General features: G+C 43.5%; 52 protein-coding genes and 1 tRNA gene (1 of these 53 only partly in view). 48 read left to right on the top strand and 5 right to left on the bottom strand.

Translation table 11 applies throughout. From position 1 onward, the window contains the following. Positions 1–294: 294 nt before the first annotated feature. The 13 genes from MHI27_RS18165 (at position 295) to MHI27_RS18105 (ending at position 11,457) form a co-directional block, all read left to right on the top strand. Positions 295–642 carry a glyoxalase gene (locus MHI27_RS18165; RefSeq protein WP_339287005.1) on the top strand — a complete coding sequence of 116 codons (348 nt, stop codon included), beginning with the start codon at positions 295–297 and terminating at the stop codon, positions 640–642. Between the two features lie 57 nt (positions 643–699). Next, positions 700–1,266 carry a MarR family winged helix-turn-helix transcriptional regulator gene (locus MHI27_RS18160; protein WP_042189233.1) on the top strand — a complete coding sequence of 189 codons (567 nt, stop codon included), beginning with the start codon at positions 700–702 and terminating at the stop codon, positions 1,264–1,266. 108 nt (positions 1,267–1,374) lie between these two features. Continuing rightward, entirely contained in the window at positions 1,375–1,878 is a 504-nt protein-coding gene (locus tag MHI27_RS18155) for a hypothetical protein (RefSeq protein ID WP_339265383.1), read from the top strand. 3 nt (positions 1,879–1,881) lie between these two features. Next, the gene (locus tag MHI27_RS18150; protein ID WP_405174393.1) at positions 1,882–2,748 is read left to right on the top strand and encodes an SDR family oxidoreductase; all 867 of its coding nucleotides are present in this window, start codon (positions 1,882–1,884) and stop codon (positions 2,746–2,748) included. A 592-nt stretch (positions 2,749–3,340) separates the two neighbouring features. Next, entirely contained in the window at positions 3,341–4,081 is a 741-nt protein-coding gene (locus MHI27_RS18145; RefSeq protein ID WP_405174392.1) for a class I SAM-dependent DNA methyltransferase, read from the top strand. A gap of 131 nt (positions 4,082–4,212) precedes the next feature. Beyond that, complete coding sequence (locus MHI27_RS18140; RefSeq protein ID WP_076287076.1) at positions 4,213–4,830, top strand: hypothetical protein; 618 nt, start codon at positions 4,213–4,215, stop codon at positions 4,828–4,830. Positions 4,831–5,037: 207 nt separating this feature from the next. After that, positions 5,038–5,937, top strand: a complete 900-nt coding sequence (locus MHI27_RS18135) for a GNAT family N-acetyltransferase (protein ID WP_405174391.1) — start codon at positions 5,038–5,040, stop codon at positions 5,935–5,937. Between the two features lie 78 nt (positions 5,938–6,015). After that, the gene (locus tag MHI27_RS18130) at positions 6,016–6,498 is read left to right on the top strand and encodes a hypothetical protein (RefSeq protein WP_405174390.1); all 483 of its coding nucleotides are present in this window, start codon (positions 6,016–6,018) and stop codon (positions 6,496–6,498) included. Between the two features lie 177 nt (positions 6,499–6,675). Further along, positions 6,676–7,746: a CHAP domain-containing protein gene (locus MHI27_RS18125; protein WP_405174389.1), complete on the top strand. Its 1,071-nt coding sequence runs from the start codon at positions 6,676–6,678 to the stop codon at positions 7,744–7,746. Positions 7,747–7,867: 121 nt separating this feature from the next. Continuing rightward, positions 7,868–8,296: a 3-hydroxyacyl-ACP dehydratase FabZ gene (gene fabZ, locus MHI27_RS18120; protein WP_076287072.1), complete on the top strand. Its 429-nt coding sequence runs from the start codon at positions 7,868–7,870 to the stop codon at positions 8,294–8,296. Between the two features lie 277 nt (positions 8,297–8,573). After that, on the top strand, positions 8,574–9,077 hold the full coding sequence (locus MHI27_RS18115; RefSeq protein ID WP_341053303.1) for a DinB family protein: 504 nt from the start codon (positions 8,574–8,576) through the stop codon (positions 9,075–9,077). A 779-nt stretch (positions 9,078–9,856) separates the two neighbouring features. Continuing rightward, the gene (locus MHI27_RS18110) at positions 9,857–10,834 is read left to right on the top strand and encodes a phosphotransferase enzyme family protein (protein WP_405174388.1); all 978 of its coding nucleotides are present in this window, start codon (positions 9,857–9,859) and stop codon (positions 10,832–10,834) included. 128 nt (positions 10,835–10,962) lie between these two features. Beyond that, positions 10,963–11,457, top strand: coding sequence for a GNAT family N-acetyltransferase (locus MHI27_RS18105; protein WP_405174387.1), 495 nt, complete (start codon positions 10,963–10,965; stop codon positions 11,455–11,457). 25 nt (positions 11,458–11,482) lie between these two features. Here MHI27_RS18105 and MHI27_RS18100 read toward each other — a convergent pair whose 3' ends face one another. Next, a complete protein-coding gene (locus tag MHI27_RS18100) occupies positions 11,483–11,884 on the bottom strand; it encodes a VOC family protein (protein WP_149647094.1) in 402 nt (133 codons plus the stop codon). Between the two features lie 154 nt (positions 11,885–12,038). Then, entirely contained in the window at positions 12,039–12,914 is an 876-nt protein-coding gene (locus MHI27_RS18095; RefSeq protein ID WP_405174386.1) for a LysR family transcriptional regulator, read from the bottom strand. Positions 12,915–13,082: 168 nt separating this feature from the next. Here MHI27_RS18095 and MHI27_RS18090 point away from each other — a divergent pair, with 168 nt between their 5' ends. The 4 genes from MHI27_RS18090 (at position 13,083) to MHI27_RS18075 (ending at position 16,430) form a co-directional block, all read left to right on the top strand. After that, complete coding sequence (locus MHI27_RS18090; protein WP_405174385.1) at positions 13,083–14,252, top strand: CynX/NimT family MFS transporter; 1,170 nt, start codon at positions 13,083–13,085, stop codon at positions 14,250–14,252. 250 nt (positions 14,253–14,502) lie between these two features. Then, the gene (locus MHI27_RS18085) at positions 14,503–15,054 is read left to right on the top strand and encodes a glutathione peroxidase (RefSeq protein WP_076286695.1); all 552 of its coding nucleotides are present in this window, start codon (positions 14,503–14,505) and stop codon (positions 15,052–15,054) included. Between the two features lie 144 nt (positions 15,055–15,198). Continuing rightward, positions 15,199–15,792 (top strand): chloramphenicol phosphotransferase CPT family protein, encoded by a 594-nt coding sequence (locus MHI27_RS18080; protein ID WP_405176762.1) that lies wholly within the window; start codon positions 15,199–15,201, stop codon positions 15,790–15,792. Between the two features lie 269 nt (positions 15,793–16,061). Continuing rightward, the gene (locus MHI27_RS18075; protein ID WP_076286696.1) at positions 16,062–16,430 is read left to right on the top strand and encodes a hypothetical protein; all 369 of its coding nucleotides are present in this window, start codon (positions 16,062–16,064) and stop codon (positions 16,428–16,430) included. A gap of 372 nt (positions 16,431–16,802) precedes the next feature. Here the strand turns inward: MHI27_RS18075 and MHI27_RS18070 are convergent, their stop codons facing one another. Next, positions 16,803–17,159: a VOC family protein gene (locus MHI27_RS18070; protein ID WP_405174384.1), complete on the bottom strand. Its 357-nt coding sequence runs from the start codon at positions 17,157–17,159 to the stop codon at positions 16,803–16,805. Positions 17,160–17,470: 311 nt separating this feature from the next. On the opposite strand from MHI27_RS18070, the gene MHI27_RS18065 reads away from it, so the two are divergent. From MHI27_RS18065 to MHI27_RS18010, 12 genes are all read left to right on the top strand, one after another. Beyond that, positions 17,471–17,543, top strand: a tRNA-Lys gene (locus MHI27_RS18065). Between the two features lie 877 nt (positions 17,544–18,420). Further along, on the top strand, positions 18,421–20,709 hold the full coding sequence (locus MHI27_RS18060; RefSeq protein ID WP_076286697.1) for a helix-turn-helix domain-containing protein: 2,289 nt from the start codon (positions 18,421–18,423) through the stop codon (positions 20,707–20,709). A gap of 247 nt (positions 20,710–20,956) precedes the next feature. Beyond that, positions 20,957–21,916: an ABC transporter permease gene (locus MHI27_RS18055; RefSeq protein WP_405174383.1), complete on the top strand. Its 960-nt coding sequence runs from the start codon at positions 20,957–20,959 to the stop codon at positions 21,914–21,916. A 3-nt stretch (positions 21,917–21,919) separates the two neighbouring features. Next, complete coding sequence (locus MHI27_RS18050) at positions 21,920–22,792, top strand: carbohydrate ABC transporter permease (RefSeq protein ID WP_405174382.1); 873 nt, start codon at positions 21,920–21,922, stop codon at positions 22,790–22,792. A 52-nt stretch (positions 22,793–22,844) separates the two neighbouring features. Then, entirely contained in the window at positions 22,845–24,374 is a 1,530-nt protein-coding gene (locus tag MHI27_RS18045; protein ID WP_405174381.1) for an extracellular solute-binding protein, read from the top strand. Positions 24,375–24,404: 30 nt separating this feature from the next. Then, a complete protein-coding gene (locus MHI27_RS18040) occupies positions 24,405–26,525 on the top strand; it encodes an MGH1-like glycoside hydrolase domain-containing protein (protein ID WP_405174380.1) in 2,121 nt (706 codons plus the stop codon). After that, complete coding sequence (locus MHI27_RS18035; RefSeq protein ID WP_405174379.1) at positions 26,522–27,865, top strand: FAD-dependent oxidoreductase; 1,344 nt, start codon at positions 26,522–26,524, stop codon at positions 27,863–27,865. The genes MHI27_RS18040 and MHI27_RS18035 overlap by 4 nt, the downstream gene beginning before the upstream one ends. A gap of 423 nt (positions 27,866–28,288) precedes the next feature. After that, entirely contained in the window at positions 28,289–31,207 is a 2,919-nt protein-coding gene (locus MHI27_RS18030; protein ID WP_405174378.1) for a hypothetical protein, read from the top strand. Between the two features lie 351 nt (positions 31,208–31,558). Continuing rightward, positions 31,559–31,873: a hypothetical protein gene (locus MHI27_RS18025; protein WP_341061097.1), complete on the top strand. Its 315-nt coding sequence runs from the start codon at positions 31,559–31,561 to the stop codon at positions 31,871–31,873. 93 nt (positions 31,874–31,966) lie between these two features. Further along, positions 31,967–32,539 carry a hypothetical protein gene (locus MHI27_RS18020; RefSeq protein WP_405174377.1) on the top strand — a complete coding sequence of 191 codons (573 nt, stop codon included), beginning with the start codon at positions 31,967–31,969 and terminating at the stop codon, positions 32,537–32,539. Between the two features lie 148 nt (positions 32,540–32,687). Beyond that, complete coding sequence (locus MHI27_RS18015; protein ID WP_405174376.1) at positions 32,688–33,347, top strand: VOC family protein; 660 nt, start codon at positions 32,688–32,690, stop codon at positions 33,345–33,347. Between the two features lie 592 nt (positions 33,348–33,939). Continuing rightward, on the top strand, positions 33,940–34,716 hold the full coding sequence (locus MHI27_RS18010) for a carbohydrate ABC transporter permease (protein WP_405174375.1): 777 nt from the start codon (positions 33,940–33,942) through the stop codon (positions 34,714–34,716). Positions 34,717–34,792: 76 nt separating this feature from the next. On the opposite strand, the gene MHI27_RS18005 is transcribed toward MHI27_RS18010, so the two are convergent. Beyond that, positions 34,793–35,707 (bottom strand): AraC family transcriptional regulator, encoded by a 915-nt coding sequence (locus tag MHI27_RS18005; protein ID WP_405174374.1) that lies wholly within the window; start codon positions 35,705–35,707, stop codon positions 34,793–34,795. Between the two features lie 173 nt (positions 35,708–35,880). On the opposite strand from MHI27_RS18005, the gene MHI27_RS18000 reads away from it, so the two are divergent. The 14 genes from MHI27_RS18000 to MHI27_RS17935 all read left to right on the top strand — a co-directional run bounded on the left by MHI27_RS18000 (position 35,881) and on the right by MHI27_RS17935 (position 52,099). Then, the gene (locus MHI27_RS18000; RefSeq protein WP_405174373.1) at positions 35,881–37,992 is read left to right on the top strand and encodes a glycoside hydrolase family 52 protein; all 2,112 of its coding nucleotides are present in this window, start codon (positions 35,881–35,883) and stop codon (positions 37,990–37,992) included. Between the two features lie 162 nt (positions 37,993–38,154). Further along, entirely contained in the window at positions 38,155–39,936 is a 1,782-nt protein-coding gene (locus tag MHI27_RS17995; RefSeq protein ID WP_405174372.1) for a methyl-accepting chemotaxis protein, read from the top strand. Between the two features lie 186 nt (positions 39,937–40,122). Then, positions 40,123–40,977, top strand: a complete 855-nt coding sequence (locus MHI27_RS17990; RefSeq protein WP_405174371.1) for an AraC family transcriptional regulator — start codon at positions 40,123–40,125, stop codon at positions 40,975–40,977. Positions 40,978–41,115: 138 nt separating this feature from the next. Beyond that, positions 41,116–42,000: a DUF6923 family protein gene (locus MHI27_RS17985; protein ID WP_405174370.1), complete on the top strand. Its 885-nt coding sequence runs from the start codon at positions 41,116–41,118 to the stop codon at positions 41,998–42,000. A gap of 33 nt (positions 42,001–42,033) precedes the next feature. After that, positions 42,034–43,404 carry an ABC transporter substrate-binding protein gene (locus tag MHI27_RS17980; protein WP_339241883.1) on the top strand — a complete coding sequence of 457 codons (1,371 nt, stop codon included), beginning with the start codon at positions 42,034–42,036 and terminating at the stop codon, positions 43,402–43,404. A gap of 103 nt (positions 43,405–43,507) precedes the next feature. Further along, positions 43,508–44,398 carry a carbohydrate ABC transporter permease gene (locus MHI27_RS17975; protein ID WP_042189146.1) on the top strand — a complete coding sequence of 297 codons (891 nt, stop codon included), beginning with the start codon at positions 43,508–43,510 and terminating at the stop codon, positions 44,396–44,398. 12 nt (positions 44,399–44,410) lie between these two features. Continuing rightward, positions 44,411–45,319 (top strand): carbohydrate ABC transporter permease, encoded by a 909-nt coding sequence (locus MHI27_RS17970; RefSeq protein ID WP_405174369.1) that lies wholly within the window; start codon positions 44,411–44,413, stop codon positions 45,317–45,319. A gap of 12 nt (positions 45,320–45,331) precedes the next feature. Beyond that, entirely contained in the window at positions 45,332–46,189 is an 858-nt protein-coding gene (locus MHI27_RS17965; protein WP_405174368.1) for a metallophosphoesterase family protein, read from the top strand. Next, the gene (locus MHI27_RS17960) at positions 46,189–47,391 is read left to right on the top strand and encodes a Gfo/Idh/MocA family protein (RefSeq protein ID WP_379423892.1); all 1,203 of its coding nucleotides are present in this window, start codon (positions 46,189–46,191) and stop codon (positions 47,389–47,391) included. The genes MHI27_RS17965 and MHI27_RS17960 overlap by 1 nt, the downstream gene beginning before the upstream one ends. A gap of 2 nt (positions 47,392–47,393) precedes the next feature. Further along, complete coding sequence (locus MHI27_RS17955; protein WP_339248615.1) at positions 47,394–47,909, top strand: GNAT family N-acetyltransferase; 516 nt, start codon at positions 47,394–47,396, stop codon at positions 47,907–47,909. Positions 47,910–48,072: 163 nt separating this feature from the next. Next, positions 48,073–49,101, top strand: coding sequence for an ROK family protein (locus tag MHI27_RS17950; RefSeq protein WP_405174367.1), 1,029 nt, complete (start codon positions 48,073–48,075; stop codon positions 49,099–49,101). A 19-nt stretch (positions 49,102–49,120) separates the two neighbouring features. Beyond that, positions 49,121–50,323, top strand: coding sequence for a sugar MFS transporter (locus tag MHI27_RS17945; RefSeq protein ID WP_042189135.1), 1,203 nt, complete (start codon positions 49,121–49,123; stop codon positions 50,321–50,323). Between the two features lie 64 nt (positions 50,324–50,387). After that, a complete protein-coding gene (locus tag MHI27_RS17940) occupies positions 50,388–51,479 on the top strand; it encodes a glycosyltransferase family 2 protein (protein ID WP_339241870.1) in 1,092 nt (363 codons plus the stop codon). Then, on the top strand, positions 51,479–52,099 hold the full coding sequence (locus MHI27_RS17935) for a glycerol-3-phosphate acyltransferase (protein ID WP_405174366.1): 621 nt from the start codon (positions 51,479–51,481) through the stop codon (positions 52,097–52,099). The genes MHI27_RS17940 and MHI27_RS17935 overlap by 1 nt, the downstream gene beginning before the upstream one ends. Before the next feature lie 95 nt (positions 52,100–52,194). On the opposite strand, the gene MHI27_RS17930 is transcribed toward MHI27_RS17935, so the two are convergent. Then, on the bottom strand, positions 52,195–53,703 hold the full coding sequence (locus MHI27_RS17930) for an MFS transporter (RefSeq protein WP_405174365.1): 1,509 nt from the start codon (positions 53,701–53,703) through the stop codon (positions 52,195–52,197). A 114-nt stretch (positions 53,704–53,817) separates the two neighbouring features. Here MHI27_RS17930 and MHI27_RS17925 point away from each other — a divergent pair, with 114 nt between their 5' ends. The 5 genes from MHI27_RS17925 to MHI27_RS17905 all read left to right on the top strand — a co-directional run. Then, positions 53,818–54,636 (top strand): MerR family transcriptional regulator, encoded by an 819-nt coding sequence (locus MHI27_RS17925; RefSeq protein ID WP_405174364.1) that lies wholly within the window; start codon positions 53,818–53,820, stop codon positions 54,634–54,636. A gap of 282 nt (positions 54,637–54,918) precedes the next feature. Further along, positions 54,919–55,746 carry a helix-turn-helix domain-containing protein gene (locus MHI27_RS17920; protein WP_405174363.1) on the top strand — a complete coding sequence of 276 codons (828 nt, stop codon included), beginning with the start codon at positions 54,919–54,921 and terminating at the stop codon, positions 55,744–55,746. Between the two features lie 86 nt (positions 55,747–55,832). Next, positions 55,833–56,816, top strand: a complete 984-nt coding sequence (locus MHI27_RS17915; protein ID WP_405174362.1) for an iron-siderophore ABC transporter substrate-binding protein — start codon at positions 55,833–55,835, stop codon at positions 56,814–56,816. Positions 56,817–56,845: 29 nt separating this feature from the next. Continuing rightward, positions 56,846–57,211, top strand: coding sequence for a cupin domain-containing protein (locus tag MHI27_RS17910; RefSeq protein ID WP_405176761.1), 366 nt, complete (start codon positions 56,846–56,848; stop codon positions 57,209–57,211). Positions 57,212–57,329: 118 nt separating this feature from the next. Then, positions 57,330–57,671, top strand: partial view of an SRPBCC domain-containing protein gene (locus MHI27_RS17905; protein WP_042128610.1) — the 5' portion only. The gene runs 81 nt beyond the window's last position; only the first 342 of its 423 coding nucleotides appear in the window; its start codon is at positions 57,330–57,332; its stop codon lies beyond the right edge, outside the window.

Genomic DNA, 57,671 nt, shown 5'->3' with positions numbered 1-57,671 from the left:
ATATAAAAATATTAGTCTAAATGTATATCCTGACTTGCGCGCTATTGATTCCAAAATAATGTACCATTTTTCTATGAATACATCTACCTAAAATCTTCCATACTGCATCCATTGGATCTAGTAGACTCATTGCGCTAACGGGACACGATAGTGGAATAGCGGTTGCTATGGCAGTAGGTTTTTAATTGTTCAATTCATGGGCAAGATAGTTAAAAAAGGAACTTAAATTTAAATCTCGAATATTTATTGAGAACGGATAGCTAAAAAATTGATGACTGACAGGAGATAAATACGATGATAAAAGGTTTCGGAGGAATCTTTTGGAGAACTAAGAATCTTGAAGTTATAAAAAAATGGTACAGTGAGGTCTTGAAGATTGAAATAGATCATTGGAATGGGACTGTGATAAAGCCCCAATCAGGAAATGAGACTATCTTTTCTTTCTTTACCGAGGATGACAGTTATTTTCCAACAGAACAACAAGTGATGTTAAATTTCCAAGTACATAATCTAGACGAGACTATTAAGCATCTTGAGCATATTGGTATACCACTTGCAAAGAAAGAAGAAATTAGTGAATTTGGAAAGTTTGTTTGGATTGAAGATCCTGAAGGTCGACTGATCGAGCTTTGGGAGAAATAAAGAGCTGTGCAATAAAAATGAGTTGACACAAAAGTAGTTAGGGACCATACTACATATATGAACAACAATAATAAAAAAATAAATGACATTGAGGCTATTCCCTCGCTTGTACAATCCAAGCGTCAGATTGATCGCTATAACCTAGACATAGACGCACAGGCTATACTCGTCGCGTCTAGGCTAATGGCAGCGGGAGCCATGCTTGGACACGCCTCAGAGATTCATTTCTCTAGATTCGGTTTATCAACAGGGCGTTATCGTTTATTGGCAGATCTTGAAGATAACGAAGGAGAAGAGTTGCCTTCGCAATTAGCGGAGCATCTAGGCGTTACACGTGCTACAGTGACTGGTCTTATCGACATTCTTGAACGAGATGGGCTAGTATCTCGGCGATCAAGCTCAGACGATGGCCGTCAGAAATCAGTCGTTTTAACGGAAGAAGGAGCGAAGAAGCTCCGTGAAATGGCTCCTGAGCATTTTGCTCGGTTGGAAGCAATGGTGGGCTTGCTCAACATCGAAGAACGCAGCGTATTTCTCGACTTGCTAGGTCGAGTTACACAAGGCATCTCAGCACTTACGGGCGAATTAGGCTCGAAACCAAAGGGAAACATCAGTAATGAGTAGAATGGGCTAGTGAAGCTAGCCTATTTTTACTCTTATATAGTTAGGCACCTAATTATATCTAGCTGAACGCAATCATTGAACTACTTCAAAGAAGAAAGGAGCAAGTAAATGAACCAGATGAAATACTCTAATCAGACAGATGATGTTTACGGCATCAAGGCTGCTGGTTCCAAGAAAAAGACTTTTGTACTATGGCGTGAAGTTGTAATGGCCTATGCTGCTCCTGCCATTATGGCAGGTATCGGGGGATTGGTTACTGCAGATAGGGGGCTTCAAATAGCGGCATTGACCACAATTGGCGGTGCATCGGCCTTGATGGCCTTGATGATTGGGCTATTGTTGCACAGCCGAGTGGGCCATTTGCGATGGGTCGTCGGTGCACCTCACTTGGTTGTGGTAGGGGTATTCGCAATGGCCGGGTCCTCATTTGGACTATACGCTGCATGGGTGACATCTGTTGTAGTAGAAATTATGATTCCGAGTAATCACTTGGCCTGGGTAAATCGTGTATGGATCGATTTCCCGTTGTCTGGATTCATAGCAAGCACGATAGTGACATGGCGGTGGCGACTTGCCGTCACAACTAATTTTTCATCTAAAAGGAGAAGATAAAAAATGATAGTTATTATGGGAGCAACAGGTACGATAGGTAGTGCGCTTTTGGAACGTTTGGTTGATCTTGGCGTACCTGTCAGGGCGCTAAGCAGAGAGCCAGAGAAGTTACGTGATCAGATCGGAGAAAAAGGCCGATCAATTATCGAGGTCGCTTTTGTCGATGCTTCTGACCCCACATCGATGCGCCGCGCGTTTACAGATGCTAGCCAGCTCTTCCTTGCCATGTCCAACAGTCCAAGACAAATCGAATTGGAAACCTCTATCATTCAGATTGCCGCCGAATCTGGAATCAAACACATCGTAAAAATATCCAGTCCAGCCTTTGAGCATAGCTCTCCAGTGGCAGTAGCGGGCTGGCATCAAGAAATTGAGAAAACGCTGAGAGAATCGGGTCTCACCCACACCGTATTGCGCCCCTATGCGTTCATGCAAAATTTAATGCGCTTTGCACCAACGATTACAACCCAAAATGTTTTCTTCGGCTCCATGGGCGTTTCACCGTGTAACTTTATAGACTGTCGCGATATTGCAGACGTTGCCGCAGAAGTTCTGACCAACCACAAGGTATCAGGCCATATATATACGCTTACTGGTTCGGAGATTTTCAGTTATCCCCAGATCGCGAGTCGACTATCTGCCCTGCTTAATCGGCCGATAAGTTACATCAACTTGGAACCCCAAGTACTACTCCGTAATCTTATCGAGCACGGGAATCTGCCTCATTGGCTCGCGAACCACGTTGTAGAAATTCAAACCATGTCTAGGATGGTGCCAGAAAGTCCAAATAACACTGTAAAGCGCTTGCTTGGCAGAGAGCCACGCACGCTAGACGCCTTTCTACATGAGTGTGTAGAAAATTTCCGTTAGGGGCGGAGCCCACCTATTCTGATATTTGTATCGTTAGCAGCATTTTACTCCGATTTTAGTTAAGTCATTGAGCTTACGGAGAACGTTAGTGGAGGAGCTTCCTATAGGGTAGCTCTTCCTTTTCATTTAAGCTAACAGCAGGTTAACGGAATGGGACCGCAGTCGAAATAATTTTGCGTCATCTGGCCCGGTTATTGTTCCGACACGGTGTCTGCGAACCAGTTTCGGCTTGAAGATGGGAACGAGATATCGTTTACTCGATCACCTGTAACGAATAAAGAAGGATGCTATGCCGAATACGAAAAAAAGATGACCATTTTGTTGGTCGGCCACTAATTATTCTATTGCGGTCAGGATAAAGTAGTGATTATCGACTTAAAAAGTAGTTATGTAAGGTTCGATAAAAATTGATTATAACTATGAATTACCAAACGGTTTATCGAATAAATAGTAAAATAATACTGTTAAGTACGAGGGTTATCGAGAGGGCTTTTATTTTGATTATCCTTTTTGAGTCTATATAAGTACATGTTTTTCCTAATGAAAATTATTTTTTCTCTAATGTAACATTGAAATGAAAGAGGGGATAGCGTTGATTGAACATAGCAATCTTGAAGAATATCTGGATCCGCTAAATTATGATCTTGAATTTGACGGTGAAATGGACAAATATCAGTTCTATCTTGAGCTTGCAAGATCGAGTCCTGGCGAAGTGTTAGAACTTGCTTGTGGTACAGGCTTAACAACGATACCACTGTCAAAAGCCGGTATAACGATGACCGGCGTAGATATCTCTTCGGCGATGCTCGCATATGCGCGGCTGAAGGCGGAAGGGTTGACTGTTACTTTTATGGAAGGCGATGCCCGTACCTTCGAATCGGACAAGCGATTTTCGATGATCTATTTGACTGGCAATGCATTTCAGGCATTCTTAAGTGATCAAGATCAAAACGATTTGCTTACTACCGTTCACAAACATTTACAACCCCATGGAATCTTTGCATTCGAGACCCGTAATCCGAAGGGAACGGATTTATCCGATCAAGAGGAGACAGAATGGGGGTCCTTTATTGATAAGGATGGGCAAAACGTCAAGGTATCAGGTACACAATATTACGATGCTAGCCAACATATCATGCATTGGGTCACGATGCGTGATTGGGGGGATAAACGAACGACTTCCCGAATTGCTTGTCGGTTTACAGATCAGGCTACACTGCAATCTTTATTAACCCGTCACGGCTTTCGCGTCGAACATCAATATGCTGACTGGGATAAAACGCCGTTCTCTCCGTCATCTTCATCTATCATTAGCGTTTGTAGGAAATGTTAGGAGAGACGTAATGCATTGCAATAGGAAAAATCCCCTTAAAGTCCGCCTTTATTCAACTAGACGGCAAGATAGCGTAATAGCCTGTCTAAAAATATGGTACAATTTGTAATACTAAAGCGAGGTGAAAGAATTTGAGGAATATTGTTGAGGACTCACAGTTTCTCAGTGAAAGAGCTGAGATGATGTACTATTTTCAAGATGAATTTTACATCTCTGAGAAAACTGAAATTATTCATTCACCTTCAGGTAAGTTCAAACTTGAAATCCATCACTATAACCATGTTGAAGGTTTTATCAGACATAATTACACAAAAGGGATTGTTACGGATAGTGAGCATAAAATCATCGACATAATATATAGAAATTATGACCCATTCTTATTCAGTTGGTTGGAGGTAAATGGCACAGAATATCTGTTGTGTGGGTTAGATTATCAGGGGTATTCAATTGTTAATTTATCAAATAAAGAAACCAATCATTATGTTCCCGAAGAGGCTTATAAAGGGCATGGATTTTGCTGGGGGGAAATAATATATTTTCAACAAAAAAAACTAATAGTGATTGATGGATGCTATTGGGCATGCCCCTATGAACTTGTTTTTTATGATTTTTCTAATCCTATGAATGTACCATATAATGAATTATTCCGTGTGGATGTTGATAGCGTATTAAATTGGGATAGTTGGAAAGATTCCTGTAGGGTTATATATCTTGATAATGAAAACAACGAGACAGAATTTGTATTTTAGAAACTAAGCTAACGGAGAACGATAGTGGAATAGCGGTTGCTTCGGCAGCCGTTTTATTTGTTCAACTAATCGGGTAGTATAGAGAAACCTGTTTTTGTAAATTATGGTCTGATTATTATAGAGTACGTATTAGCTCCAGTCCTAAGGATTAAGTAGGATTTATGAAAATTACAGCAAAACTAAACTTATGATCAAAGGTGAATGCAGATGGAACAACTGAAAATTGAACCCTATAAACCCGAAAGGGACGAAGCTTCAATCACAGCCATGTTGTGTGAAAATGAACAATTTAATGTGTTTCAACAGAGTAACAAAATGCTCTCAGACGGTATATTTGTTGCTCGTTACAACGACTTAACGGTAGGTTTTCTCTCTTTTGATGGTTTTAAGAGAAGAGCGTTGACGACGATATTTGTTAACGAAGAATATAGAAGAATGGGTATCGGTGCCACACTTTTGGAAAAGACGGATAAAATACTTTCTCAAAACGTAGCAGTAGAACGTTCGATAGGTTTCTGTATAGATGGCGACCGTTGTTCTCAGCAATTTTTATATAAGCATGGTTATTACATAAGTTATTCATCCTTTATCATGGAGCGTGAAGGTGTACTTCTTCCTGAAACTAATATTACTGTAAGGCAATACGAAGATGATGATTATGTAATATGCCATAACATTTGTGAAATAGCTTTTTACGAAATGCATGAACGCGTGGGTATTCTTCCGTCTTACTATTATCCTCCTAATGAAACGGAGCGGATGAGATTCGCCGAAGATAGAAGCAATAGATTCGTGATGCTTATTGATGGTGAAATAGCAGCAGTCGGAATTATTGACGGGTTTGAACTGAGTCATGTGTCTGTTCGTCTAGATCTTCAATCACGAGGATACGGAAGAGCTTTTATTTCATTTCTTGTAAATGAAATTGTGCGAAGGGGTGGGGAAATCGTGACACTCGGGGTTGTGAAAGGCAATCCTGCTATAGAATTGTATAAGAGTCTTGGTTTCAAAGCAAAGTCATTAAACCATTGGGTAACAAAATATTATAAACCAGACACTCGATTGAGCAGACCACCTAGCGAGATATATCCTCAAATGACTCGTTGAGCTAACAGGTAATGTTAGTGGAATAAGCATAGAATATTATTAGAAGTGTTCGATATTTCAGGAGAGATTGGAGAAAGTATGAAGAAGATAGACTGGATTAAAGTAATTCTAATAGTATCGCTATTCGGTAATGTTGTCTTTTTTATGAATCAGAAAAAGGATAGCAGAAATCAAGAATTGAAATATGAATTATTGAATGCTAATATCCACCGAGATCTAGCTCAACTTGAAGCAACTATACAGTATCAACAAGATCATAATTGGAATAATGAAACTCTTGTTACACAGAAACTAGATGATGCAATCGATTCAATTATCTTACACAGTGGAATGGAAAGAGATAAGGATAAGGAAGATATCCTTATGAAAATGTACGATTACATGAACGAGTTCAAGGTTGGTGACGAGACTTTAGATGTAAACCTAAATGATAAGCAACGCGCCGATTACATCTATTTAGGTGAGAAGCTTCGATCTAACGGGTGGACGTTTAATGTAGGATATGATACAAGCTGGGAGATTTTTGCATCTAAAGTAAAGGAGTTGGTAACGGAGTCATAGATGTCACAAGTCTGTACTGGATTGCACGGATACGGATTAACTAGTACAGCAAGACTCACATGGATCTATACAAACATTTTAAAAAACTTACTTGAACTAATGGGAAACGTTAGTTTTATGAATACAGAGAGGCTACGGACATAAGCCTGCGTTAGTTCGGGGATTGGGGAATTAATTATGATATGTGAGAAGAAATCTAAGCGTCTTGGAATTGTTCGATCCCTTGTTTATGAAATGCAGAGCAGCTTCAAGAATCAGAAAGCTTGGGCTCATCTTTCAGGAGTGTCTACCTTCGCTTCGATGCTCGCTATGAGAAGAGGACAAGATTCGGAAATAGCTGCGATCGCGGGGGTGCTACACGATTTTTATTTCTATAAAACTGGAATAAATACCTTTCCTGGTCACAATAGCGCAGACGCGGTAAGACCTATAATACGTAGCACTCAAATCTTTACCGACGAAGAGATCTCAGTAATTCTTAGATCAATCTTTTATCAAGAAGATAGAAATCGAGTTCATGGACCAGATGAGGAAGTTATTAAAGACGCTATTTTATTGCAGAGGTACTTTCAAAATACAGGAAATCATTTACTTAAGACGGAAATACATAGACTACAAAATGTATTTATTGAATTAGGGATTCAGGAGGGAAATGTAGATACAGAATTAAACGTAGATGTGGAAGCATTAAATAGAGAAACTAAAGACAGACGACTTATGCTGGCTGATTTTGCGGAAAAGCTCGCAGAGCAAAACATAATCGGGGTACCGGAAGATGAACGTTATCGGGAAATTTGCAAGTATTGGCCGGACTCTGATATCTATAAAGTACTAGAAGGTAACTGGTGTGCTGCATTTGTATATTACTGCTGTATGCAGGTTGGAATACTTCTTCCAATTCGATATCCTAACCGAATGTATCGTCTAGCTGGGGTTGGTGCGTGGTTGGATTGGGCTCAGCTGCACGAAACTAGATTTTTCTATGACGCTAAACAAGAAGAATTTATTCCGGCACGTGGTGATATTGTTATTTTCGATAAGCTTCTCTCCGATAATTCTCACGATCATATCGGAATTGTTTTAGCTTGTGAAGACAATGAAATTTTGATTGCTGAAGGTAATAAAGACAATAAAAACTACTCTAGTGTCTCATTCAGGGGTAGAGATCATTGTATACTCGGATATGTCCGAATAGATAACGGCTACCGTTATCATTTCAATGGAGAGTATGTACCCTTTGGTTATTGATTTCGAGCAGTTATTACGCTAACGGATAGGATAGTTTAATAAGGGTTATGTTGAGTTTTTTTCGGGCCAGTTTAACCCAAAGGCGATAAAATGGTAATAAACCGATTAGGGAGGCAAATCCATGATTGATATTGAAAGAATTAAAGAGATTATTCCTCATCGGAATCCATTTCTCTTGGTCGATAGAATATTGGAGATTAATGAGGGGAAGAGAGCTGTTGGGATTAAAAATGTAACCATTAATGAACCTTATTTTCTCGGTCATTTCCCTGACTATCCCGTAATGCCTGGAGTCTTAATTGTAGAAGCACTGGCACAGGTCGGTGGAGTCGCTATGTCTAACGTTGAAAGCAACAATCATAAAATAGGCTTACTGACTGGTATTGATAATTGTCGTTTCAAACGACAAGTAAAACCAGGAGACCAACTCCTTCTTGTATTTGATGTAATTCGAATCAAGGGACAAATCGTCAAAGGAAAGGGAGTCGCCACGGTAAATAATGAATTGGTATGCGAATCTGAAATAATGTTTGCATTCAGTTCGATTTAGGTTTTAATGTAAAGGAAACGACAATTTAACAATATACATTGATGAGCAGGTGCTTCGGTATCCTGCTCTTTTCATTAAGCTAACGGGCAGGCTAGCGTAAACAAAATGATCAAAAGTATTAACCATACGTAGGTAATTACATTTCGGGATTAGCGCAATGATTTTCGGCAGCTTCGTTTGGTTAACGGGGGGTAGTTTAAGTAAATGTAAATATTTACTTGCGAACTAATGTTCGGTATAATAAACTTGATTCCATTACAAAAAGGAGATGTTGGATATGTATAAACACATTAAAGATTTTACCGCAACTTGGCAAAATGAAACGGAAGCAACAATGCGGACACTGGAGATGCTGACCGACGAGTCTCTTGGCCAACAGATAACAAGTGATCATAGAACGCTTGGACGTGTTGCATGGCACCTTGTACAGACGTTGCACGAAATGCCATCTCGGACGGGACTGTCTTTCGAAGGACCGAGCGAAGATATGCCGGTGCCAGCTTCGGCAGCAGACATCGCGTCAGTCTATAAGAGGACCTCACAAGCGCTCCTTGATGCTATACAGTCCAGTTGGAAAGATGAGAATCTGCTTATCATGAGCGATATGTATGGTGATCAATGGCCAAACGGCTTAATGCTGGATATTCTCGTAAAGCATGAGATTCATCATCGTGGTCAGATGACAGTCCTGATGCGTCAGGCAGGCCTTCGTGTGCCGGATCTTTACGGCCCGACAAAAGAGCAGTGGGCCGAGTACGGAGCGCTACCTCCAGTAATTTAGAGTAAGATTATATCCGCTTTGGCCGTTTGGCTATAGTGGGATTTATAAGTATTTTATCATAGGATTGAAAGTGGTGGCTTGAATCATAGACAAGAGGATACCATCGGACTGAAACTGTTAATTCTATTGAACTAACGGGGAACGTTAGTGGAATAGCGGTTGCTTCGGCAGCCGTTTTTTATTTGTTCAACTAACGGGCAGTAGAGCGTGGTGTTGCCTTGTTGAACTATTAGGCAGTTAAAAGCGGTATTATCTGGTACGATTATCCATAAGAGATGAGGTGCCTTTATCAAGAAGAAATATGATTTCCTAATAGTTTCCATATTATTATTTGTGATGGCTTATACAAAACCAAGTAGTCAAGATTATGATAATTACCTCCAAAAGGTTCACGGTCTTAAATGTTACAGTTCCGAAAGCTCAAATTGCTTTCATACTATTAATGACTTGAAATCATCAAGTCTCACACATCAGATTATTTTTATGACAGCAGAAACAAAAATTTTTGGAGAGGCAGATAATAAAATACGAGTAGTAGGTATTTTCAATCATTTTTTTGTAATAGAAAATCGTCTTCATCCTAAATCAGATAATAACAATAATATCGAAGTTCCGTTAAGCTAACGGGACACGATAGTTGAATAATACATATAGATGAGCAGGTTACCTTAATCAACTAAGTGATGGATAAAATATAAATATAAGTGTTCTCTCTCAAACTATTGGAAAATATTATGGTACGATGTCCTTATTCGGTTGTTTCAAGGGGAGAAGATACCGTGCTAAATACTCAGAATATTGCTATAGAAGCATTAACTTGTTATCCAATTACTTATCAATCAATAGCTCATATTGGACAAAATGCAAACACCATCTATAAAGTGACAGATAAGAAAAGTAACTGTTATAGTTTGCGAATACATCTATCAAAAAATGATTCGATGGAAAGTATTTGGTCTGAGGAAAAAGTCATCCAATCAGAAATGATTTGGCTGGAATCATTAACAAATGATACAAATCTGGTGTTGCCATCACCTATAAAAAATAACATTGGTGAATATGTTACTAAGATAGCTGACATAAACTGTACATTGTTAAAATGGGTAGATGGTGAACAAAAACAATTTGTTCCAACAGTCAATGATGCCGAGTGTGTAGGCGAATTGATCGGAAAGCTTCATAAACAATCATCTTTTTGGAAAATTCCGTCATCATTTACTCGACCGTCATTTGATAATTCTAGAATCTCACAATCATTAGAAAAGCTAAAACAGCTTGCTAACGGTGGTGAGCTCAATAAAAATGATGTGGAAATTCTGCAATTGGCTGGAAAGTGTGCAATTTTAATGATGAACGACATAGAAAGAACACCTGGCAATTGGGGGATAATTCACGCAGATCTGATTCCAAGTAATTTTGTGTTTCATGAACAAGAAGCTAGAGCCATTGATTTTGGAGCTTGTGGGTTCGGATATTATTTATTCGATTTAGGTTGGACACTTTCTTATATCCACCCAGCATTCAGAAACCAGTTGCTAGAATCATACGCAAAACAATTCGACCTGCCTCATAACTATGTTCAACGTTTGGAAGGTTTCTTTGTAGCAGCCCAACTCGAAACAATGAATTTTTGGCTTGGGCTGCCTGAATCTAATGAGTGGTTACCCAGTCACATTAATAAATTAGCAAGTCGGGAATTTAAGCGATATGTAAATAAAGAAGAATTTCTTTTTAGTGGTACTCCTTACTGGGAGTAGTTTGTTCAACGAACGGAGAACGTTAGCCCAGATACTTTGGGAGCAGTTTTGCTTCAGAAGAATAGAAATCATGATAAGCTTATTGTCGAAAAGAATCTATAACCGCATAAAACAAAAGGAGAGATACTTTGAAAAAAATTAGGGAAGCAACAAAAGAGGAAATGATCGAAATTTATAAGATGGGCTATGATGTTTGGGGAGATAATCTGCCATATGAAGAATATATAACTATGTGCCAGGCTTCCAAAAAGTATAGAAAGGGAAAGTGGTACGTTCTTGAAGCAACAGATACAAAGCAACTATTAAGCTCCCTCATCGTATATGAACTAATTCTTTCTGATGACCAAATTGTAAAGGGGATTGGTTCAATTGCTACCCCTTTATATTTAAGAAAAAAAGGATATGCTTCTTTATTGGTCAAAGAAACGATAAATAAACTTGAACAGGAAGAAAAGTGTAACAACTTTTTCCTTTATAGTGATATTGGAATAGAATTTTACAAAGAATTAGGTTTTATTGTACTACCTAATGAGTTTCAAAAATATAAAGACAGTGTTTGTATGTGTTACTCAAAAGAAAATGATATCGACTCCATAGTACTTGATATCCCCGATTACTTTTAAAGCACATCCTTATTGAAGTTTCATATTAGCTTTTAGGCATTTTGCTCTCATCCATGTACAGCAGATTCCAGCGGTGACCGTCCAGGTCGGCAAATCCTGCGCCGTACATCCAGCCGTCAATTTCACTCGGCTTGCCAAAGATTTTTCCTCCGGCAGACTCTGCTTTTTGAATAAAGGCATCTACTTCTTCTCTGCTTTCAGCGCCAATGGAAAATATTACTTCTGCGCTATGTGAAGTATCTGCGGTTTTAGAACCTGTGAATTTCTCAAACGCCGCATCCGGGAACAACAGAATTGTTGTTTGGCCTATGTCAAGCTTGGCTCTCTCGTTACCAACGCTAACTGCATGGAATCCAATCTCATTGAAAAAGGCAGTTGACCTCTCAACATCTTTGACCGGCAGGTTAATCCAGATCTCCTGTGGCATGGCTATAGCCTCCTGGAATATATTTTTAACAACTCCTACTATACTCTAGTTCTGGCAGCAGAAGCGAATCTTACAAAAGAATCCGTAATGACATTTCTGTCATGTATTATGCGGTTTCCTTAGTAACTTCTCTTCTCTAAATCGCAACTCACTCTTAATTGAAATACTCGATAGTTTTCTCAATAAATGCCTTGGCCGATTTTGTCAGAAAACGGTCGGACCTATGAATGATCTCAAAGTGACGGTATGGCGGATCGTCTGTAATTCGGATGCAGCGTAGTGTTGGTTCATTCATCGCTTGGATCAAACGATAAGGCAGCAATGTTCCTCCGACGTTGGCTTTAACCAAGCTAATAATGGAAGTAGCCGAACTGGTCTCCATGATCGTATTTAAACTGAATCCATATTTACGGCAATAGCCATCAACCAGTTCTCTGCCTGTAAATCCTTCGGGGAACATCACAGTTTGGATATTTCGCAGTTCCTGGATTCCAATCGTGCTTCGTTCAGCCCAATCATGATTCTCGGAAACGACGAGTACATATTCTTCACTGCACAAAGGAATGCGTACAAGCCGATCATCAGGAGCAGACGTGATCTCGATGCCGATGTCTACTTCATTATCCAGCACTTGATTCAAGACATAGATCGAAGAGATAACCTTCAGTTGTACCTTGGGGAATCGTGCATGAAAATTCACGAGCAATGGGGTGAGCCGATAGTCCAGATCGGAAGGGAGAACACCAATTACCAACCGACCTCGTTGATCATTGCGGAATTCAGCTAACGCATCCTGGGTATTCTGTAAATGCCGAATCATCTGTACACAGTGCTCCAGAAACAGATTTCCTGCCTGGGTCATCACAATCTTTTTGCCGACTCGGTCAAATAAGGGAACACCGAGTTCATCCTCGAGCGCGCGTATTTGTTGACTCAACGTAGGTTGAGATATGCCGATTTTCTCAGCTGCTCGTGTAAAATGAAGCTCCTCACACACCGCAATGAAGTTTTCCATCTGACGAATCTCCATATGAATCCCCTCTAATCATTGGTTTTAGTAATCATTTTAATAGAAACTATAGTATTGTTCAATCATTCTAATGATTCTATACTTAATCGTGCACCACCCAACGATCTTTCGTTAACAAATAGGATGATGGGTGAATGTAACGATACTACTACCATGAGGTGATTCATAATGAAACTTTTTTATATCGTCCTAGCGCTTATCCTGGCTTCACTGAATTTACGACCACCTATTACATCCATTTCACCTCTAATGAGCACCGTACAGAATGATCTGGGTATAAGCGGGATTACCGCCAGTCTGTTAACCACACTTCCGGTATTATGCATGGGCATATTTGCTCCGTTCTCCGTAAGATTAAGCAGAAAGTGGGGGAATGAGGGCGCAATTGTTCTGGCTTTAATCCTCATTGGGTTAGGTACAGGATTACGATGGTTTGTTGGTACAACTCCATTGATGATGTTCACTTCTTTTCTGTCCGGAGTAGGAATAGCATTGGCAGGGCCGCTATTATCCAGCTTCATTAAGCAGTACTTCCCTGACCGAGTGGCAGCTATGGTGGGTATCTACTCTACAGCGATGGTGATGGGGGCCAGCATTAGTGTGGGATTATCGGTTCCGCTTCAGCATACGCTGGGTGGTTCGTGGAGGGGCTCGTTGGCTGTATGGGCATTTCTCGCAGCCATTGCATTGCCGATCTGGTTGAGATTAGCCTGGTCTGCGCGCATAGATCGACAATCCGGTAAAATCTCGAGTGTACTTAATGCACCACTTCCGGTGAACAACAAGCGTGCCTGGATGCTGACATCATTCTTCGGGCTGATGGCAGCGATCTTCTACTCGTTGACCGCTTGGCTTGCGCCAGCAATCCAAAGCCAGGGGTATAGTCAAGAGACAGCCGGCAACATCCAAACCTTATTTACATTGATATCTCTGCCCTCTACGTTGTTCATTCCCATGCTTGTACACCGTTACCAAAGACGTGTATTCTGGCTTGTCGGGTGTGCGTTATTAGAGTTGATGGGTGTCCTGATGCTGAACATATCCGTTAGCCCCTGGCTCGCGGCGATTCCACTCGGTATTGGAGCAGGTGGACTGTTCCCGATTGCACTGATGTTGCCCATTGATGAAACAAGTAATGCTCAGGAAGCCAGTAGCTGGTCCGCAATGACTCAATCAGGTGGCTACATTGTCGGAGCGCTTGGGCCGCTAGCCATTGGCTGGCTCCATGATGCAACGGGCAGCTTCGTCCAAGCATTCTATGGTTTGGCTGTAATCATCGTGCTTCAGATTATCGTTCAATTGGCTATAGGTAATAAAAAAAGTTCTCCAGCAAGTTAGGATAAGCCCCAGAGCTGAGAGGATGTACTATTTTCATGATTAATTTAGAAACGGATTTTGTTGGGGGAAATAAGTAGAGGAGCTTCCTATATGGTAGCTCCTCTTTTCTAGTAAATTAAATGGGCAATATACTAAGGTAATATTGGGTTATAGGTTCATTCTATAAAGATTATTTCTTTTATATATTAGACCAATAAAAGCCTGTAGCGATATTATGTTATTTATAATAATAATGCGGAGGAATGGTCTGATGTCTATTTATGATTTTCAAGCGAAGTCAATTAATGGTGAGCCTGTTGAATTGTCAATTTATCGTGGAAAAGTTCTGCTTATTCTGAACACTGCCAGTAGATGCAGCTATTCTCGCCAATTACCTGATCTTCAAAGGCTTTACGAAATTCACCATGAGCAAGGGTTTGAAATACTAGGTTTTCCTTGCAACCAATTCAACGAGAAAGAGCCAGAGAGTAACTCGGAAGTACATGAATATTGTGAGAGCAACTTTGGAGTTAAGTTTCCTTTATTCGAGAAAGTTGAGGTTAGGGGACCGTCTGCTCATCCGTTATTTCAATATTTAACACAGCAAGCACCATTTCAAGGGTTCGATACTGAGACATCAGGCGGTCAATGGATGCAGGATTTTCTGCTGGAAAAGTATCCGGACATATATGCCGGTGACGGGATCAAGTGGAATTTCTCAAAGTTTTTAATCGATCGAAACGGCCATATATATGGTAGATACGAAACTACGACTGAACCATTTGACATAGAGGTATTTATTGAATCACTTCTTTTAAAGTAAATGAATCCGATTAGTGATTGAGCTAACGGGCAGGATAGTTCAATCGTTTCTCGAATATTTTATGTGTTGGATAATTTTATGAACTTTGTGATTATAACGTTATCTGAAAAATACGCAAAGATTTTTTTTGAAGGGATGATTAAATTGAAGCAAGGGATATTAGTTTATCTAAATGGAACTTCAAGTTCTGGAAAGACCTCCATATCGACTGAACTGATAAATCAGAAAGAGATTCCTTTTTATCATTTATCAATTGATGATTTTTTTAATAATTACAATGATTTTATTAATAATAAATTTCCAGATGAACCTCCAAGAGAAATAGATCATCAAGTTGTCTCACAAATACTTGATGATTCCATATTCTCAGTGTACCATTCGACAATTAAATTGTTATCAGAAGTGGGTTTTAATGTAATAGTAGATACCGTAATCGACAATGACAAGAGGTTTAATGAGTTTCTTGATCAATTTTTCGATCAGCCTACGTTATTTATAGGTGTAATATGCTCGAAAGAAGAACTCATAAGAAGAGAGCAAGCAAGAGGAGATAGAAAAATCGGACTGGCAGCTTCACAGTTTAGCAAAGTATATTGCTTTGATGAATATGACCTCGAAGTAAATACTGAAGAGATGAATCCAAAAGAATGTGCCGAAAAGATATTAAGTTTTATTAAGTCCAATAAGGAATACTCGGTATTTAAGAAATTAAGTAAAAGAAATGTTAGTGCTTCCTAGTAGGCGAATCCATCAGATAACACCATATCAAGCGTTGGGGCTATCGCCTCTCGGTCTGCCCGAGGGATTTCGGAATTAAGCTAACGGGCAGTTTAGTTGAGTGTCAACCAATAGGATTTGAGTATTAGTTTGCAGAGTTTATAGACGAACACTTTAATTTCGAAAGCAGGTGAATAACTTGACAGTGCCACCATTGCTGGATGGAGCAAATGTTTTGATTTATACAGCAAACGAGCATTTCAATAATAACGGATATGTTTTGTTCGAGGGTGAAAACAAAAAAAGAGGTTATCACTGCTTTCGCGGTAGCTAAATATGACGGTGCCAGAGGTTACTATCTATTCTCATGTGACCTAGAGTGGAATGTTATTGGTGGCACTCTGCACGATTCATTGCAGGAAGCTAAAGATTGCGCAGAAAACTCAAGCCATGTACCGATAAATTGGATTTCAATAGTCATTCATCATTACGAAATCTTAGTCGAACGTTTTAAGAATAAGGAATACGGAATTGAAGAATTACAGCGCAGATTAAACACCGCTGTAATGCCTGATCCTCCAAAAACTGAAATTTCGACTAGACTCTTAAAATTGGATAATGATTTAGAGATGTACGCCCAGCATGGGCGTCATCTCTAGGGTGAAAGTCTCCCACGGGGGCTGGCAAGTTTACCTTTAGCGAAGGGCAAGGGTATCTACCGCGAGGTGAATCTGAAGGAAGTTGGAGGCAAAAGTACGGGCCAAGGCAGACGAATCTACTTTGAGGCGGCTGCAGCCGTAAAGATGACGTTCTTATTCTTAGGAGGTCTGACGGATCGATGAGGTTAAATGGGTACGCTTTTATCATTGATTTCAAAACATTGTGCTATTTGCCGAGAACATGCGGTAACAAGGGAAGCGTGCATTTTCACTGGGGGAGATATGCTCTGATCCAACGGCGTCTCCGCCGTTTTTTGTGCTGTTTGGTAAGTGAAGCAAGAGGCTAATTTGAAAAACACTGGCCTAGCTGTGCTAAGCTATCTGTACCTCAAAGCCGTCCGGGTCCAGAACATAAAAGAACCGCAAGCGGGGATTCGGCGTGATCGGCCTGCGCGCTACCGGGATGCCCTGATTTTTCAAATGATCTATTGCCTCATCCAGTGACTCCACCTCGAACCCAACGGAAGCGCCGCATTCTGGCTTCAGAGCCGGTCGGTTCCCTGTATAAGCTTGATCTTGGGCTGTCCCTCCGTGCCTAACATAAACAATCTGTTTTCCTCTGCTCTCAAATCTGCGGTCTATCGGAAGTCCCAGAATCCTGTGATATAAATTAAGGGATGCCTCCAGATCGCGCACCCTTAGCGTAATCCAATTCAGGCTCAATTTCATGACTTTAATATCCCCTTATGTGAATTTATATTTTGTTCATTATACGCCATTTTGCACTGAAACCGGGGAGGATGAGGAATCGTGGGGCGTTTATAAGGGATTTGGCAAGCGGCTTACCCCTAGTCAAAAGTATGAAAGGGGTCCATCGTGAGACGGGTTTTCTTTTTTGGAAATGAAACAGTTGGAAATTGATCATTGCTTTGTGAGGTGAAGTATAGGGCAGTGCCCCTGACCACCACGCCAGAGCGCATCGCTGCAGCGATGAGGTCAGGGGTTCGATCCCCCTTGGCTCCACCAACAATTTTATACATGGACTCTTAGCTCAGTTGGTAGAGCCGTTGACACTTAATCAATTGGTCCAGGGTTCGAGTCCCTGAGAGTCCATCCAGAAGAAAAGGCGGAAATGCAGTTTTTTTGTTGTTAATGGGAGTTGGAGGAATAAGCAGAGAGTGGGGGGTTCTGAGCTGCAAATGCCAACGGCAACAGCCCGCTCGTGCATCCAGACCGGAACTCACCCTCTGAACTCTAGATGTTAAAGCTAAACGCCAAGCCGACCGCCAGTTACGATCGGTGCTCGCTAACCCCGAAATTCAACTTCAGACTAACCAAGTTCTTGTCCCGAGCTGAGTACAAGAACTTACATCGTTAGCCGAAATGAACAAGAACTTTGAATCATAGCTGATTAGATGTATGTCTAATATTTGAAGGGACACGAGAGATAAAAAAACAGTTGGGGAGGCAGCCGGGAGATCAGCTGTCTTATTCTCAACGGGCAGGATAGCGCAACAATCGCCGAATTCCCTTGAAAGACGCAGTCTTAGCATTATGACTAAAGAAATGCAGCCAAACTAATGTGAACTCTAGGGGGTTACAGAATGTCTGTCATACCTGATGAATCAAGACGAGCGAGGTTCTCTACCCTAGCCAATGCGATAGTCTATTAAGTTTAATTATCCGACAAGGGTAGCATGTAGATGGTCGATTTGTCTTAATTAAAAAGCCTAATCAGGTAAAAAATCAAAATATAACTGAATCCCCAAATAGTCCCCTAAAAGCCTAAAAGTACGTTTCTCTTCATGTTCATGCCGTTGAATATAAGATCACGCTTGATGTCAAAAAAGTGTATTCAACATTATGCTAAGCTGATAACGAATCAAACCAGATAATCCGTTCTAATGATTATGTCCTGATTATGGACTTCCTTTAATCTCATCTCTATAATAGGTGAAACATTATTGAAAACGTTCACAAGGGAGTTGCCATGAAAATTCGTTCCAGCAACTATTTCACCCGTCTCTTAATGTACAGTCTGCTGATTGGCTCTATTCCAGTGATCATCGTTGGAATCATCTCATATTTCAAAGCTTCCTCAATCGTGCAGGACAAGGTAAACCAGAGCAGCATGGCGACACTTCAGCAGACCCAACTTCGTGTGGAGCAAACCCTCAAGACGATCGATCATTCGGTTACGCAGTATATTAGCTCGCCCCTTGTGGTGAATGCGATGTCGCTCCCTTATTCTGCAGCCCATTATCAGGTTTATAATGAGATGTACCAGAACATGGTGCGCAGCCAAACCTTCGAGCTTACGATAAACAATATGACTGTAGTAAATTTAAAAGGTAAATGGGGCGTCGACAACAACAATATTTTTACATTTGACGATGTAAGGAATCTGGATCATCTTCTCCGGTATGAGAAGCTGCCTTCATTTTCTCTTTGGGTAACGGACGAGGACAAAAGCTCGCCAAGTATTAGTCTTGTGAAGAAAATCCCGTTGAATTCGCTGAAAGCCAACGGACTGGCCATCGTGACCATCGCCGAATCGCAGCTGGCGAGCCTTCTGGCGGCCGACAACCAAATCGGTAGCATTATGGTAATGGATAAAGATTACCGGCTTTTGTCCCGAAGCGATCGGAAAATACAGCAATCCGGTTTTGAGCAACTTGTTGCCGAGATGCAAAGGCGAAATGAAACGGAAGGACAATTCAACGTTGAGCTTGATGGGGACAATACAACCGTTATCGTTCGTAAGTCAAGTTATAATGACTGGATTTATGTTTCCGCCATATTCATCAAGGATATTACCCGAGATTCCCGCTCTATAGGCTGGGTTACTCTGTTTGTATGCCTGCTCATGGTTCTGATAACCGGCGGACTCGCACTACTTGGTTCCCGTAATTTCTACCGGCCAGTTCGGAAATTGGCCGCAACGATTGCCAGCAGATTCGGAGATCCGCCAGATGAAGCCCGTACCGACGAATTCACCATGATCGGCTGTCGGTTGCAATCCATGCTGCAGACGGAATCCCGCCTCCTGGCTCAATTGACAGGACAAGTACGGGAACTGAAGCAATTTTTTGTCATGAAGCTGATTCGCGGCGAGGAGAAAGAATCTCAGTTACCGGCCAGATTGAAAGAATATGGCTATCACGCCGATTGGAACTGGTATGCCGTACTCGCCATTCAGATCGATTTTCTGGAGCGGTCCCGGTATAGCGAAAACGACCGTGATCTGCTGCTCTTCGCGATCGCCAATATCGTCGGCGAGCTGATCCCCGCCGAGGAACGGCTAGATTCTGTGTTGCTGGAACAATCCCAAATCACGGTTGTCGGAGGTGCCGTAACTACGGATGTGGAGTACAAGAACCGGTTGTTTGCTGTAGCAGAACTGATCCAGAGAACAGTACTGCAATACCTGAAGCTGCATATTAGCATCGGCATCAGCCGTCCCCAAAATCAGCTCGTCGATATTTCTATCTCTGCCAAGCAAGCACTGGAGGCGCTTCGCTATAGGATCCGTTTCGGCGCGGAATCAGTTCTGTTTATCGATGATGTCCAGCCTGAAGACTTGGTATCCAGCGTGTTCCCGCACCGTGCAGCCAAAGAGCTCTACGATGCAGTTAAGCTCGCGGAGCGGACAAGGGCTGACGAACTGTTGGAGCGCTGCATTGGATTGATCTTTGAAGAGCAAGCCGACTGGCGCCAATATCGGATGGCATTGGTCAGGCTGTACACGATACTGACCGAGCTTGGACAGTCCGAGATAACAGCAGATACAAAGAAGAATACAGACGCGGAATTTCCACCCGATCAGGAAAAACAGCTTTTTGACAGATTGCTTGATCTAAAATCCCAGGAGGAAATCCGATTTTGGTTTAGTGAGACAGTCATTACTCCAATCATGCGCAGGCTGGAGCACCAGAGAAAGTCTCATGTCAAGAAAATATCGGACCAGCTAACTGATATGATCCATCAGAACTTCGACACCGAGCTTACGCTTGAAGCATGCGCAAAGCAATTGAATTATCACCCCAACCATTTGGGGCCGCTGTTCAGCAGGGAAAAGGGGATCAGCTTCAGCGAGTACCTGCAAAACTACCGTTTACAGATGGCGAAGCAATGGCTGGTAGAGACTGATATGAAGATCGGAGATATCGCGGATCGATTAACCTACACCAATCCCCAGAACTTCATTCGCTTTTTTCGCAAGATGGAGAACATGACGCCCGGACAATACCGGGATTTGCACTGCCATCAGAAAAAATGAACGCTTCAGCCGAAGACTCCCTGCGATAGGTCCACAGCCTGTCGTTGGGGGTCTTTTCATTATGATGTTACAGAGTAACAAGAAGTTACTCCTGATCGTATCCTCATGATTGTTCCGCACGTGATCATGATTATAACCTAAATAGTGGCAAATACCTTCCTTGATGATTATCCCTTGATTATAGACGTCGGCTTGTCGGACGCTTATCTTGAAGGTACGCACAAATAACACGAAGGTGGAGTCGAAGATGAATCAACCCAAAGGAAATCTTGCGATTGAAATATCTGCCCCGATGAGAAAGAGACCCTATTTCTGGGGGCAGATACGGAGAAACAAATGGTTGTACGGGATGCTGGCCCCCGGGGTCCTTTACTTCCTATTATTCAAATACGCCCCGATGTGGGGACTTCTCTTGGCTTTCAAGGATTATCAGCCTTTCTTGGGCTTTTTCGGCAGTCAGTGGGTTGGCATGAAACACTTCGAGCGGCTATTCCATGATCCCGCGTTCTGGATGCTTCTGAGGAATACCCTGGTACTGGCCGGATACAATATTCTATTCTTCTTTCCTGCACCGTTCCTGCTCTCTCTTATGATTAATGAAGTGCGCCGTGAGAAATTAAAAAGAGCCATACAGACCGTCATCTACATCCCGCATTTTGTCTCATGGGTCGTGGTAGTCGGCATCGCCTATACCTTCTTTACAATCGACGGCGGACTGGTGAATGAAGCCATTATGGCAATGGGTGGAGATAAGATCAATTTTCTCGCCAGTTCAGGCTGGTTTAGAACCATGGTTACATTGGAGGTGATTTGGAAGGAGACGGGATGGGGAACCATTATATTTCTTGCAGCCTTGGCAGGAGTTGATCCCCAGATATATGAAGCGGCAAAAATGGATGGTGCAGGAAGGTTGCGACAATTATGGCATGTGACACTTCCGGCCATTCGCTCCACCATTATTATTCTTTTCATCCTCCGGTTGGGAAGCTTTTTGGATACGGGCTTTGAGCAAATTTTCCTGATGCTAAATCCGATTAACCGTGAGGTCGGAGAAGTGTTTGATACTTATGTATATACGGCGGGGATTACGCAAGGGCAGTTCAGTTTCAGTACCGCTGTTGGCCTTTTTAAGTCGCTGGTTGGATTTGTACTGGTCATCGGTTCCAACTGGTTGGCCAAAAGATTCGGCGAGGAAGGAGTGTATTAATCTATGAATCAACAAACCCGAAGCTGGAGCACCCGTATGTTTGACGGGATCAATGTCGCAATCCTGCTATTGGTATCGGCTGTGATGATCATCCCGTTTATTTACATCATATTGATTTCCTTCGCTACAGAGCAGGAGGTGCTGTCCAAGAGCTTCCTCGTATTTCCAACGAAATTCTCGTTAGAGGGCTACCGATATATCTTCTCTACTCCAATATTGCTGCGCAGCCTGGCAGTTACCATTGGGGTGACTGTGATCGGGACATTGGTGAACCTGCTGCTGACTGTGCTGATGGCGTATCCACTTGCCCGCAAAGATCTTTACGGACGGCGCGTTGTCATGCTCATGGTTATCTTCACAATGCTATTCAACGCCGGTATTGTACCTACTTTTTTGATTGTCAAAGAGCTGCACCTTACCAATACCTACTGGGCGCTTATTATTCCCAGCGCGATCAGTGCTTTTAATATGATCATCATCAAAAATTTCTTCCAGCAGTTGCCTGACGGCCTAGAGGAATCGGCCAAGATTGACGGTTGCAATGACCTTGGGATTTTATTCCGTATAGTCATCCCACTATCTCTGCCTGCGCTGGCAACCTTTTCACTGTTTTACGCAGTAACTCATTGGAATACCTTTCTGAGCGCTATTTTGTATATCAACGATTCGAATAAATGGCCGATCCAGGTCCTGCTAAGACAGATTGTGATTCTCTCGGAGAAGGGGTTGTCTGATATGAGCGAGGCCCCTCCGCCGCCGTCCAAGATTATCAATATGGCGGTTATTGTGTTCTCCACCGTCCCGATTCTGTCAATTTATCCATTTTTGCAAAAGCACTTTGCCAAAGGAGTGCTGCTAGGTTCGGTTAAAGGATGACCTTATTCATCTTTTAATACAATATCTTCAATATAATGAGGGGGAGTAAGACATGAAACAGTTAAGCTACAAAATGTTCCTGACAGGTCTCTTAGTCATTCTGACAGCCGCAAGTTTGTCGGCGTGTGGAAGCAAACAGGAAGGGAAGAGCCCGCAGGCAGGTGGACAATTTTCATTTACAATGATGAACCAGTATTCCTCGACTGAGCCGCCCAAAGCCGACAATTCGATTATCAAGCAAATCGAAGAGTATACGAATACCAAAATCAATGTCACTTGGGTTCCGGCGTCTGCTTACAATGACAAGGTCAACGTCTCTATCGCCTCCAATGATCTACCCCAGGTACTGATGATTGGGGATACCAAGTCCTCATCTATCATCAATGCGGAGCGGTCGGGTATGTTCTGGGAGATCGGACCTTATATCAAGGACTATCCTAATCTGAGCAAGTACAACACCAATGAACAGGTACTGAAGAATATATCGGTAGATAGCAAGGTTTACGGTTTGTACCGCGCCAGAGCTTTGGCCCGCCAAGGCGTAACCTTCAGGCAGGATTGGTTAGATAATCTAGGCTTGCAGCAACCCAAGACCATCGATGATCTCTATAATGTTATCCGCGCATTTGCCCTAGACGATCCGGACAAAAATGGAAAAAACGATACATTCGGGCTGGTGGAAGCCGAGGATTCCGGCGGCGCAGGGTCCACAGGTCTACTTGGATTCCAGACCATCGCGTCCTTCTTCGGAGCGCCCAACCAATGGGATATTCAGGATGGCAAAGCAGTTCCCGAGTCTATGACTAAAGAAAATATGGAAGCCATGAAGTTCTATAGGAAGCTGTATGAGGAAAAGTTGATTAATCAGGATTTTGCGGCTACCAAAGTCAACAAACAGCAAGAGCAATTCTTCCAAGGTAAGGCCGGGATGCTGTTCACCACCCTTGACTTCGTGATCACAGGAGGAAACGAGCTGAAGAAGGCCAATCCTGACGCCAAAATTGATATTGTCAGCAGAATTCAAGGACCAAAGGGGGAACAGGTATTTGCGACCACTGGATATAACGGAATGTTCGTGTTCCCAAAGGCTACAGTCAAGTCGGAGGCGGAGCTGAAACAGCTTCTTGGTTTCTTTGACAAAATCGTCGATGACCAAATGTTGTATACCTGGACGTGGGGTATCGAGGGGGTCCATTACACCAAAGGAGAGGACGGAGAACCGAAAATCACTGACCAAACAGCGTATGCCAACGAGGTATCTCCACTAAAGCAGCTGCCTACCTATGATGGTGCGCTGATGATCTGGAAAGGGAAGGGGGAGACGGACAATAAATTCCGTACCATGATGAAAGAAAACGAGGCCATTGCCGTATCCAACCCGGTGGAGCCCCTGATCTCTCAGACCGCTGTGGAAAAGGGAACGGAGCTGAACAAGATCATAACTGACGCCCGTGTCAAATTTATTATGGGAACTCTTGATGAAGACGGCTTCAATAAAGAAGTGGAGAAGTGGCGCTCTCAGGGCGGGGACCAGATGATCAAGGATTATACGGAGCTGTATGCTAAGCAGGCTAAGAAATAATGTGGCTATTTAAAGAAAATGAGGTGCGTTATGAGTTATTTGCTGGAGGACTTTGCATTTGATCTGCGGGCTTGTCTTGCGCCTAAGGAGCATATTTGGGTATGTAGCGGTTATAGCACCGTAGCTCCGGAACGAAATATGGTAATGGGAGTTAAGGGGTGCTACTCGCCCCCTTTTGCCGCTAAGGATCTGCATGCTGGGATTCACATGATCGTGAACGACCACGATATTGAGGATACAGGAAACTTGGGCAAGGGAGACTGCGGAGTACTTTACGCCGAAGAGCGCTGGCGCCCCGATCGAATTTTCCGCCGTGGCACATACCATCATTTTATCGGAGAAAGGCTGATTTCCTTAAGCGTTTGCAGTGAGCTGGTTCCATTATTGAACACCCATGGATTTGTTCTGAAGGTGACCATCCGCAACCGCAGCGGCAGTCCGGTGCCAGTTAGGTTGCGTCCCCGAGTAACACCGGGCAGCCCGGCTTATGTAGCTTATGACTTGTGGGACTATGGCTGGCCAGAGGCGGCAGCAGCGCCTGCTCAGGAATTGGAGCCTGGCTTGTGCGAACGCGAATCTGGGAGCTTGACCTTCGCAGTGTCCGGTGTTTGGGAGAATGAACAGGTCCGAGTAACTCTACTGCGGGAAGGAGTTTGGGAAGCGGAGCTGGCCGACGGGGAAGATCTGGAGGTACGTCTTGGCATCATCATGACCGAGTCTGGAAATCCATATTGCCCGGATGAGACGCTGGCAGAGCTGGAGCAGCGGACGACAGCAGGTTGGGAGAAGCGATTGGAGGATGCCAGCAAACGTCTGCCTTACTTGCAATCCGATATTCCTGGGCTGGAGGATTATTATAAACGTTCGCTTATTAGCGGTCTCGTATGTTTATGGGAAAACCCTGAGTTCGTCATGACGCCGTTTCCTGCGGTATCTGGTATGGAGGGGGCGGGCATATGCTGCTATCCGTGGGATGTTGGCGGCTACGCAGCCAAAACGATGGTTCTTCTGCTTGGCAAGGAGAAGAGCCTGGAGTTGGCCAGACTGATGGTGGCAAGTGGAATTGACCGCCACTCTCGGTTTGCCCCAACCGGCAGAGGAGCGGACGTCCCTTACTCCTATAGCCTGTGGTCCTTTATCCATTTTGCTTGGTCCGCTAATGTGCTCCATGGGGAAGGGAGCGATCTGTTCCCGGCGATGAGACTGCTAACACTGTATGATGACCAGCGCCTTACCGAATGGAATGATTTGCTGGATTACGGTTTGCAGCATAATTTGCTCGAAATGCGCGGGGCGGGCTATGAGCACATTGTAGCCAGCCCAAATGCCGAGCGGGCCTGGAGCTACGACCGTCTGGCGGAGTTGGCATTGCATTTAGGAGCAGACCATGAGCCGGTTAAGGAGTGGCGGGAAAAGGCGGAGCGGATTCGAAAGTCAATCCGGGAGCATCTGTGGGATGATGAGGCTGGCTGGTTCAAGGCACTCTATCCCGGGGGCCACGAGGAAATAATCTACTCGATCCAATATTATGACGCTTTGCGCTTTGGCGCTTGTACTGAGACCATGATGGCCGGAATGCTCAGACAGGTAACAGACGATGCATTCCTCGGAGCTTACGGAGTAAGCAGTGTATCCGCCAGGGATGAACTTCATTATGAACTGAATGATCCGGACTGGTCCGGCAGTGGATCATACACGGGAGACGGACCGATGCTGGCTTTGACTTTATGGGAAAATGGCCAAAGTGAACCAGCTTGGAATGTACTGAAGCGCTTACTGTGGATGGGAAGGCATCTGCCCTATTATCCGCAAGAGCATTATTGTGACAGGCCTGCTGTACCTGCACATAAACGGGCCAATGTGGTGGCGGGGTTCTCGGGGGTGGAAGCTCTACTGTTCGGTATGGCGGGAATCGAACCAGGATTGGACGGCAGCTTGTGGATACGTCCGAACCCGCCGGAGGAAGGTACGGTACGCGTTTCCGGTTTCCTATTCAGGGGACAAAGTATTGAAGTCAGCATGAACCCCGGATATTGCGAGATTTCATGCAATGGCAGCATCGTTTATAGCGGTGCTCCGCAACGAGTATGGGTAGGTCGTTTTTCCGCAGAGGAGAGAGAAGTTACGGATTTAGGGGGTCTAACGATATGAACAAAGAGTCTTTTGATTTTGATATTATCATCGCGGGTGCGGGTGTCGGAGGTATTAGCGCGGCGCTTGCTGCTGCAAGATTGCAGATGAGGGTGCTACTGATCGAACAAGCCGGGGAAGTGGGGGGAACAGGTGTATTCTCGAGTGTATCCTTAATATGCAACTTCCGGGATTCACGGGGAAAACCGATTACCAGCGGCATTCACCGGGAGTTGTTCCCCGCCGCATACACGCATTACAATGAGAAGCTCGTTCCTACCTATGATGAGCAGGAGTTGAAGGCTGCATATGAGGGGCTATTGGCTTCCGAACCAACCCTTACGCTGTGGACCGACTGTAAGGTCTTTCAAGTTGATATGAAGAATGGACGAATTGTCCGTCTGCATATTCAGGGCAGCCGAACAACTGCGGTTACCGCTAAGATATACCTCGACGCCACTGCCGACGGCAATCTTTCCGCGTTGGCGGGATTGGAGTACAAACTGGGCAGAGAAGGCGACGGTAAGCTGCAGTCCGCCACTACCACCTTCAAGGTCAGCGGTATAGACTGCTCCCGGCTGAAGGAGCCGGATATTCGGCAGTGGTCAGCCATTCATTCGTTGCGAAGGGAGCTGTTGCCTTATTACCTCGACATGAAAGCGGCAGGCCTCACCGGCAACACCCGGCAGAGCATTACTTGTTTTCCTTATCCAGATGAAAAAGCCCTGCTGTTCAACTCTACTTCGGTGCTGGATGTAGACCCCACCCGGCCGGAAACAGTTATTAGAGGGAAAGGAGAAGGTATTCGGCAGGCGCAGGAGTTGTTTGAGGCTATTAAGCAGCATCCCGCTTTCCATCATGCCCAGCTGGAATACATCGCCCCTAAGCTGGGTATCCGAGAGGGGCGGCGAATTGTCGGAGAATACGAACTGACTGCAGAGGACTGCCTGCAGAGCAGGCGCTTTGATGATATGGTGGCAGCATGCGCTTATTCCTTGGATATTCATAGTCCGGATGGAGGCGCCAGTAGGCTTGAGAGCATCCCTGAGCCAGGCTACTACCATATTCCATACCGTTCGCTTATCCCCAAGGGCTGCACCAATCTATTACTCAGCTCCCGATGCATCAGCGGCACCCACGAAGCTCACAGCTCCTACCGGATCATGGCCTCGGTAAGCGCCATCGGAGAAGCATCGGGTACAGCTGCTGCGCTCTATGTATTCCAGGGGCTACAGAATGTCCGGAAGGTTCAAACTTCCCACATCCGGTTCCTTCTCCAGCTGCGTGGTCAATTTATAGAAGGAGAGGTGGAGCGGATTCCAATGCCAGCAAGCTCTGCATGGGCGGAAGAGATAAATTAATACGGAAAAACTCTAATTATCTTTGATAACGCTTACAGAGTCATTTGTGATTGAGTTCCAGTTCAAGATAAGGGAGTGAACGTCATGTTCGTGAAAAAGTTGATGATCCGTTTGGTACTTGTCTTGCTTGTGTCAGTCAGTGTTATTGGGGCGGTAGCACCCCATACCGTCGCTGCCCAGCCCCAGGTCGACGTAATTTTGAGCTCACCCCCAATATACAGCGGTGTTAACAAGGCTTGGCCTGGTGACGCAGACAAAGACCCGACACACGCTGCGACGTCCAGGAACGGCAGGGCGTGCTGGACGACGTCACAAGATCCCCTAAATCCCTTTCTCTACATTGATGTAGGGAGCTCCGCGAAACCTGATGGTGCGACGTACGCAATCGTGTCCGTTGACTACTTTGACGCAGCGGCGACGACCATGGCCATCGAGTATGACGGTCAAAACAACGCATACCAGGCCACCCCTTGGATGCCTACAAGCGGCAGTCAGACTTGGAAGAATCAGATTTTTGAACTGAACGGAATTAGGTTCGCAAATGGCACAAACGGTGCAGATTTCCGTCTGCGCGTTCACAGTATCAATGGCGTCATGCCGGAAATCTGTTTCGCGCGAGTCCAGGTGACTTTTGCAACGACCCCAGCGCTATCCGTGATGAACCCGAGTCTGCTCTTCACAACCAATTCCGCAAACCTGGATTTTGGCACAGTGGGTGACTTGGTTTCATATGAAATTACGGATGATCAGGGCGTGAGTCTTCGCACGGGATCTGTACCCGTAGGAGCTGACGGACATGCTTCGCTATCGGTGCAGGACCTCGGTCCGGGATTCTACAACCTCACTTTCTCAAGCCTGATTGATGACCAGACGGTAACGCGCACCACAACGTTTGGCATTGTGACCCCGACGCCAGCCGGCGCCTTAAGCCCTGATTCCTTCTTCGGGATCGACACACACTTTGGTCACTACAAATCCCTTGAAGACGGACTCATGAATTCTCTGGCGACAATCGGCTATGGCCACATTCGCAGCGATATTAACTGGTCATTAATTGAAAAGCAGCCAGGCGTGTACAACTGGGCTGGGTATGGTTTTGAAGCCAAATCACAACAGTTTCTTGAACTCGGCATGACTCCCCAGGGTGTTCTGGCCTACAACAATGCAAATTATGACAACGGGAAAACGCCGAGCTCCGCGGCTGGCCTAGCCGCGTTTGGTCAGTTCGGAAAAGCTGCCGCCGAGCACTACAAAGGGAAGGTCAGCGATTTCAACATCTACAACGAGTTCAATGGCACCGGCTTCAACAACGGTGCTTGCGGTACTACTGCAGCCTGCTATGTACAGATGCTTCAGGCTATGTACGGCCCCATTCACGAAGGAAACCCCGACGCGAATGTCATAGGCCCGATTCCATCTACCATTGACGATAACTGGAATAATGCCTTTTTCGCTGCCGGCGGCATCAACTACATTGATACGTTCGCGACGAATGTCTACGGTTACGCTCTCAAGGGGGCAAACACCCCGCCCGAGCAAACCCTATTGGTATCGAAGCTTCCTGCGTTGGTGCAGCAGGTGAGGCAGGCGGCTGGAAATCGGCATGTCCCCGTGTGGATTACGGAGAACGGTTGGCCCACGTATGCCCCTGGCTCTACGGAGCTCCAGCAAGCGGATAATCTGGTGCGTGCTCAGGTGCTGGCAAAGGCAGCAGGCGTGGATGTCTTCAGTTGGTACTCGGCTATGGATGACGGTACGGACCCCAATAATAGGGAACATCACTTTGGACTGTTCGGGCAACCCGTCGATGGCGTAGTCGGCGTAGCTCCGAAACCGGGAGCTGTCGCAAACGCTGTGCTCATTCGCGCGGTGACCGGAAAGACTCTTGGTGCCCGCGACAGCCTCGGCTCCGCTACCGCCTACTCGTATCCGTACACAGGAGGAGGCTCGACGACTCGGGTGATGTGGTCCACGGGCTCCGAGGACATTGCTTTGCATACTACCCAGCCTCTGATCGTCACTGATGAATATGGCTCGGCTCAGACGGTGAATCCGACAGACGGCGCGGTCATTCTGACGCTCAACGGCAGCCCGATCTACGTCACAGGCAATGTTGACAACTTAGGCTTAGCGCAGTCAGCGATCACGATGAAAGTTGCCGACCAGTCGATCAAAGGAGAGGCGGTTCTTGTAACGGTGACTGCAGATCGCTCGGACCGCAGGACGGATCTTCCCAATGAGTTGACGATCATTGCGAACGGGGCACAACCTATAAAGCTTCGAACTTCCCCAGGCAAGGTAACGAGCGCCACTATCAGCGTTCCTGCAACCATGCTCCTTGGCCAGCGAACTATAGCCGTAGATGTAACGAAAGCGAAGCCGGGGAAAGGGGGCAACAATAAGCACGAGCCGAGTCTTGTTGCCGGCTTGAGGGTAACGACAAATGTCGTCAAGCCGTTCGAGATCAGCGTCCAGCCAACAATCACCTCAGATGCGACGTCCCGAAGTTATTTTCTCGACATCGATCTGAAGAATAATCGAACCAGCGCCTTCACGGCGACTCAAGTTACCTACCAAGTTGGGCCGGCATCTGGGGAGGTGCCGGATGTGGCCAATGTCTCTGCGAATGGAACTGCATCGATGCGGTTCCCGCTCTCCGACATTCCGTTGTTCGATTCCCTGAGGTATAGCGTGACCGTCGATAGCGAGAACGGTTCGGACACTTTATCCGGATCGATTTCCTACGCTCCCATCGAGCCCACAGACCACCAATCGTTGCCCGCAATCGACTTGGCGACGCAAGCGACATGGGTATCGATTTCCGGGTCACGAAGCGGCAACAGCGATCTCAGTGGGCATCTGCGCATCAACTACAACAGCGACGCACTTGTGATTGACGCCATGGTCACAGACGATAAACATTTCGGCGCGCGCACTCCAAGCACACTATGGCAGACCGATTCCATCCAGTTCAGTACCTATGACCGAGTGCCAGGACACGCTGGCGGACAGCGTGTTGAAATCGGGGCTGCACTTCTCGACAGCGGACCGTCAGTTTACACCTTCGCGGCGCCGGCCGGCCAGCAGTCGGGACCAACCCCTGGCGCTAAAGCGAACATCGTTCAAGACGGAAGTAACATGCACTACGTCATCTCTGTCCCGTGGACCTCGCTAGGGTTTAGCGGACCGCCGATGCAGACCATTGGAATCTCGTTCCTGGTGAATGACGATGACCGGGGATCCAGTGGCGATTCCCGCGATGGTTTGTTGCAGTGGGGATCAGGAGTCGGCACGACACCGAAGAACCCCTCATTGTTTCGCCACGCACAGCTGGTACTGTAAAGAACATATCTGAACCGAAGATGCAGAAGATTTGATTTATAAGCACGGAACAGGACACGAGATAAAAAAACAATAGAGACAGCCGGTAGATCGGCTGTCTTTTTCTATTATAGCGTGCCCGAAGGCAAGCATTATCTAGTTGGTGAAAGTCCAACCAAAGGTGGGGCTACAAAGTCTTATAGGTCCCTTCGGGCTTTCCCTTAACATGGTGAGGTCTTTCGATGGTGGGGCTATTCCAACCGTACTTAACGCAAATAGAAAGGATCCGATTATTCCGAACGTTTGTCCGGTGAGAAGCAACGGGACTATCAGAGCGCTTACGAGCGTGAGCATTATGCGTAAAAAGCAGACATGCAAAGGGCAAGGAAGGAACGGTTCAAAGATGAAGTACCAATTACAGATGGCTACACAAATCAAACTTTAGAGCGAGATGGCCAATCACATATCGAACATGTCATATCCGCAAAAGAACTTCATGATGACGATTGGCTTCGATTATATCTAGACGTAGATGAACGCAAGGATTTAGCGAATAGCGACAACAATAAGACTTGGACGAATGCCAGTTTAAATAAGTCTAAACAGGACCAAGACCTGATAAAATGGATGGAAACTCCATCTACAAATGACGAAACAAAGACAAACGCGCGCAGTATTATAAAGTAGACAAAGAACAGGCCAAAGAACTTTATTCACAAACTCACCGGGAAAGAAACAAACGTCTATACAACAAAGTCGGGAAGGAAGTCATGGTGCAGTGTGAAAGATTTGCTGAGCAAAAAGAAGAAACAATCCATTAAACTAAAGGACGAGCTTCCAGGACGCCTGAAATCCATTGCCCTCCTTATCACGGACAAATGGAAGGAAGTCATTAAGCAGTTTATAGACGGTGCAATTACTGGATTCGTATCAGAACTAATCATCTTCCTGATCAACAACTTCATTACCACGATGAAACGCATGGTTCGGATCATCAAAGAAGGACTTATGTCCCTTGTTAGTATGATTCGCTTCCTTCTTAATCCACCGGAGGAGATGTTACCGGAAGAGGTCCATCACCAGTGTATGAAGTTGGGGATGTCTATCCTCGTCACATCGGGCGGTATTTTGCTGGAGGAAGTAATCGAAAAGTTTCTCATGGCCCAGGTGTGGATAGCACAGATAGCGAACTTCCATGCACCTGTAATAGCAGGTCTTTCAACGGGACTCATTCTTTCCCTCTTAATTTATGGGATCGACAAACTCGATTGTTCGGTGCACGAGAGAGAAAAATCGACAGACAAATATCGCAATCTATCATGGGCCAGCTTTGGGAAGTTGAAGTGGAGTTAAGCAAGATATATTTATCGAAGAAATCGTCACATCGTTCACTAGTGCCTGTTCAGCTAACTGACAGGATGATGTAGCAATGATCCCGAATTTCTAACTAAGTAAATTATTGGAAGTGAAATATTTATTAGAAATGCTGAGGTGAAAATGAATGATAAGAGAAGTAGAGATGCTTGCTCATTCCATTAAAGAATTGAAGGAGTTTTATGTGGATTCTTTTGGGCTAACTGTAATTAAAGAAAATCAAACTTCATTTAGTGTAAAAGTTGGGGAGTCTAGCCTATCCTTTAAAGAGTCTGAACAAAGCGTAAAACCTATGTATCATTTTGCTTTTAATATACCTGAAAACAAAATGGACGAGGCGGTGCGATGGATAACTCCTAAGGTCCCTATAATACTCGATCAAGACAAGCAAGTAGTGCACTTCAAGGACTGGAATGCCCATTCTATTTATTTCTGTGATCCCGCAGGCAATCTTGTGGAATTGATTGCACGGCATAATTTGAACAATTCAACCGATCAATTATTTTCTCAAGCGAGTTTATTATGCGTAAGTGAAATCGGTTTGCCTGTACCCAACGTTGAAAATGCAGTACTCAAACTATCACATGCAAGGATCTTTCCTTGGCGGGAATATCATAGCAAATTTGCTGCTGTCGGTGACGAGCAAGGGTTGCTTATTGTTGTAAAGGAAGGCAGGGTCTGGTTTATGTCAGACAAAGAATCGTATACATATAAACTAACAATAAAGACTGATGTCTGTGAAGTTACTCTCGATGATTCAAATGGAATGAATGTCACGAGGTTATAGAACCTACGTAGAAAGGCCGCTTCTTCAACTAACGGGAAACGTTAGTTAAATGAACCAGCGACAGTCGAGGATTTTATCGTCCATTGCTGTCGCTGTTTCAATTTCTAGGGTCAGTCTAAAACTTATTTTTATGGATTCTGATGGTATGATAGTTCGAAAAGCCTCGTGGAATAAAGACATTCAGTCTAAATGCTGTCAAAAGGAAATAAAGTTGTAGACTGAGAAAATAAAGTATTAGACTGAAGATGCTTCATTGATCGGGTAGGTTAGTTTAACTCAGGAAACAAGAATAGAGAACAAGCGTGCTTTATATATATATAATATATTAGTATAAATCAAAACGAAACGGAAACGGAGATCTGGTTTGCTTGATAAAGCAATGTAGATTCTTCTTTAGTGTAAGAATATTATAAATAACTCAATTTTGGAGGAGTCTGTATGCCATATTGTTAACTTATATTATTTATAAAGTTGGGTTTGGTGAATTAAGACAAGGTTTTGGTACGGCGCTGGCCATGGTCTTGTTCTTAATCATACTGATCATTACAGTCTTCCAGTTGGGCAAATCGCACTTTTTTTGGTTACCTTAGTAGTGGCTATTCTATTTTTCTTTCCTATTTTCTTTAATTTGATGTCGGCCTTTAAGAGTAATGCAGAGATCATGAAGGATGCCATTGCTTTTCCGAAAACCCTTTATCTGGACAGCTTTAAATACCTGTTAACAGAAACAGAGTTTCCACGAGCGATTCTGAACAGTCTGATTCTGACAGCGGTGTCTATCTCCGCACAGGTCTTGATCATTCCCATGGCAGGGTATGCCATTGAACGTAGAAATACTAGATGGACTCGATTTATGTTCGTATATTTTTTGGCCGGAATGATGATTCCTTTTCAGGCGTATATGATTCCTTTGTTCAAAGAGCTTAGAATGCTAGGATTGTACGGTAGCCTTGCGGGACCCATTCTTATTTATGTAGCCAGTGCGGTAGGTTTTGGATGTCTGCTGTATACCAGTTTTGTCAAAGGAATACCTAGAGAAATTGAAGAAGCGGCAGAGATTGATGGCTGTTCTCGGTACGGGATATTTTGGAGAATTGTTTTCCCGCTATTAGGGCCTGTTACGGCAAGTATGGTTGTCTTGAACGGACTTGGAATCTGGAATGATTTCTTGATGCCGATGCTGGTATTACCTTCAGGACAGGCTAAGACGATGGTTGTGGAAATTTACCGTTATATCGGAGAATTCTCTTCCCGTTGGGATATGATTTTTGCGGGAACAGCGATGTCGGTGGTGCCTGTGTTGATTGTGTTTATCGCTTTGCAGAAGTATTTTGTGAAGGGGATTGCGTCGGGAGCGACGAAGGGGTAATTCATAAGAGGGATGTATCCTGTAACCACTTAGTGGACAGCGGAATACACCCCTTTTTTCGTAGGCGTAAAGATCTTTAAAGTGTACTTGGATTCGCAGTTAAACGGCGATAGCCCATTGGCGGGAGACCTGTCCAGCGTTTGAATTGTTTGCTGAAATGGGACACATCACGGTACCCCAGTCGTTGAGCAACCGATTCGACAGATAGACTATTATCCATCAGCAGCAGTTTGGCGTGTCGAATGATTAAGCGTGATAAATATTGCCTTGGTGACATCCCATAGATTTGATGAAAAGCACGATTACAGTGAGTAGTGCTATATCCGAGCTTGGCAGCAATGTCCTCAATACCGCCACCTCTTTCGCCTGTGCTGGCAGCGGTGGAGACGGATTCCTGCAATAGTCCTTCAATAGCGTTAGCTAGGGCAACTGTATTTTCTGTAGCTTCTGTATCTGCTGGGAGAGGCATTTCCGAAAGCACCCAACCGCTGAGCGCGGTCAGAAGCTGCAGTGAAGCATGCAGTGTGATCAAGCGATTTCTATGTGTGTCTTTAGACTCTGACAAGATGGAAGAGTTAATGATTACATCTAGCGCGGAACGGATGGCCAGCAGTTCGGGGGTGTTCCCGCTGAGACTAACAGCATCTGCTGTAAGTAAGGCACGCCGCAAATTCAGGTCATCAATATCAAAATGCAGGCAGTAATAAGTCATGTCACAGTCAGTATTTGAACCCATACTACTATGCTCAACACCGGGACGAATGAATAAAATATCGCCGCTTTTCTGTATAAAAGACTTATTGCCTACCGTCATTTGTTGCTCACCTTGAAGGACAATATTAATCTCAAACATCGGATGAGTGTGTACAGGATATTGCCAATCCAAATTTACTTTTCTCCAATGTGCGGCGAAGATATGAAAGGCTGCTTGAATGTCTGGTGACATCTGACCGTCAATAGAATTATGGAAGGCGGGATCATTCGAGATCATTTCAATCCTCTTTTACAATAAAATTTGGCTTAATTATATCATAGGTTGTTATCGATGTTTGATTTGCCCAAATAATAGAAGGCTTTAGCCCTGTTGCACTTCCAGAAATATCGATAACATGGATATATAGCCCGGAGGTATCCGGGATCATGTTGGAGGGAGTGCATTTATTTATGTCACATAATAAATTCTTTAATGCTCATCATTCACCGATCGGTGCATTTGCGAGTTTTACCTTAGGATTTAAAGGAGCTAGTGGTGGTTTCGATTTGGAGATGGCCAAACCTCCTAGACAGAATATATTCATAGGATTAGAACGCACTGATGGGAAAGGGTATGACACACTACCATTTCACGAGATTGGCGGAGATGACGAGAGCAAACGCTATGACATCGAGAATCCAGACCCCAATCCAGACAAGGAGAATATTCTGTTCCCTTTTCAAGATCGTGAGATTTCTAGAGATTTTCAAGTAGCTACAGACAGCTGGAGTGCGGGGGATCTGACCTTCCGGATTCTCTCTCCAGTTCGATCAGTACCAGATCCTGAAACTGCGTCTGTGGAAGAAATGAAGGAAGTGTTGTTGCCAGCAGTACTGGTTGAGCTCGAAGTGGATAACACCTCATCAGCTACCTCACGTCGCGCGTTCTTTGGTTTTCAGGGAACAGATGTGTATAGCGGAATGAGAAGACTGGATGATGTGTCATCTGAAATTACAGGCGTTGGACAAGGAAGGTTTATTGCGATTGCTGCCGAGAAAGGCACTACAAAGTCCGCACTTCATTTCACGATGGAGGATATTCTAAGTGAGGAGCTTCAGGAAAATTGGACCTTTGGACTGGGTCGCGTGGGTGCTTTAATCATGGATGTTCCAGCCGGAGTAAAAGAAACGTACCGGTTTGCGATTTGTTTTCACCGTTCGGGTTATGTTACCTCTGGTATGGATGCTTCCTATTACTATAATCGCTATTTCAACAATGTTGAGGCAGTAGCCGAATATGCATTAGCTAAATTCGATGTTCTTAAACAAGCAGCGGAGAAAGCTAACGAGATGTTAAATCATGCAAACCTATCCGAAGATCAAACCTTTATGCTAGCGCATGCGATTCGTAGTTATTATGGTTCCACACAATTACTGGATAATAAAAATAAGCCGTTCTGGATCGTCAACGAAGGCGAATACCGGATGATGAATACCTTTGATCTGACCGTCGATCAGTTATTCTACGAGCTGCGTCTGAATCCTTGGACGGTTCGTAATGAGCTGGATATGTTCGTAGAGAGATTCAGCTATGAAGATACGGTACGTTTCCCTGGGGATGATACAGAGTATCCAGGTGGAATTAGCTTCACACATGATATGGGTGTAGCCAACGTAGTTTCACGTCCGGGCTATTCCTCCTATGAGTTATATGGCATTGATGGTTGCTTCTCACATATGACACATGAACAATTGGTGAACTGGGTGCTGAGTGCGGCAACTTATCTTGAACACACAGGTGATCGGAGCTGGATGGAACGTAATCTGAGTATCTTGGAGAAGTGCTTGGATAGTATGTTAAATCGGGATCATCCAGATCCTGAGCAAAGAAACGGTGTTATGGCGCTAGATAGCTCACGTACGATGGGTGGAGCAGAGATTACTACCTATGACAGTCTGGATGTCTCTTTAGGTCAGGCTCGCAACAATATTTACTTGGCAGGAAAATGCTGGGCGGCTTACTTAGCTATGGAGAAAATATTTGCAGAGTATGAGCGTGCGGAGCTGTCCAAAACAGCAGGGGCAGGGGCAGAGAAATGCGCCGCAACGATGGTGGCAAGCGTTACAGCAGATGGATATATCCCGGCTGTTATTGGAGAAGGTAATGACTCCAAGATCATTCCGGCTATCGAGGGTCTTGTATTCCCATACTATACGGGTTGTAAGGAAGCTCTTGATCGCAATGGACGGTTCGCCGCATATATCTGCGCACTCGACAAACATCTTCATGCGGTGTTGAAGCCGGGCGTTTGCTTATTTGAAGACGGCGGTTGGAAAATCTCATCCACTAGCAATAACAGCTGGCTTAGCAAAATCTATCTCTCGCAGTTCATCGCCCGCAACATTCTGGGACTGGAATGGGATGAACGCGGAGCGGCAGCAGATCGCGCTCACGTGGCATGGCTTACCCATTCAGAATTATCGATCTTCAGCTGGAGTGATCAAATTATTTCCGGGGATATTACAGGCAGTAAATATTATCCTCGTGGAGTAACAGCGATATTGTGGTTGGATGAGAAGTAGGGATTTGGAGTTTCATTGAATAAATGGCAAACGGACCTCTTATTAGGGGGGCGTTTGCTTTTTTTTGTTAAATTATGAATTTCTTTTTTTGATTTATATTCCCAAAACTAGTACTATAGTATTAATTTGTAATTAATTCTAATAGGATGCGGAGCGGTGTATATGGTAAAAGATACACGTACAAGGTTGCGACTAACAATTCGGAAAAAACTGCTCATGATGTCACTCACACTACTAATTCTTCCCATCGGAATATTAGGAGCAGTTATTTATCAGATTTCAGTCAAAGAAACGAATCAGCTCATTGAGAGTAAACTGAGTTCAAGCGTAAACCTGGCTGTCGCCTTAATTGAGAATTTGGAAAATTCCGTTCAATCGGGGCAGTTGACTGAAGTGGAAGCCCAAGAGCAAGTACGGACCTTACTACTTGGAAACAAAAATGAGGATGGTACTCGGCCTATTAATCAATCAATTGATTTGGGTCCAAACGGCTACTTCTTTATATTAGATAACAAGGGGGAACTGCTTGCTCATCCCAAACTAGAGGGAGATAATATTTGGGATAAACAAACCTCAAACGGTACTTTTTACATACAGGATTTGATTAAAGCAGCACAGAACGGTGGTGGAGCTACTTACTATAAATGGCCGCTACCTAAATCGGATGGTACTGGAAACGCTGTAGGAGAAGAAGCGTTGAAAATATCTTATGCTAAACTCTCGCCCTCTTGGGGCTGGGTCGTAGCAGCAGGCTCTTATATGCAAGACTATAATACCGGGCAACAAACCATTCTAAAGGGAATTATTACTACATTGATTGTATGCGTTGTCATCGGAATCGCTGTAATATACATATTTGCACAACATATTTCAAGACCGATTGTACGCATAGCCCGTGAAGCTGAACGGATCGCTCAAGGGGATCTAAGCGGTAAAGCATTGACTGTGCGCAATCGGGATGAGATCGGACAGCTCGGAATCAGCTTTAATCAATTATCGGGTAATATTCGGGAATTAGTTGGGAATTTAACTATAAGCTCGGAGTTATTAGCTTCTTCCTCCAAACAGTTGTCTTCAACGTTAGGTGAAACCACAGCGGCACTTGTTCAGACTTCATCCTCAATGACTGAAGTGGCGAACAATTGTGAGAAACAAGCTTCCTCAACGCAGGAGACTTCCCAATCGATGGAGGAGATGGTAAAAGAGATTCAGCGAGTAGCTGAAGCCTCTACACATGCCTATCAGCTGTCCATGCAAACACTGGAAGAGGCTGATAAAGGAAACAGCCTTATCATTAACTCTTCCGAACAAATGAACGCAGTAAGTAATACTGTTGTTGATTTAGGAATCACCGTTACTAGTTTAAATGACCAGTCTCAACAAATAGGCACCATCGTCAGTACTATTAAAGGAATATCTGAGCAAACGAATCTATTAGCGCTTAATGCGGCAATTGAAGCTGCTCGATCAGGAGAACAAGGCAGAGGATTTGCAGTGGTAGCTAGTGAAGTCCGTAAGCTGGCAGGACAAACAAGTGAAGCAGCTGAAAGGGTTTCAGTCATGGTTGAAGAAATTATTACGAGTATAGGTCATGCCCATCATTCGATGAGTAAAGGCCAAAATGAAGTCGCAGCAGGGGTTCGAGCGATTGATGATACGGGTAAAGCATTTGAACGCATTTTGCAGGCCACCCGGACCATCGTAGATCAGGTGGAGCAATCCTCGACCGCTGCACAACAGATGTACACGGGCTCCGAACAAATATCTGCTGCGGTGATGGAGGTCGAGCAGGTTTCATTGCACTCAGCTTCGGCTGCACAGACAGTATCTGCTGCCACTCTGGAGCAGCTTGCATCTGTGGAGGAAATTGCCGCATCTGCTCGCAAGCTGCAAGAGGGTTCAAATGAGATGCGTGCTTTAGTAAATCAGTTTAAATTAGAATAGATACTCAGACTTAGAGTTACAGAAATAGAATATGTAAAATATTAAAGAGGGGGAGTAACCCCTCTTTTTTGCTGTTCTGACGTAAATAACCTTTTGAATACTAAGGGGAAATTAATATAGCTTTTACAGCTCATTAACGCGGAGCGTATACTGGCTTGCTATATTGAAGGGAAAAGGGGGATGAATATGAAAGAAATGGAAGAGTCGTCCTTTGCAGCTGCTCAGCCTGTCCTTGCAAGTGATACTTTTGGTTGGGATAAGCTTCAGGTTTCACAATGGTATAGCCCGCAGCAAGCTTTCACCCCATCCTCGGAGTCTAAATATTTAATAGGAATTCACTGCACAGCCTACTACGAAAATTACTACACCATTCATATTACCCCCTGTAATGAGAGCCTTCTTTGCCCTTGGGGCAGAACCTCGCTCTATTTTTTGAAAATAGAAATTACGCCAGCGGTACTCGAAGAGATTGCTCGTGAATCTGGTTATCTGAAGGAAGGCCATATCCAGTTGGACCGCAAATTTCATGTCAAGGATTCCAAGCTTCTGCAATTAGGGCTTTGGATGCTGGAGGAATTACAGAATGGCGGTGCCAAAGGAAAAATATATAGCGACTCTTTATCCAACATGTTAATTATTCACTTGTTACAACACTATTCTTCAGTGATTCCCCAGCATTCAAACAGTAAAACGCCAGCCAATCAAGAAATATTTCAGGTCATTCAATTTATGCGTGAGCGTTTAGAAGATGAGATTCAACTGACTGATCTCGCTGGCATGGCTAATATGAGCCAGTCGCATTTTATTCGGATTTTTAAACAACAGACAGGATATACACCCCATAATTATTTAATTCGTCTGAGAATCGAACGTTCTAAATTTCTAATTCGTTCCGGAAAAATTGGTTTGAAGGAAATTGCATCTCAGGTTGGTTTTGCCGATCAAGGTCATTTTACTAGATTATTCAAACGAGAAATCGGCCTAACCCCAAAGCTGTATGCGAATCAAAGCTCCTCCAAACCTAATCATATGATTTATTGATTTTATTCTTGCAAATGAGAGTTTTGTTCAAGGAAAGAAGTGTTTTGTTCAATTAGAGAGCTGTTGCCAGCTCCTATAATAAGGTTGAAGTAAGGCGCACAAATGCCGAACTACAACCTTATTAGGAGGAGAGAAAACATGAGATTAAAGAGATTATTCAGTCTGATTTGCGCGGGGGTACTTACGACCAGTTCTTTATCTTTAGCAGCATCTGCCACACCAGTCGGACCGGATAACCTAGTAAACACCGAGGTAGAAATCAGTGCAGAGTCAACTTCAGCTACAACTGCTGGAACTTGGCATGAAGTATCTAAGCAAACCTTCTGGTTACTTGATGCCCTGGAACGGGGACAAGGGGTGGCTACAGACGGGAATTCATGGATCTTTAATTCCTCGTATGGGCTCTTACGGACTGGACTTGATGGAAAATCCGTAAAAGCACGGAATGAATTGGCTATTCCACTGGAGATTGCCTCCCAAGGTGGAGACCATATCGGTGATATTTCCTACTATAACGGTAAAATATACGCTCCTATTGAAGACGGCAAAAACTATCAGCATCCTTACATCGCCCTCTATGATGTGAACACATTGAAATATACGGGTACATCCTATGCTTTACCGTTAAATCTGCATATTGGCGGTGTGCCTTGGGTAGCCGTTGATGCTGCTCGCGGTCAGGTCTACACAGCTCAGTGGAGTAATGCAAGCGTCTTGAATGTACTAAGTCTTGACGATATGCATGTGATCACAACCATTCCACTTTCCCAAAGTATTGATCGAATTCAAGGTGCCGAAGTGTACAACGGTGTTCTGTATGCTTCTACGGATAACGCAACCCAAACGGTTTATCAGATTGATCCGGAGACTGGAAACGTATCTGTTGCCTTTGATCGTAATCTGCCTAGTGGTACTGAAGCCCAAGGAATTGCTGTATTGCCTACCGCTGATGGTGCACAGCTCCATATTCTTGATGTAGGCTCGAATCGCATTAGTGTGAACTTTCGCCATTATGCATTTTAATTCAAATCCAAGCGAAAAAAGGGGCTAACAGAAATGCTAAAGCAAACCAAAACCATTCTAACACTGCTATCCGTCTCAATGCTGGCAGTAGCGGGCTGCGGACAATCTAATAACAGTACGGCAGAAGCCAAAGAAAATACCGCTCAACCCACAGCAATCGCTGCAACTCCGGAATCCACAGAGACTCCAACCGCTAAGCCAGTGGAGATTACATTTTATTATCCGGTTAATGTTGGTGGTCCCCTTACAAAAGTAATCGATGGGATGGCTAGTGCATTCATGGAGCAGCACCCGGAAATTAAGGTTAATCCCGTGTACACAGGTAATTACGGTGACAATACCGTGAAAATTCAAGCAGGTGTGCAGGCCAAACAGCCACCGGATGTCGCGGTCATGATGTCAACAGAGCTGTACAGTATGCTCGATATGAATGCAATCATTCCGCTGGATGATTTTATTGCAAAGGACACGGATATTCAGATGGCTGATTTTTATCCCGCCTTTGTAGAGGATACACAGTCTGAAGGTAAAACGTACAGCCTGCCTTTTCAGCGGAGCACGATTGTTATGTATTACAACAAAGAAATGTTCAAAGCCGCAGGACTTGATCCAGAGAAACCACCCACTACATGGGATGAGCTTGTAACCTATGCTAAGAAGCTGAACAAAGACGGTCACGTGGGGCTGGAAATTCCGGGCAATGATGATTCGTATTGGATGTTTCAAATGCTTGCACGGCAAAATGCTTCCGATCCGAAGCAAAACATAATGTCCTCCGATGGCAAAAAAGCGATGTTCGATACGCCGGAGAATGTGGAGGCATTGCAATTCTGGTTAGATTTGTCCCATAAATACAAGGCGATGCCGGAAGGTGTTATTGATTGGGCAACCGTTCCGACAGATTTCATTCAAGGCAAAACAGCCATGATGATGCATACAAGCGGTAACTTAACCAACGTAAAAAATAACGCGAAGTTCGAATTCGGCGTAGCGTTCCCACCCGCACAAAACCAATTTGGATCACCTACTGGAGGAGGTAACCTGTATATTTTCAAGGACACATCTCCTGAAAAACAAGCTGCAGCTTGGGAATTTGCCAAATATATGACGGCTTCAGAACAAGCTGCCCTCTTTAGCGGCTCATCCGGTTATGTTGGCGTAAGAAAATCTGCATACGATACAGATGCTATGAAGAAGTATACAGCGGATTTCCCGCAAGCATTGGTAGCGAGAGATCAATTGGAATATGCGTTCCGGGAATTGTCCACTCATAATCATGGTAAAGTATCGACGGCAATTACGAACCAGATTCAAGCGGCATTGGCAGGAGAGATTGATGCAGCAGGTGCACTTAAAAAGGCTCAAGCAGAAGCAGATCAGGCACTTGCTCCCTTCAATAAGTAAGCTTTGAGGTATGGAATACGCCAGGACGGCTCGATAGCTTGTTCTGGCGTCATTACTTTATTCATTAATCGTAGAAACCTTAATCATGGAAGGATTGAATGGTATGAATGCCGGATGGAGTGAGAGGCTTAGACGAAACGGATTCGGCTGGGGACTAGTGTTGCCTTCGCTGCTCTTTCTTTGCTTGTTTACTTATTACCCTATGTTTAAATCGTTCTGGCTTAGCTTTTATGAGAAAAATTTGGCGACTCCTGAGCCTCTGTTCGTCGGTTTTGACAATTACGCTAATCTATTGCACGACAATGTCTTTATGAAGGTGTTCAGTAACAATATATGGTTCGCCATTGGCACAGTACCCACTTCATTAGCTTTGGCTTTCTTGATGGCACTGTTTGCCGACAAGGCGATAAAAGGGCGGGGACTGGCACGTCTTTCATTTTTCTATCCGAATATGATCCCGATGATCGCTGTGGCGAACATCTGGTTGTTTCTGTATACCCCTCATTTTGGGCTCTTTGCCAGACTGGCTTCATGGATCGCGGATCAGCCTGTGAATTTGCTGGGAACACCTGATACGGTGATGGGCGCATTAGTCATCATGATGATTTGGAAAGAAGCCGGATATTTTATGATTTTTTATTTAGCAGGAATGCAGCAGATTCCCAAGGATTTATATGAAGCGGCTGCAGTAAGCGGAGTCGGTACATTCACTTCCATCCGCAGAATCACAATTCCGCTCACGATGCCGACTACGTTGTTCGTGGCTGTTGTGGCGATAACCAATTCTTTTAAGCTGGTAGACCATCTCTGGATTATGACAAAGGGCGGTCCGAATAATGCAAGTAATCTGCTGCTTTATTATATCTACGAGTCCACCTTTAATTTCTACGATCAAGGGATGGCCGCATCGATGACGGTGGTCATGATCGTGCTGCTGCTCCTGATTTCCTCTTTGCAGTTTTTTGGCTGGGATCGGAAAATCCATTATGAATAGGAGGTGGAATCCATGGAGGATAATCCACTAAAGCTACCCTTAGTATTAAGGCAGAATACACGCAAAGCTTTAGAAGAGGAGCGCATACTGAACTCCGAAAGAACGAAGCGCCGAATCCAGCAAATACTGTGGCATGCGGTTGGATTTACGTTTGCCGTGGCCTGGATCATTCCCTTCCTATGGGTGGTCAGAACGGCTTTTCTACCCAAAGACGTCGCTATTGATGCGGGATGGTCTTGGGACTTCACTTTTGAGAATTTGATTCATGTCTGGAATGGAGCGCCTTTTGGACGATTTTTAATGAATACATTGCTTGTGTGCGGTGTTGTGCTTGCTGTGCAACTCGTTACAATGACGATGGCTGCTTATGCGTTTGCACGGGTACGATTCGCCTTGAAAGATCTGTTATTCATGTTATTTTTGGTGCAAATTATGGTGCCGCCAGATGTACTTATCTTTTCCAACTATCAGGTGTTGAACGAAATGGGTCTGCTGGATACCAAGCTGGGGATTATGCTACCTTACTTTGCCTCCTCCTTTGGAGTGTTTCTGTTAAGGCAATCCTTCAAGCAATTACCCTATGAGCTGGATGAAGCTGCCCGGGTGGAGGGCGCATCACGCCTGCATATTCTTTCAAGAATCTATGTCCCACTGTCACGCCCGATTTATGTGTCCTTTGCGATCGTGTCGGTCAGCTTTCATTGGAATGATTTCTTGTGGCCCCTTATTGTAACCAATTCGGAGGAGAATCGCTTATTAACTGTAGGCTTGGCGATGTTCGCAAAAGCCACGGAATCTGGTGCACAATGGTCCGATGTTTGTGCGGCTACATTGATTGTGTCTGCACCCTTAATGATTGGATTTTTATTGTTCCAGCGGCAAGTGATAGGTAGTTTTATGAGCTCTGGCATTAAAGGTTAGGAGGAGGCATTTATGAGGCTGGCGATTATTGGGGACTTACATTACCCGGACGAATTGTTAAACAACAAGGTTTTGATTAAAGAGGCACGAGATGCTTTTTACGAGCAATTTATGAATCTATTTTTGTCCATCCCAGCCGATTATCATATTTCCGTGGGAGATATGGTGCATGCAGGAGAATTTAGCGAATTTAATTATATCATGGGTAAGATTAAGGACAGCAAGCATTCTAGACGTTTTCTACATGTTCTTGGTAATCATGATACGTACACTTATCCTAAAGAAGAAATCCTTTCCGTCACCCGGCAGCAGCGATACAGTGTGATTGAAGAGACGAATGCAATCATTATTTTGCTGGATACCGCACGGGAAAATCGTGACGATTGGAGCGGAACACTTGATGATGAACAGCTGACTTGGCTCGAAGCACAAATGAAGCGGAAATCGGAAAAGCCTTTATTCGTCTTCGGTCATCATCCCTTGTATAATACGACGGCTAGATCAACTGAGCCAATGATGTCACTGGATCCCAGCTTAGATATTTGGCCGATATTGAAGCAATGGCAAGGTGTGGGTTTCTATTTCAACGGGCATAATCATGTGCATTCTATCGTCAGAAAAGAAAACTGGAATTTCATTCAAACAGCCTCCATCCTGGATATTCCTGCTGCTCGAATCCTTACTGTGCTTGAAGATGAAATCAGGTTAGAAATGGTGAATCTGGCAAGCGAGCAATTGAGTAAATGGTCTTCATTATTTACCTTCAGCATTTTTGATTATGAAAAATATCCGCAGGCTGAAGGGGAGACAAGAGATCAGGAGCTAATCATCAATCGACTTCAAATGGATAGAAAGCAGGTGGACCAGTAATGAATCGTCAGCCAGTAAGATTAGCGATCGTAGGTGGAAATCGCGGAGCCAGTTTTATGAATGCACTGTACTCTCTATCGGATCGGATAAATCTGACCGCCACTTGTGACTTGAATGAGTGGGTGCTTAACCAATGGAAAGAGAAATTCCCGGAAATCCGAACGTATCGGGATTATCATGAAATGTTAAAAGATTCGGCGATAGATGCAGTGTTTATCTTAAGCCCCATGCATTTGCATGCCAGACAATCTATTGATGCTTTAAAAGCGGGTAAGCATGTCCTAAGCGAAGTGATTTCGATCCAATCTTTAGAGGAAGCTTGGGAGCTTATCGAAACTGTTGAACAAACTGGACTTAAATATATGATGTCTGAAAATTACTGCTTCTCACGATCAAACCTGACGATTAAACATATGGCGGATCAAGGCATGTTCGGTGAAATTACTTATCTGGAAGGCGGATATATCCATGATTTGCGTCATTTGACTCATCATCCGGATGGTTCTCTGACTTGGCGGGGGCAATTACATCAGCAGTATAACGGGATCAATTATCCGACACATTCTATTGGTCCAGTTGCGCAATGGATTAACCTCAATAAGCCTGAGGGGGATCGATTAAAAAGCGTCTCGTCTTTTGTTTCCAAATCTAGATCCTTACAATATTATTTCGGAGAGCATTATGGAAAAGATCACCCAGCAGCACGGGAGGGATTCTGGCGGCAAGGGGATAGCGCGGTCGCGGTCATTCAAACGGAAAAGGGTGTACTGATTGAACTGCGTGTAGACTGGTCCTCCGTTAGACCGCATAATAAAACTCATTATTTACTGCAAGGAACTGAGGGAGCGTATATTACGGGCCGCCATCAGTACGAAGAGGATTTGATCTGGTTCAAGAATCTCTCGCCCAAAAATATAGCGGATGGAGAGGAAATGTGGGAGCCTTTAAGCAGTTATCAACCACTCTATGATCACCCGACATGGATGAAATGGGGCGAATATGCCGCTGGGACGAAACATGGCGGAGGCGATTTTATGGTGCTTGAAGAATTTATTTCTGCTATTCAGGAGGATCGAACCCCTTCGGTGGACGTATATGATGCCGTTACTTGGAGCTCTGTGTTTACATTGTCTATGGAATCTGTAGAGAATGGTGGAAAAGCAATAGCCTTTCCTGATTTTAGAACGAGAGTGAGGAATTGACGGTGGATCAGGCCCTTTCCAAACTTGTGATGAAAAAAGAAATACTGTCCGACTTGCCTGTTTTTCTCTGTCCTACCGGGTATCTAATTCGTCATTTCGAGCCGGATGATGAACGGAACTGGGAAGAGCTTATACGCCATTCTTTTACAAGGGAAGTTAAATTTGCTCATAAAATCAGTGATCATGTACCCTTGTATTCGGATCGCTTGTTGTTCATTTGCCGCGGGGATCAACCTGTAGCTACTGCTACGGCCTGGGAGTCGGGTAGTGATGACAATAAGAACTGGTACTTGCACATGGTTGGAGTGCTTCCAGAATATTCTGGTAAAGGTCTCGGCTATGCTGTGAGTCTAGCTGTCTTGCACAAAATAAGAGATTCAGGGGGAACGGCGGCATGTTTAGAAACTGATGATTTCAGACTGCCTGCCATCCGCATTTATTTGAAATTAGGATTTCAGCCTGTGTACTTGGATGAAAGCCATCCTGGAAGATGGGAACGAATCCTGCAAAGGCTTTGAATTTGTTGATAATTAGGGGGGCTTCATGCCCCTTTATTCATGTTGGAGTTTCAGAAGGGGCCGCATCGAAAAATTATGTTGTCGTTAAGAAGTATTCCTGCTATAGTCATACTGACTTATTAAATGCATTTAATAAGTCAGTATGACTATAGGTGGGAGAGCCATGTCAAGTGATAAAAGACTTCCTTCACAGCAACTCAAATCTGAAATTATTCGAAATATTCGAACAGCATTATTAGAATTAGGAAGGGCTACGAAGGCGGAGTTAAGTCAAAGATTACAATACAGTTTTCCAACGATCAGTAAATTTCTAATGCAGATGGAAGAGACTGGGGAAGTAACGATCATTGGCCTTGATGAGTCTAGTGGCGGAAGAAGGGCAATAAGATACGCCTATAATCCGAATTACCGATTAGGGATGGCTATTTTTTTGGAAAAAAATGAAACAAACTATACGATCTATAATTGCATTGGAAATGTTGTAAAAGAAGGGAATTTACCTAGTATTCTTGAGGAAGACGTTAGTACACTGGTCTCGCTTATCGAAGGTGAAAAAAAGGCTAATCCTAAGATTCAATCTGTAGCGATTGGTGTTCCAGGCGCGGTGAAACAGGGGAAGATTTTTCTGATCCCAGGTTATGCGAAATATCAGAATCTAGATTTGAAAAGATGTATAGAAGATCAGCTCTCTATCCCGACAATCGTGGAAAATGATATGAATGCCGCTGTAATCGGTTATATGGCGCAAAGAAATTTGAAGGAGAATATTTCTCTGATGTATCTGTATTTAGGGAAAAACGGACCGGGAGCTGGGATAGCCGTTAATGGTGAAATTGTTCGGGGAAAGACGTTTTTTTCAGGGGAAGTTCAATACATGCCCCAGTATGACAATAGAAATTTCATAGAAGCATTAACTGGAGATCAGGGTGGATCAAGCATGCAGCCGGATCATAAAGTAGATGCGATTAGTCGGTTAGTGGCTACTATGACCTCTATTTTGAATCCGCATTATATTATTTTTTGTGAGGATGAATTAGCTCCAGCTATGCTTAATCAAATCGCCGATCGAACTGCTACATACGTTCCTAAGGAACATCTTCCGGAATTAGCGGTAAGTGACTTGAAGCGTGATTATCTGAATGGATTACAAAGTCTTGGATTAGGTTTATTAGTTTCACAACAAATAGATTAGAACCCTTAAGGAGATAACGATGGCTACTTTTTTTCTTATTATTATTTATTTAGCATTTATTAGTTTAGGACTGCCAGATTCATTGCTTGGATCCGCATGGCCGGTAATGAGATTAGATCTAAATGCCTCATTAGGTACTGCTGGTATCCTTTCGATGGTTATTGCAGTAGGCACAATTGTCTCCAGTTTGATGAGTGGTACAATCCTTAAACGTTTTGGTACGGGGAAAGTGACCCTTGTAAGCTGTATTATGACGGCTGTAGCTTTATTTGGTTTTGCATGGTCACCTTCGTTAGTATGGCTAATTGTTGCTGCGATTCCACTCGGTTTAGGTGCGGGATCTGTAGATGCCGGATTAAACAGTTATGTTGCTACGCACTATAAAGCCCATCATATGAGCTGGTTACATTGTTTCTGGGGAGTGGGCGCGACGCTGGGTCCGATTATTATGGGTTCTTTTATCTCTGGTGAGGGTCTTTGGCGAGAAGGTTATCTTACGGTTGCTTATATTCAATTGAGCTTAGTTGTAATTCTCTTCGTTACGCTGCCTTTATGGGATAGAGTGGCTGGAAACAATAGCAACCTGAACGCTGATAGCGAACATGAGCTCAATCATCCGGAGCTAGAGCAAGCTGCTGAGAACACAAAACCTTGGAAACTAAGAGGGGTTAAGCTTGCGATGTTAACCTTCTTATTTTATTCTGCCATCGAAACGAGTATGGGGTTATGGGGGAGCAGCTTTCTAGTAAATATCAAAGACATCCCTGCATCCACTGCAGCGACATGGGTATCGGTATTTTATCTAGGGATTACCTTTGGCAGAATGGTGACGGGCTTCATTACGTTTAGAATGAGTAATAAACAGCTAATACGATATGGCCAGCTCATTGCTTTAATCGGTACAGTGCTCTTAGTATTACCGCTTCCAACGATAGTTTCGCTGGTAGGGTTTATGATTATCGGTCTGGGTTTAGCCCCTATTTTCCCATGTATGCTACATGAAACCCCTGTACGATTCGGGAAGAAGCATGCTCAGTCAATTATGGGCTTTCAGATGGCAACAGCTTATACTGGTACCACGCTGGTACCGCCATTTATCGGTTTACTGGCCTCGAATTTTACGTTGGGTATTTTTCCTGCGATGATCGTTTTTTTCGCTATCGTCATGCTTTTATGTACAGAAAAGCTTAATAAATACTCAGCTAAAGTAAATGTAGGTTAAATTTGAAATGAATATATTACGGACTAACCCCTCATATATATAGATGTAGAAGGGGGGAACCGTAATGTGGTTGTTAATGGTTATAGGCGTTGGATGTCTCTCCGGTTTTATTTTGTTCAGAAAAAATACCTTGAGCACTTATCACGAGCCTAATCAAGGACCGGAGAAATTGTCCATTATCATTCCTGCAAGGAATGAAGAATATAATTTGCGTTATCTGCTCGATTCACTTCAGTCTCAGACCCTTACACCCTATGAAATTATTGTGGTGGATGACTTCTCAGAGGATCGGACCAAAGAAATTGCCGAAAGCTATGGGGTTAAGGTTATTGTGAACAGCAGTCTCCCTGAGGGGTGGACGGGTAAGAGCTGGGCAGTATGGAATGGATATTTACAGGCCTCGGGCGATATTTTTGCTTTTTTGGATGCGGATATCCGATTAAAGCCTAACGCCTTGGCTTCATTATTAAAAGCAAGGGAGCTATCGAAAGGCGTCATTTCGGTAGTTCCTTTTCATCATACAGAAAAGCTGTTTGAGAAGCTCGCCCTAATCATGAATATGCTGGGGATCTTCACGTTCACCTCGATCTTTGAAAGGAATAACGCGAAAAAAGGGCTGTACGGCTCGTGTATTCTAGCATTAAGGCAGGATTATGAAAAAGTTAATGGCCATCAAAGCATTAGATCTGAAGTGCTGGATGATTTGTCTTTAGGAGAAAAATTTATTGCGGCAGGTGTTCCGATCACCAATTATATCGGGTATGGCTTAGTATCGTTTCGCATGTATCCGAAGGGAATCAAAAGTGAAATTGAAGGGTTCAGTAAAGGGGCTGTCTTAAGCACTTCAACGATAAGTCCGCGGACAATTATTCCAATCGCGCTTTGGGTGATCGGACTCATTATCTCAGAAACCGTGTTTATTTTTGCGAATACTTCATGGTTTATGCCTTTATTGATCGGTTATCTCCTTTATATGTTCCAGCTCTTTTATTTTATAAAATATGTAGGTGTATTTGGCATCGTTATTCCTGTATTTCACGTGGTAGCAACTGTTTTCTTTATCTTGATCATGCTGTATTCGATTTATCAGGTTGTTTTTCTGAGGCATGTAAGCTGGAAAGGAAGGCATATCCAGGTGGGAGGCCATAGGGACTAATGATCATATTGTGGGTCGCGGGTTTATTTTTGTCGGGATCTCTTATGTTTTCCTATTGGCTTGGTCTAGCGCGTAAAAAGAACCTGAAAAACATTGGCGACGGTAATCCGGGGGCTTTGAATCTATGGAAGTCGTCAGGCTATAAATTCGGCATCTTGGGGATTATATTGGATTTTTTAAAAGGGTATCTACCACTTCTATGGGTAATGGGAAGTCATTATAGTCAGGGGTATTTCATTATTCCGTTAGCCTTAGCTCCCATTGCGGGTCATGCCTTCTCTCCCTTTCTTAAAGGAAAAGGTGGGAAGGCAATTGCCGTAACCTTTGGGGTATGGAGTGCATTGACAGGATTCAAAGCTTCTTTAGCGCTAGCAGTCATTTTAGCAGTGCTGAAAATGCTCAGCAGTTGGTTAAAAAGCAGAGGAAATTCACCTGTATCGGATGGTGTGCAAGTAGTTAGCGGAATGCTGCTTCTTTCCGTTTTTTTGTACATTAGTAATTGGTCTGCTCCTATCTTATGGGTATGGTTTGGAAGTTTTGTGATCCTTGTGTATACGCACAGGTTAGAATTGGCAGTGTGGGTGAGGAAGTATTCATCAAGGAAACGAAAAGGAACATAATATAGGCTTGGTATAAACGAGGGTGTCCCAGCAGCTATCGCATAGCTGTTGAGACACCCTTGTTTGGTGAAGCAGTAGCTTCATCTTTTCTAATATTAGTGTTCTAGGATTGAGGATTTACGTTTTGACACAGCACGGATAATAAACGCAGAAGCTAAAAGAAGGATTGTGGCAGTGGCAAGGACAACCATAAACGACTTATCAAAAGCTGATTGTGCGGCTTCAACGAGCGCGGATCCAGCAGCAGTAGGCATATTTTCTGCGGCTAGAAGAGCCTCGTCAAGGCTGTCGCGAACGATCGGCGGGACTGTTAGTTCATCAGGGAGAACTAATGAAGCTGTATAGATGAATGACGAAAGACTGCCCAGAAGTGTAATACTTAGGGCGCTGCCGAGTTCGAACGATACTTCCTCTATAGATGCGGCCATGCCAGCTTTTTCGACGGGGACATTTAGCATGATTGAATTTGAGGCGGCAGTCATGGCTCCCCCAAGACCTGCACCCAGAATCATTAAGGCTGCGAATTGTAACAATATATTTCCGTCATGGAAGAGTAGAAGGGTGCCCATTCCTATACCTGACACTAACAGACAGACCCACTGTACTTTTACTTTGTCCACTCGATGCAACACAAGTCCGATGAGTATCCCTGAGATGAAGGACGCTATCGAAGTGAATACAACGTACAAGCCCGCTTCCAACGGTGTATATCCAAGAACAAGCTGGAGCCGTTGAGTCACGATCAATTCCATTCCAATAAGTGCAAAACAAGACAATAGAGCTGTAGCCACTCCAGTAGTAAAGTGGGAGTCTCTAAATAGTGCAAAATCTATTAATGGATTCTGGCTCTTACGTTGATGGCGCATAAATATGATCATAGCTACGACACCAATCACGGCAGATAACACAGCGATGGCAATTGAACCTTCACGTCTGCTGATCTCCTTAACTGCATAAACAAGGGCAACCAGACAAATCATAATTTGAACGGAACCAATGAAATCCCATTTCTTATTCTTATTCCCTTTAAGATTTGGGATTAGTAAGATGGCCAAGATCAGTGCAAGAATAACTATAGGAATATTGATGAGGAACACCGATCCCCACCAGAAATGTTCCAGTAAAAAACCACCAACGAGTGGACCCATTCCTGCTCCCACAGAGGAGACAGATGCCCAAATACCTACGGCTAGTGAACGCTCACGCTCATCCGAAAAGGTAGTTCGAATAATGGAGAGTGTTGCGGGCATCATCATGGCTGCACCAATAGCTAGTAGGGTACGCGCAGCAATAAGCACGAGAGGTGTTGGCGCGTAGGCAGCGATTAATGAAGCCAACCCAAAGATAGTAAGTCCCATAACGAAGAGTTTTTTATGCCCAAGACGATCACCTAGTGTGCCAAGACCGAGTAATAATCCTGCCATTACAAGTGGATAAATATTTACGATCCATAGTTTTTCCGATGCAGAAGCAGCAAGATCATGCGTAAGTCGTGGTAGAACCGAATAAAGTACGGTCATGTCGATGACGATCATAAAGAGTGCGCTGGACACAATCGCCAGCACGATCCAGCGTTGAAATTTAGATAGATTTGATGAAAACATGGGTAATCCTCCTAAGATGATAGTAGCTAATAACGTTACCTTGACAAGGTAATGGTGTTCCGTTATTGTACTTTGAGGTATAGGGTAACCCGATAGTCAAGAGGAGTGATTTGAATGTCTATTGATTATGATCAATACTTTACGACGAGTGAGTTCGCAAAGGTATGTGGGGTAACGAAGCATACGTTATTCCATTATGATGACATTGGTATATTAAAACCGGAGATCGTGAAGGAAAACGGATATCGTTATTATTCCTATAAGCAGTTCTATACCTTCGATATTATTGCCGTACTAAAAGGGACAGGAACGCCGTTGAATGAGATCAAAGAATATATACAAGATCAAAACACATTGCATTTTTTATCCATGCTTAAGCAAAAACAGCTGCAGTTGGTTGATGAACAAAAAAAGTTAGAGCGAATGCAGAGGCTTTTACAAGGGGCTATAGATAATACGAATCGTGCGCTCTACGTTGATTGTGGAGAACCCTGGGTCGAGGAATGTGATGAAGAGTATTTTATTTCGGTTAGACTCTCGAAGGAGAAGGGTGAGAAGGATCATGTACGAAAAGTATATCGAATCTTCGATTATTGCGATGAACATCATCTTGAATATGACTTTCCGATAGGTTCGATTATTTGTAAAAGCAGTTTGGAAGAAGGCGACTATGACCCGGATTATTATTGTAATAAAATCAATGAAAAGCATAACGGTGAATTACTTTATATTAAGCCAAAGGGTAAATATTTGATCATGAATCACAAGGGATCTTATGAAACCTTACCTGCGTCCTATGAGAAGCTAAAGTCTTATATTGCTGAAAATGATTTACACATAACCGGAAACGCTTATGAGTATGAATTGCTTAGTTATTTAGCTGTAGGGGATCCGGATAAGTATGTTATTCAAATTGCGATCCAAACCTTTTGAGGTTAAGAGCATTGGATTGACTTAAAATTGGCTTACAAACTGACACGCTTGGGATTCCAAGCGTTTTTTTTATGGATACCTGATGGCTTGAGCATTAGCCAGGTGCGACATTTTTATTGTCTATATTGATTGACAATGATAATCATTATTATTAATGTGTAAACAGGCGTGAATCCTTATGCTCAACTTACCGACGCCAATGCCTCTGAGCTGGTGCACTATGATTGAGTTTTGTTGGTGCTTATCCATAGAAGAGACTACTATTGAAATGAGGTATGCATTGTGAAGATAGACGTTAATCAGTTAGCAGAGCATTTTGCACACACTCCTTTTCAAGTAGAAGGAGTATATCGATATGCTGAAAATCCAGGTGTGCCTTACGCTGACTATACAGAATCTTTTCCTGGATTTGTGTTTCCACTTACAGGAAAGATTAAATTTAAATTTAATGGCACGCCTTATATCTTTTCGCCTGGAAAAGTTGTGCATGGGGGTGCAAAAATGAAACTAGATCAAAAAATGTTAGGTAGAACCAATTGGGAATATATTCTTGTTCAATATCGGATATGTAACTCAGAACTAAAAGAGTCAAGCTTTTCTCATCAGCATTTTGAATTATTAACAGGTCAATCTCCTCGTCTTATTGAATTAATTATGCGTCTTTGGCATGTGTATAATCAGCGTGGAGGCATTTCGATGTTTCAGACTGAAATGCTGTTTCGCGAAGTGCTGAATGAGGCCTTATTATGTGTTATTAATAGGGAAGATAGCTGTGAATCACATACTTTATTCGAGCGGGTATCTAATTATATTCATCAAAACTATTATCAAAGTCTTACAATAGCTTCGCTTGCAGAACAAAATAACGTTAATCGAAATCGACTTTCTTACGTATTTAGAACACATGCCGGTATGGGACCAGCAGAATATTTATTAAAATATCGTATAAATATAGCGCAAGAAATGCTATTTACAAGTGATGCGCCTGTACAACAAATTGCGCAAACCGTTGGAATGGCTGACCCCTTTTATTTTAGTAGAGTGTTCAAAAAACAATGTGGCATTTCACCTACCGAATATCGAGAGAAGTTCATCAATAATCCATGGTAAATTCAACCTGCATCCATTCTTATCTAAAAAGTACTCTACTATAATAATGGTTAAGCAAAGAAACCATTATGTTGGAGGAATTTCGTATGAAAAAGATTAGAGGACTGCTATTCGCAACACTATTATTAGCAGGTATACTAGCGGGTTGTACTGAAACACCTGCTGAAAATAAAGAATCAACTAAAGAAGGCGTATCTTCAACAGCAGTTAATGTAGATGCAGCTGATTGGCCAAGAACATTTAAGGATGCCTTAGGTAAAGAAATTGTTATCGAGAAAAAACCGGAAAAAATAGCCTCGCTATGGTATTTTTATCCTGAAATATTAGTTGCATTAGGTGAGCCACCTGTTGCATCTACAGAAAAAGATTATCTATCTTCTTTATCTTATTTAAAAGGAAAGCTGGATTCAGCTGAAGAACTAGGAGATAAAGTGTCTCCTAGCATTGAGAAAATTCTATCTATTAATCCTGATTATATTTTAGCAACAGAGCATCATGAAGCAGTGTATGATTCACTAGATAAAATTGCACCAGTCATTACATTAAAATACAAGGACATCTATGAAGATTGGCAATATGGACTCCGTACAGTAGCCAAGATTATTGGTAAAGAAGACGAAGCGGAAAAAGTAATTGATAAAATGATGAAAGATATTACAACTGGGCGTGAAACATTAAAGTCGATGGAAAGAGAGACAGTATCGCTTATATTGTCTTGGGATGGAAAAACTTTTAATGTTCTAGGTGAAGGGAATCCTGTCTATAAACTTGCTTTTGATAAAAAAAAGGGACTGGGGCTTACACCGGATGATACATATGCAGGTAATAATAATGAATTTACTTCGTTTGAAGGAATATCAACTGTTCAAGCAGACCATATTTTCCTTATAGGTGACATTACAAAAAAGGAGGAATTAATGAATAACTTAAAACAAAGTAATGTGTGGAATGCTATGAATGCCGTAAAGAAAGGCAATGTCTATTTAATGGATAATTCCGCTATTACTGGTGGACCATTAGCTATTGATTACGCTTTACAAAATATATTATCCGCCTTGCTTAAGCGCTAATAAGTTGAGGAAAATAAGGAGTGATTACTATCCATTATCAAGCTATTAATCTGAAAGATAAGTTATCTAAATTTAACGACCTTTGGTCTCCGAAAGTCATTGGTGAAATGAATGACTATCAATTTAAACTTATTAAGATCACTGGGGATTTTGAATGGCATGTTCATCAAGATACCGATAAGGTATTTTTCACGCTCGAAGGGGAGATGATCATTGATTTCCGTGATAGTCAGGTTAAAATCTCCAAGGGTGAGATGTTTATTCTCCCAAAGGGAGTCGAGATGAAGCCTTCCGCCGAAAAGGAATGCCATATCATGTTGGTGGAGCCTAGAAGCGTAGTAAACACTGGCGGTACTGAGTCCGAATTAACAGTAGCCAATGATACTTGGATCTAGTTAAGGCTTTCCTCCGCTATTCCCTTAAGGTTTCTGCAAATTGACATAACACCAAATGGTGTTATAATAAAAATGAAACCAGAAGGTGTTACATTAAAATGAATTTTGGAGGAAATATATGCAAACTCAAGGACCACTACAAGATATTCGTCAAACAATTACACTCAATGCGCCCATTGAAAAAGTATGGAAAGCTGTTTCCACTGCTGAAGGAATAGCTGCCTGGTGGATGCCAAGTACATTCGAGCCAGTGGTAGGCCATGAGTTCATTCTACATGCTGGACAATTCGGGGATTCCCCTTGTAAAGTTACGGAGATTGATGAGCCGAACCGTGTTGGTTTTAATTGGGGGAAGGATTGGCATCTTGCCTTTGAATTGAAAGAAATTGATGGGAAGACGGAGTTCACCGTGATTCACTCTGGATGGGACCCTGAAAAGGTAACTGAATTTGGTCAACCG

This window comes from Paenibacillus sp. FSL H8-0261, assembly GCF_045040645.1.
In the GTDB taxonomy this organism is placed as follows: domain Bacteria; phylum Bacillota; class Bacilli; order Paenibacillales; family Paenibacillaceae; genus Paenibacillus_AQ.
This window is presented reverse-complemented; position numbering and strand designations above follow the sequence as displayed.

Excerpts from the sequence above, each read along its gene's own strand:
- MHI27_RS17985 (WP_405174370.1), top strand. The coding sequence starts at position 41,116 with ATGAGATTAAAGAGATTATTCAGTCTGATTTGCGCGGGGGTACTTACG.
- fabZ (WP_076287072.1), top strand. The coding sequence starts at position 7,868 with ATGATTGATATTGAAAGAATTAAAGAGATTATTCCTCATCGGAATCCA.
- MHI27_RS17945 (WP_042189135.1), top strand. The coding sequence starts at position 49,121 with ATGGCTACTTTTTTTCTTATTATTATTTATTTAGCATTTATTAGTTTA.
- MHI27_RS18130 (WP_405174390.1), top strand. The coding sequence starts at position 6,016 with ATGAAGAAGATAGACTGGATTAAAGTAATTCTAATAGTATCGCTATTC.
- MHI27_RS17990 (WP_405174371.1), top strand. The coding sequence starts at position 40,123 with ATGAAAGAAATGGAAGAGTCGTCCTTTGCAGCTGCTCAGCCTGTCCTT.
- MHI27_RS18025 (WP_341061097.1), top strand. The coding sequence starts at position 31,559 with ATGCAAAGGGCAAGGAAGGAACGGTTCAAAGATGAAGTACCAATTACA.
- MHI27_RS18005 (WP_405174374.1), bottom strand. The coding sequence starts at position 35,707 with ATGATCTCGAATGATCCCGCCTTCCATAATTCTATTGACGGTCAGATG.
- MHI27_RS18135 (WP_405174391.1), top strand. The coding sequence starts at position 5,038 with ATGGAACAACTGAAAATTGAACCCTATAAACCCGAAAGGGACGAAGCT.
- MHI27_RS18045 (WP_405174381.1), top strand. The coding sequence starts at position 22,845 with ATGAAACAGTTAAGCTACAAAATGTTCCTGACAGGTCTCTTAGTCATT.
- MHI27_RS17930 (WP_405174365.1), bottom strand. The coding sequence starts at position 53,703 with ATGTTTTCATCAAATCTATCTAAATTTCAACGCTGGATCGTGCTGGCG.
- MHI27_RS18125 (WP_405174389.1), top strand. The coding sequence starts at position 6,676 with ATGATATGTGAGAAGAAATCTAAGCGTCTTGGAATTGTTCGATCCCTT.
- MHI27_RS17915 (WP_405174362.1), top strand. The coding sequence starts at position 55,833 with ATGAAAAAGATTAGAGGACTGCTATTCGCAACACTATTATTAGCAGGT.
- MHI27_RS18015 (WP_405174376.1), top strand. The coding sequence starts at position 32,688 with ATGATAAGAGAAGTAGAGATGCTTGCTCATTCCATTAAAGAATTGAAG.
- MHI27_RS18090 (WP_405174385.1), top strand. The coding sequence starts at position 13,083 with ATGAAACTTTTTTATATCGTCCTAGCGCTTATCCTGGCTTCACTGAAT.
- MHI27_RS18035 (WP_405174379.1), top strand. The coding sequence starts at position 26,522 with ATGAACAAAGAGTCTTTTGATTTTGATATTATCATCGCGGGTGCGGGT.
- MHI27_RS17950 (WP_405174367.1), top strand. The coding sequence starts at position 48,073 with ATGTCAAGTGATAAAAGACTTCCTTCACAGCAACTCAAATCTGAAATT.
- MHI27_RS18050 (WP_405174382.1), top strand. The coding sequence starts at position 21,920 with ATGAATCAACAAACCCGAAGCTGGAGCACCCGTATGTTTGACGGGATC.
- MHI27_RS18070 (WP_405174384.1), bottom strand. The coding sequence starts at position 17,159 with ATGAAATTGAGCCTGAATTGGATTACGCTAAGGGTGCGCGATCTGGAG.
- MHI27_RS18060 (WP_076286697.1), top strand. The coding sequence starts at position 18,421 with ATGAAAATTCGTTCCAGCAACTATTTCACCCGTCTCTTAATGTACAGT.
- MHI27_RS17960 (WP_379423892.1), top strand. The coding sequence starts at position 46,189 with ATGAATCGTCAGCCAGTAAGATTAGCGATCGTAGGTGGAAATCGCGGA.
- MHI27_RS18055 (WP_405174383.1), top strand. The coding sequence starts at position 20,957 with ATGAATCAACCCAAAGGAAATCTTGCGATTGAAATATCTGCCCCGATG.
- MHI27_RS17970 (WP_405174369.1), top strand. The coding sequence starts at position 44,411 with ATGGAGGATAATCCACTAAAGCTACCCTTAGTATTAAGGCAGAATACA.
- MHI27_RS18030 (WP_405174378.1), top strand. The coding sequence starts at position 28,289 with ATGGCCATCGAGTATGACGGTCAAAACAACGCATACCAGGCCACCCCT.
- MHI27_RS18040 (WP_405174380.1), top strand. The coding sequence starts at position 24,405 with ATGAGTTATTTGCTGGAGGACTTTGCATTTGATCTGCGGGCTTGTCTT.
- MHI27_RS18165 (WP_339287005.1), top strand. The coding sequence starts at position 295 with ATGATAAAAGGTTTCGGAGGAATCTTTTGGAGAACTAAGAATCTTGAA.
- MHI27_RS17980 (WP_339241883.1), top strand. The coding sequence starts at position 42,034 with ATGCTAAAGCAAACCAAAACCATTCTAACACTGCTATCCGTCTCAATG.
- MHI27_RS18150 (WP_405174393.1), top strand. The coding sequence starts at position 1,882 with ATGATAGTTATTATGGGAGCAACAGGTACGATAGGTAGTGCGCTTTTG.
- MHI27_RS17925 (WP_405174364.1), top strand. The coding sequence starts at position 53,818 with ATGTCTATTGATTATGATCAATACTTTACGACGAGTGAGTTCGCAAAG.
- MHI27_RS18115 (WP_341053303.1), top strand. The coding sequence starts at position 8,574 with ATGTATAAACACATTAAAGATTTTACCGCAACTTGGCAAAATGAAACG.
- MHI27_RS17975 (WP_042189146.1), top strand. The coding sequence starts at position 43,508 with ATGAATGCCGGATGGAGTGAGAGGCTTAGACGAAACGGATTCGGCTGG.
- MHI27_RS18160 (WP_042189233.1), top strand. The coding sequence starts at position 700 with ATGAACAACAATAATAAAAAAATAAATGACATTGAGGCTATTCCCTCG.
- MHI27_RS18000 (WP_405174373.1), top strand. The coding sequence starts at position 35,881 with ATGTCACATAATAAATTCTTTAATGCTCATCATTCACCGATCGGTGCA.
- MHI27_RS18085 (WP_076286695.1), top strand. The coding sequence starts at position 14,503 with ATGTCTATTTATGATTTTCAAGCGAAGTCAATTAATGGTGAGCCTGTT.
- MHI27_RS18100 (WP_149647094.1), bottom strand. The coding sequence starts at position 11,884 with ATGCCACAGGAGATCTGGATTAACCTGCCGGTCAAAGATGTTGAGAGG.
- MHI27_RS18095 (WP_405174386.1), bottom strand. The coding sequence starts at position 12,914 with ATGGAGATTCGTCAGATGGAAAACTTCATTGCGGTGTGTGAGGAGCTT.
- MHI27_RS18155 (WP_339265383.1), top strand. The coding sequence starts at position 1,375 with ATGAACCAGATGAAATACTCTAATCAGACAGATGATGTTTACGGCATC.
- MHI27_RS17940 (WP_339241870.1), top strand. The coding sequence starts at position 50,388 with ATGTGGTTGTTAATGGTTATAGGCGTTGGATGTCTCTCCGGTTTTATT.
- MHI27_RS17995 (WP_405174372.1), top strand. The coding sequence starts at position 38,155 with ATGGTAAAAGATACACGTACAAGGTTGCGACTAACAATTCGGAAAAAA.
- MHI27_RS17965 (WP_405174368.1), top strand. The coding sequence starts at position 45,332 with ATGAGGCTGGCGATTATTGGGGACTTACATTACCCGGACGAATTGTTA.
- MHI27_RS17935 (WP_405174366.1), top strand. The coding sequence starts at position 51,479 with ATGATCATATTGTGGGTCGCGGGTTTATTTTTGTCGGGATCTCTTATG.